The organism is Streptomyces sp. NPDC046881, from assembly GCF_040645015.1.
Lineage (GTDB): Bacteria > Actinomycetota > Actinomycetes > Streptomycetales > Streptomycetaceae > Streptomyces.
The window spans coordinates 1-54,083 of record NZ_JBEYXJ010000029.1 but is presented as its reverse complement, the minus strand read 5'-3'; the positions used below and the strand labels follow the sequence as shown (position 1 = coordinate 54,083).

Below are 54,083 nucleotides of genomic sequence, written 5' to 3'. Positions count from 1 at the left end.
CGTGTAGACGTCGGCGGTGGCGGCGGCGGCCGTGTCCCAGCCGAAGGACTGGGCGTGCCGGGCGGCGGCCTCGCCCATGCGCGGGGTGAGGTCCGGGTGGTCGGCGAAGCGGCGCAGCACGCGCGCGTAGTCGGCCGGGTCGTGGCCGTCGACGAGGAAGCCGGTCTCGCCGTCGCGCACGGCGACCGGCAGGCCGCCGACGGAGGCCGCGAGGACGGGGGTGCCGGTCGCCTGCGCCTCGACGGCGACCAGGCCGAAGGACTCGCTGTACGACGGCATGACCAGCACGGAAGCGGCCCGGAACCAGTCCGCCAGCTGGTCCTGGCCGACCGGCGGGCGGAACCGTACGACGTCCGCGATGCCCAGCCGGGCCGCGAGCTTCTGCAGGCCCTCCGGCTTGGCGAGCCCGCTGCCGCTGGGGCCGCCGACGATCGGGACGAGGATGCGGGAGCGCAGGTCGGGGCGCTCGTCCAGCAGGACGGCCACGGCACGCAGGAGGACGTCCGGTGCCTTCAGGGGCTGTATGCGGCCGGCGAAGAGCGGGATCAGGGCGTCCTGCGGGAGACCGAGGCGGGCGCGGGCGGCGGCCCGGCCGTCGGCGGTGCGGAAGCGGTCGAGGTTGACGCCGGGGTGGACCACGGCGACCTTGGCCGGGTCGGCCGCGTAGTGCCGTACCAGCTCGCCGGCCTCCTCGGCGGTGTTGGCGATGAGCCGGTCGGCGGCGGACACGATCTGGGTCTCGCCGATGACGCGGGCGGCGGGCTCGGGGGTGTCGCCGTCGGCCAGGTTGGCGTTCTTGACCTTGGCCATGGTGTGCATGGCGTGCACCAGGGGCACGCCCCAGCGCTGGGCGGCGAGCCAGCCGACGTGGCCGGAGAGCCAGTAGTGCGAGTGGACGAGGTCGTAGTGGCCGGGGCGGTGGCCGGCCCAGGCCTGCATGACGCCGTGCGTGAAGGCGCACAGCTGGGCGGGGAGGTCCTCCTTGGCCAGGCCCTCGTAGGGGCCCGCGTCGACGTGCCGGACGAGGACGCCGGGGGCCAGCTCCACCGAGGGCGGCAGGCCGCCGGCCGTGGCCCGGGTGAAGATCTCCACCTCGATGTTGATCGCGGCCAGCCGCTGGGCCAGCTCCACGATGTAGACGTTCATGCCGCCGGCGTCGCCGGTGCCGGGCTGGTGGAGCGGGGAGGTGTGCACGGAGAGCATGGCCACCCGGCGGGGCCTGCGGTACAGCCGGAGCCGCGTGCCGGCCGACGGGGAGCGTCGCCCGAGCCTGCTGACGTACTGGCTCACGTGGCGTTCCTCCTTGCTGCGGGCATGCCTGCCGAGGGCCCACCTCGCCCTCAAGGGGGTCCAACAGCGAGCGGGTGCCCGGTCATTTCCCGTACAACCGGCTTTACCGAATCATTACCCCTGATCGATCAACGGTTCGAATACGGCTCGCGTCCGCGGGGCGCCCCGGAGGCCGCTTACCCTCGTACGCATGGCAGCCCGCACAACGTCCCTCCCCCACTCCCGGCCTCGTGCGGGCAAGGGGACCCCCGTCGTGGGCACGGTGACGCGCGGGACGACCAACCCCAACCGGCTCCGCCGCATGGACCGCTGGATCGCGGCCGTGCACGGCGCCGCGCTGCGGCGCGCGAACGATCCGGTGGCCGTCGACCTGGGCTACGGCGCCGCGCCCTGGACGGCCGTGGAACTGCTGACCCGGCTGCGCGCGGCCGCGCCCCGCGCGCGTGTGGTCGGCATCGAGATCGAGCCCGCCCGGGTCGCCGCGGCCCGGCCGTACGAGCGCGAGGGCCTGGTCTTCCGGCACGGCGGCTTCGAGGTGCCGATCCCCGAGCGGCCGCTGCTGATCCGCGCGGCGAACGTCCTGCGCCAGTACGACGAGGACGAGGTCGCCGCGGTCTGGCGGCAGCTGTGCGCGCGGCTCGCGCCGGACGGGCTGCTGGTCGAGGGGACGTGCGACGAGATCGGACGACGGCACGTGTGGGTGGCGCTCGGCCCCGAGGGCCCGCGCACGGTCACCTTCGCCACCCGGCTCGGGTCCCTGGACCGCCCCTCCGACCTCGCCGAACGCCTGCCGAAGGCGCTGATCCACCGCAACGTCCCGGGCGAGCCGGTGCACTCCTTCCTCCGCGACTTCGACCGCGCCTGGGCCGCCGCCGCGCCGTACGCGTCCTACGGCGCCCGGCAGCGCTGGCTGCGCGCGGTACGGGACCTGACGGCCGACTGGCCGGTGACGGACTCCCCGGCCCGCCGGCGGCAGGGCGAAGTGACCGTGGACTGGGCCGCGTTGGCGCCCCGGGGCGGGCCGGGTCCCAGCTGACCCCGCCGGGCCGGGCACCACCGCCCGTGCGTACATCACCCGTTCGGGTCGCCGGAGACGGAACGATCCCGGTGCGTCGTTCGTCACACCGGCGAGGAGATCGTCGTATCCGGCGGTGAGCGGGGGAAATCCGGTTTCCGACGACCTCTGTCGCTTTGCGCGCGACCGTGGCACGATCCCTCAGGCGACCGTAAGTTACTGACGGTAAATCAGTTTGGGGGAAGAGGTATGCGTTCGGGCAAGCGCGGGCTGCTCACGGCCGCCCTGACCGTGCTCTGCGCGGTGACCGTCCTCTCGGCACCCGGCACGGCGTTCGCGTCCGTCGCTCCCGCCCCCACGCAGAAGGCGGCCCCCTCGCCCACGGCGTCCCCCGCACCGGCGGCGACTCCCGCGCCGGACAAGGATCTTGAGGAGGTCCGCGAGAAGCTCGACCGGCTCTACCACGACGCGGCCGTGGCCACCGACGCCTACAACGCGGCCGAGGAGAAGGCGAAGAAGCAGTCCGCCGAGATCGTGGCGCTGGCGAAGAAGATCGTCGAGGGCCGGCGGAAGCTGGAGAAGCTCAAGGACCAGGCGGGCGCCGCGGCCCGCGACCAGTACCGCACCGGCGGCCTGTCCTCCAGTGCCCAGTTCCTGCTGAGCGACGACCCGGGCCAGTTCCTCGACGGCGCCGGCCGGGTGCTCCAGGGCCAGCGGGCGGCGAAGACGCTGATGGACGAAAAGGCGCGGACCCAGCGGGACTTGCAGCGGTACGCCGACGACGCCTCCGACCGCTGGCAGCAGCTGGAGGCCAACCGCAAGGCCAAGGCCGCCGCCAAGAAGAAGATCGAGAAGCAGATCGACACGGCCGAGGAACTCCAGTCCCGGCTGGAGAAGAAGGAGAAGGAGCGGCTCGCCCGGCTGGAGCAGGAGGCCGCGGACAAGGCGCAGACGGCCTGGCTGGACACCGGCGTCCTCAAGGACGTCCACGGCAAGGCCTCCGCGCAGGGCGAGAAGGCCGTGAAGTACGCCACCCAGCAGCTCGGCAAGCCGTACGTGTGGGGCGCCGAGGGGCCGGACTCCTTCGACTGCTCGGGCCTGACCTCCCAGGCCTGGGCGGCGGCCGGGCACCCCGTGCCGCGTACCTCGCAGGAGCAGTGGAAGCAGCTCCGGCGCGTCGACGTGAAGGACATGCGCCCCGGCGACCTCGTCATCTACTTCTCCGACGCCAGCCACGTCGGGATGTACATCGGCGACGGCGCGATCGTCCACGCCCCGCGCCCCGGGCGCACGGTGACGATCGCGGGCGCCGGCTCGATGCCGATCCTGGGCGTCGTACGACCGGACGCGTGAGCGCCCCCGGGGCGTCCGGCCGGCCGTGCCATGTACCCGGTGCGCGACGCACCGTGGCCCCGGTGACGTGCGTCATGTGACCCACCGCACGGCCAACGCCCGCCCAAACGCACGCAGGACGTGAGCTTCGTCATCCCTTCCGGGCGGCCACCGTGTCCAACTGCGGTACAAAACGCGGCATATGACAGCGGCGGGACCCGGAGCGACCCGGCTCACACCATTCCATCGGGGCGGTCCCAGCCGCTATGGTCCCGGTCGGTGGGTCGAGACCCCTCGACGCCGCCGTGCCCTCGGGGGGAGGGAAGGAACCCAGGACGATGCCCGTACCCGTACCGCGGCAGAGAGCGATCCCGGCCGTGGAGAGTGGTCAGGCGCAGGCCGCCCGCGCAGTCGGCGGCCCCCTCAAGGAAGAGGCCCACCGCGACGCCACGCCCGTGAACGGCACCGGCGCCACTCTCACCCTGCTGCTGATCGAGGACGATCCGGCCGGCTCGCCGATCGTGCCCGACCTGCTGGACCCGGCCGGCAAGCCGATCCGCGTCCGCACCGCCCGCAACCTCACCGAGGCCGAGCGGCTGCTCACCGACGACGTCCACTGCATCCTGCTCGACCTGGCGCTCCCGGCGCCGGGCGGCAGCGACACCGACGACGAGCTGGCCGTGCTCAAGCACGTCCTCCAGCTCGCGCCCCGGCACGCCGTGCTCGCGCTGACCGCCTCCGGCGACGCCGAGCGCGGCGCCGAGGCCGTGCGCGTGGGCGCCCAGGACTACCTCTTCCGGGACGAGCTGGACGGCCGGCTGCTCAGCCGCGCCATCCGGTACGCGGTGGAGCGCAAGCGGTCCGACACGGCCGAGCGCCGGCTCGCCGAGGGCAGGCTGCGCGCGCAGGAGAACCGCCGCCTGGAGCGCGGTCTGCTGCCGACCCCGCTGCTGGAGGGCTCCTCGCTGCGCTTCGCCGCGCGCTACCGCCCGGGCCGCTCCCGGGCGCTGCTCGGCGGCGACTTCTACGACGCCGTCCGCACCCCCGACGGCACCGTGCACGCCATGATCGGCGACGTCTGCGGGCACGGCCCGGACGAGGCCGCGCTCGGCGTGGAGCTGCGCATCGCCTGGCGGGCGCTGACCCTGGCCGGGCTGTGCGGGGACGAGCTGCTGAACACCATGCAGCAGGTGCTGGAGCACGAGCGCGCCGACGAGGAGATCTTCGCGACGCTGTGCACGGTGGACATCGCCCCCGACGGCCGCCGCGCGGGCCTGTGCCTGGCCGGCCACCCGGCCCCGCTGGTCGCCCGCCCGGGCCGCCCGGCGCGGCTGCTGCCGTACGACAACAACGGCCCCGCGCTCGGGCTGCTGCCCGGCGCCCGCTGGCCGCGGATGCAGGTGGAGCTGGGCGCCGAGTGGAGCCTGATGCTCTACACCGACGGTCTGATCGAGGGCCGCGTCGGCGAGGGAGGGGAGCGGCTCGGTCAGGACGGCATGCTGGAGATGATCCGCCGACAGCTCTCCGAGGGGCTGCGGGGCGAGGAGCTGCTGCGGGCCGCGGTGAGCGAGGTACGGGACCTCAACGGGGGCGAGCTGACCGACGACGTCGCGGTCGTACTGCTCGACCGCACGCGGTAGGCGGAACCCGCCGTAAGGGCTGCCCGCCGTCGCCGGGCGCGGGCAGGTCCCGGCCGGCGCGCGGTTCCCCGCGCCGCGGAGGCAGCCGTCCCCGCGGCGCGATGCCGCTAGCGGCCCCCGTTGTACGGGCCGTACGGACCGTCGCTGCTGCTTCCCCGGCGGCGGCCCCAGCCGCGGCCGCCGCCCACCTGCTGGAGGGCGGGGCGGACGTCGACGATGTAGACGATGCTCGCGACCGCGCCGGCGATGGGGAGGATCGACAGGATCGAGAACAGGTAGCTGACGACGAGCGCGATGCCGAGGATGATCAGCCAGAAGACCTTGTTCTGCTTGTCGGCCGCACGGAAGGCGTCCTCGCGCCGGAACGCGGCGTCGAACAGCCCGAACGCGGCCAGGGCCATCAGAATGATCTTCAGGATGCCCATGAATCCCGCGAAGCCCAACATCAGCATGCTGTCCACCGCCCGTTGATTGCCGGTCCTGCTACGCCGCCACCGTACCCATAGAACGGGCCGGACACCCCAAAGGTGCCCGGCCCGGATCCGTATCGTCGGCCATGGTCACTGGGCCGGCGGGACGGTCTTCTTCGCGGTGGTGGTCTTGCGCGGGGCCGGTGCCTTCTTCGCCACGGGCTTCTTGTCCTCGGCGGGCTCGGCCTCGGCCTGGGCCGGCTCGGGCTTGCCCTCGACGACGATCGCCAGTTCCTCGATCTCCTCGGCGGCCTCGCCGCGCCAGGTCTTCACGGCCTGCTCGCCGTGCTCGGCGACCCGCTCGTAGGTCTCGCGGGCCTTGACGGCGTACTCGGCGGCGACGCCGACACTGCGCAGGGCGAGGTCCTGGGCGGTCTCGCCGAGCTTCTTCAGGTCGACGTCGAGGGTGCCGATGAACTCGTTGACCTTGGCCTGGAGGGTCTCCTGCGCCTCCTTGGCGCGGGCGGTGGCCTTCTCCTGCACGGCCTTGGGGTCGGTGTTGCGCACGGCCTCGATGCGGGCCGGCGCCTCGGCGCGCAGCTGCTCGACCAGGGCCGGCACCTTCTTGGCCTGCTGAAGCGCCAGGTTGGCGGTACCGGCGGCGAAGTAGAGCGGAGTCGGGTCGCTGAGGGTCTTGCGCAGGTCGTCGGTGATGGCCATGGTGAGGGTCCTCCCGGATCGGATTCGCGTTCGGCTGGGTTGGTGTGGTCCGCGGCGGGCGTCCGGAGCCCTGGTCCGGCTTATCCGGCCGTCCGCCGCGGACCGGCGTCCATGTCACTTCCTGCGGCATCGCCCGCGCCGGCCGCGGGGCCGCCGTCGCCGGGCCCCTGGTCCGCGGTCCCGTTCCCGTCCTCGGCGCCGCCCCGGAATCCGTTCTCCTTGCGGAAGGAGTCGTAGATCTGGAGCAGCACCTGCTTCTGCCGCTCGTTGAGGGACGGGTCGGCGAGGATGACCGCCCGGGTCTCCACCTCGTCCCGGTCCCGCTCGGCGTCGAGGATGCCGGCGCGGACGTACAGCGTCTCGGCGGAGATGCGCAGGGCCTTGGCGACCTGCTGGAGCACCTCCGCGCTGGGCTTGCGCAGCCCGCGCTCGATCTGGCTCAGGTACGGGTTGGACACCCCGGCGGCGTCGGCGAGCTGCCGCAGCGACAGCTGGGCGTTCCGCCGCTGTTCGCGCAGATACTCACCGAGATTGCCGACGTTCAGCGATGCCATGCCTCCACCATGCCCCACCCCTGCTAACAATTGCAAGCACCTCGCTTGCAAGAGTGTGTCGGCGGCCGGCGAAGCGGCCGGGGAGGCGTCCCGGACAGCATGCGGGAAGCGTCAGGAATGGAGAAGCGCCCACGCCGTCGACGCCGCTACGGTGACCGGCATGGACGACGACATGACACAGCACGCCGCCGACCGTCACGACCTGATCCGTGTGCACGGGGCACGCGAGAACAACCTCAAGGACGTCAGCGTCGAGATCCCCAAGCGCCGGCTGACGGTGTTCACCGGGGTCTCCGGCTCGGGCAAGAGCTCGCTGGTGTTCGACACGATCGCCGCCGAGTCGCAGCGGCTGATCAACGAGACGTACAGCGCGTTCGTCCAGGGCTTCATGCCCAGCCTGTCGCGGCCCGAGGTCGACGTCCTCGACGGTCTGACCACCGTGATCAGCGTCGACCAGCAGCGGATGGGCGCCGACCCGCGCTCCACGGTCGGCACCGCCACCGACGCCAACGCGATGCTGCGGATCCTGTTCAGCCGCCTCGCCAGGCCCTACGTCGGCCCGCCCGGGGCGTTCGCCTTCAACGTGCCCTCGGTCTCGGCGTCCGGCGCGATCAAGGTGGAGCGCGGCGCCAAGAAGGCGGAGAAGGTCACCTTCAACAAGGTCGGCGGCATGTGCCCGCGCTGCGAGGGCCGCGGCTCGGTCTCCGACCTCGACCTGACCCAGCTCTACGACGACAGCAAGTCGATCAACGAGGGCGCCTTCACCATCCCCGGCTACACCGGCGGCGGCTGGAACTCCCGGCTGTACGCGGAGTCCGGCTTCTTCGACCCGGACAAGCCGATCCGCTCGTTCACGGAGAAGGAGCTGCACGACCTCCTGCACCGCGAGCCGACCCGGATGAAGATCGCGGGCATCAACATGACCTACGAGGGTCTGATCCCGCGCATCCAGAAGTCGATGCTGTCCAAGGACAAGGAGGCGATGCAGCCGCACATCCGGGCGTTCGTGGAGCGTGCGGTCACCTTCGCCACCTGCCCCGACTGCGACGGCACCCGGCTCGCCGAGCACGCCCGCACCGCCAGGATCGGGGACATCTCCATCGCGGACGCCTGCCGGATGGAGATCAGGGACCTGGCCGACTGGGTGCGCGCCCTCGACGAGCCGTCGGTGGCGCCGCTGCTGACCTCGCTGCAGCAGAGCCTCGACTCGTTCGTGGAGATCGGCCTCGGCTACCTCTCGCTCGACCGGCCCGCGGGCACGCTGTCGGGCGGTGAGGCGCAGCGCGTCAAGATGATCCGCCACCTCGGTTCCTCGCTCACCGACGTCACGTACGTCTTCGACGAGCCGACCGCGGGCCTGCACCCGCACGACATCCAGCGGATGAACGGCCTGCTGCTGCGGCTGCGGGACAAGGGCAACACCGTGCTCGTCGTGGAGCACAAGCCGGAGGTCATCGCGATCGCCGACCACGTGGTGGACCTCGGCCCGGGCGCCGGTACGGCGGGCGGCACGGTCTGCTTCGAGGGCACCGTCGAGGGGCTGCGGGCCGGCGGCACGCTCACCGGGCGGCACCTGGACGACCGGGCGGTGCTGAAGGAGACGGTCCGCAAGCCCACCGGCGCGCTGAAGATCCGCGATGCGCGGGCGCACAACCTCCAGGGCGTCGACGTCGACATCCCGCTCGGCGTGCTGGTGGTCGTCACCGGGGTCGCCGGCTCCGGCAAGAGCTCGCTGGTGCACGGGTCGATCCCGGCCGGCGAGGGGGTGGTCTCGGTCGACCAGGCGCCGATCCGCGGCTCGCGGCGCAGCAACCCGGCGACGTACACCGGGCTGCTCGACCCGATCCGCAAGGCGTTCGCCAAGGCCAACGGCGTGAAGCCGGCGCTGTTCAGCGCCAACTCCGAGGGCGCCTGCCCCACCTGCAACGGCGCCGGGGTCATCTACACCGACCTGGCGATGATGGCCGGGGTCGCCACCACCTGCGAGGACTGCGAGGGCAGGCGGTTCGACTCCTCGGTGCTGGAATACCGGCTCGGCGGCCGGGACATCAGCGAGGTGCTGGCGATGCCGGTGACGGAGGCCGAGGAGTTCTTCGGCGACGGGGAGGCCCGTACGCCGGCCGCCCACCGGATCCTGCGGAACATGGCCGACGTGGGGCTCGGCTACCTCACCCTGGGCCAGCCGCTCACCACGCTGTCCGGCGGCGAGCGCCAGCGGCTGAAGCTGGCCACGCACATGGCCGACAAGGGCGGGGTCTACGTCCTGGACGAGCCGACCACCGGCCTCCACCTCGCCGACGTCGAGCAGTTGCTGGGTCTGCTCGACCGGCTGGTCGACGCCGGCAAGTCGGTGATCGTCATCGAGCACCACCAGGCCGTCATGGCGCACGCCGACTGGATCATCGACCTCGGCCCCGGCGCCGGCCACGACGGTGGCCGCGTGGTCTTCGAGGGCACGCCGGCCGAGCTGGTCGCGGGGCGGTCGACGATCACCGGTGAACACCTCGCGGAGTACGTCGGGGGCTGAGCCGCCGTTCCCCGCGCCCCTTCGGGGGCGCCTCCCCTCGGGTCCGTCAGAACGGCAGCGGTCGTTCGTGCACCACGTCCAGGCGGGAGACCGCGCGGGTCAGCACCACGTACAGGCGGTGCGCGCCGCGCGGCTCCGCCTCGGCCACGGCGGCCGGTTCCACGGCGACGACGTGGTCGTACTCCAGGCCCTTGACCACGCTCGCGGGGACGAGGGTCAGCCGGGCGCCGAGCGCGTCGGGGCCGGCCGGGCCGAGGCCGGCGGCGGTGAGCGCCGCCCGGACCCGGTCGGTGTCCGCGTCGGCCGTGACGACGCCGACGGAGCCCTCCCGGGCGAGGGCGTCGCGGACGGCGGTCACGGTGGTGCCGAGCAGATCGTCGGTGGGCCGGAGGGTCAGCTCGCCGTCGGTGCGCAGGGAGGTGGCGGCGGGTACCGCGACATCGAGGCGGGCGAGCAGCCGGTTGGCGAGCTCCAGGACGGCCGCCGGCACCCGGAACCCGCTGGTCAGCGGTACCACGGCCGCGTCCGGCCGGCCGAGGTGGCGCAGCTGCACGGACCAGTCGCGAGCGGCCCACGGGGTGGTGCCCTGGGCGAGGTCGCCGAGGACGGTCAGCGAGCCGAACACGGCCCGGCGGGCGATGGCCCGGCACTCCATCGGCGACAGGTCCTGCGCCTCGTCCACGACGAGGTGGCCGTAGCCCTCGGGGTGTTCGACGAGCCCGGCGAGTTCGTCCAGCAGGACGAGGTCGGCGGACGACCAGCGGGCCGACTTGTACGAGCGCGGCGGGCGCGGCCACAGCAGCGCCGCCTGCTCGTCGGGGTCCAGCAGGCCGTCGGCGGACCGGGCCAACGCGCCGGCGTCGGTGAGGAGTTCGGCGAGGACCTCCTCGGGCCGGACCTTCGGCCACACCGCGTCGAGCTGCTCGGTCAGCGGCCGGCAGCGCTCGATGCGGCGCACCCAGGAGGCGGGCAGCACCCCGGAGCGCCGCTCGGCGAGGTCCCGCAGCCGCCGTACCACCCGGGTGCGCACCCGCTCCCGTCCGACCGCGTACGGCGGTTCCTCGGCGCGCACCTCCGCGACGATCTCGGCGAGTTCGTCGGCGGGCACCCGCCAGCGGTAGGAGCCGTCGGGCACGGCGAGGTCGGTCACGCCGTCGGCGGCCACGCGCGCGTACAGCGCCCGGCGCAGCACCTCGGCCATGCGCGGGTCGTGCTTGACCACCGCGGTCCGCACCGGGTCGGTGCCGGTGGCCGGGTGGCGGGCGATCTCGTCCAGCAGCGTGGACTGGCGGACGCCGGTCTCGCCGAGGGAGGGCAGCACCTCGGCGATGTAGGAGAGGAAGGTGCGGTTCGGGCCGAGGATCAGCAGGCCGGAGCGCTGGAGCCGCTTGGGGTGGGTGTAGAGCAGGTAGGCGGCCCGGTGCAGTCCGACGGCGGTCTTGCCGGTGCCGGGAGCGCCCTGTACGCACACGGAGTCGGTGAGGGCGGCCCGTACGAGGTCGTCCTGCTCGGGCTGGATGGTGGCGGCGATGTCCCGCATGGGCCCGACGCGGGGCCGCTCGATCTCGCGGGCCACGATGTCGCTGGTCCGGGACTCGCCCCGGGCCAGGTGCTCGTCTTCCAGGCCGGTGAGGTCGGTGGACTCGCCCCGGCTGCCGGGCGCCCAGCCGAACCGGCGCCGGACCGCCACGCCCTGGGATTCGCGGGCGCTCGCCTGGTAGAAGGCGCGGGAGACGGGGGCCCGCCAGTCGACGACGAGCGGCGGGGCGGCCGGGTCCTCGGTGATCCGCACGCGGCCGACGTGATAGCTCTGCCCGCCGTGCCCGGGGTCGCCGTCGGCGAAGTCGAGCCGCCCGAAGAACAGCGGGCCGGGCGGGAGTTCGCGCAGGGCCTTGGCCTGGCTGCGCAGCCGGCGGCCGAGGACTTCGGCGTCGGCTCCGGAGGCGGAGACGTCTTCGCCGACGACGACCTGTTCGGCGGCGCCCTCGACCATGGCGGCGAGGGCCGTACGGCAGGTGTCGTGGTAGGCGCGCTCGGTGTGCAGGGTGTCCTTGAGGGCGGAATCGAGTGACGTCATGCCGCCAGGGTACGGCAAATGTGTAACCGAGTTAAGTTTTTAACCGAGTCTCATGAACCTCGCCGGAGCTCGGGCAGCCCCTCCGCCAGCCGCCGGAACGCCCGCTCGGCCGCCCGTACCGCGTCCGGCGCCACGGCCTCCACGGACTCGCCCGCCGCGATCCGCCGCCAGTTCTCCTGGGCGAGGATGCGCTGGACGGCGATGATCTGCCCGGCGGCCAGCCGCGCCTCGAGACCGCCGCCGAGCGCCTCGGCGAGGGCCTCCTCCGACCGCTCGACATGGGCGTAGGCCCGCGCGACCAGGGCGGGGGTGCCGTAGAGCAGCCGGTGGAAGGCGAGCACGTCGGGGTGGTCGTTCAGGCCGGTGACCGGGTCGCGCCGGTCCAGGCCGGCGAGGAAACCGCGGCGCAGGGCGTCCACCGGGTCGGCCGCCCCGGCCGCCACCCGCGCGGCCTCCGTCTCGTGGTCCGCGATCCGGTGCAGGACCAGGTCCTCCTTGGCCGGGAAGTACCGGAAGAGGGTCGGCTTGGAGATCCCGGCCGCGGCGGCGACCTCCGCCACGGACACCGCGTCGAAGCCCCGCTCCAGGAACAGCCGTACGGCGATGTCCGACACGTCCTGGTACATCCGCTGCTTCTTGCGCTCGCGCAGACCCATCTCACCCATGGGGCGAGCCTACGCAGCCCCGCCGTCCCCCGTGCCGGAGCGGCTGCCCGGCGCGGGCGGCCAGGCCGGGGCACGGCCCGGCCGCGGGCCGCCGTACCGCCGGCCGGACAGGCCCAGCGAGGCGGTGGCCGCGGCCAGCGTCATGGCGTACGACTCCACCGCGCGCCGCACGTTGGGCGCGTCCAGGGCGGCCCCGGTGACCAGGCGGTCGAGGTCGACGTAGGCCGAGCGGACCAGCTCGGTCCAGCGGTACACCCGCCAGTCCCGCTGCCAGCCCTGCGTGAAGCGCGGCGCCAGCCGGGCCTCCCAGCGGCGGAACATGCGGTCCCGGATCTCCGGGCGGGTCGGGGTGAGGTGCATGTGCCGGACCAGGTCGTACAGCGGGTCGCCGACCAGTGCCATCTCCCAGTCGATCAGGGTGAGCGGCGGGCCGTCGTCGCGGCGCACCAGGTTCCACGGGTTGAGGTCGCCGTGCAGCAGGGCGGGGTCGCGGGGGGTGAGCCGGTGCCGGGCGAGGATCTCGCGCAGCCGGGGCGCGTCCGGCAGCCCGAGGAAGCGGGCCAGCTGCTGGGACTGCTTGGGCAGGCCGGCGACCAGCGCCACCAGCTGGTCGCTCAGCCAGTCGTAGAAGCCGGGCGGGCCGCCGAGCGGGTCGAGCGGGGCGTGGTCGACCAGGGTCAGCGCGGCCAGCTGGTCGACCAGGCAGTCGGCCTCGTGCGGCCGGAGCCCGTCGACCGGGTGCTCGGGGCGGCGGCCGAGGTCGGCGGCGCCCTCGTAGGTGTGGACGGCGAAGCGGTCCCCGCGGTAGCGCAGGCCGGGGTCGGTCGCGTGGCTCTCCCCCAGCGCCAGCACCCGGGGCGCGGCCACCGGCACCCCCGACCGCTCGATCGCCCGCAGGACGGCGTGCTCGCTCAGGAAGCCGGTCTCGCGCCGCAGGACGACGGTCGCCTCGCGGCGGACGACGACGGGGAACGGGGTGCCGGGCACCCGGAGGACCGTGTTCAGGTGGGCGGCGCCCTTGAACACCCGGCCGGCCGGGGCGGCGCCCTCCAGGAACAGCGCGTCGGCGACGGCGGAGCGGGGGAAGTCGGGGTGCTCGGGGACGCGCCGGTCCGGTCGGAAGCCGATGATCCGCCGGCGCGGGCTGCCCGACGCTCCGCGCCGGAACAGGATCCGCTCGATCTCGTCCGGCCCGGGCACCCGGCCCAGCCGCAGCGGCCCGGCGGCGGCGCGCAGGGCGTCGCGGACGGTGGCCGTGGCCCGCTCCAGGCGCTCCCGGCCGAAGGACTCCTCCAGCGAGCGCGCGGCCCGGACCACGTCGGCGTACAGGGACCGGGCGTGTTCGAAGGCGAGGTAGTGCCGCAGGTCCCGGTGCAGGCCGGCGGTGGCGGCGGGCCGTAGCCGCTGGACGGCACCGGCCCAGGCGTCGACGACCTCGCGCCGCTGGTGCTCGGGGTAGCGCATGCGCACCAGGTGGACGGCGAGGTCGTGCAACGGGTCGCCGTACCCGGCCAGTTCCCAGTCCACGCAGTGCAGCGGCGCGCTGCCGGCGGCGGGCAGGACCAGGTTGCCGCGGTGCAGGTCGCCGTGGAGCAGCCCGTACGGCCGCCGGGTCATCGCCGGGACCCGGTCGGCGAACCGCGCCAGGGCGTCCTCGGGCACGCCGAGGGCGGTGAACAGGCCGCCGTAGCGGTGCCGGTTGGGGCGCCGGATCTGCTGGTCGGCCAGGTGCGCCAGGGTGCGCAGGAAGCCCTGGGAGTCGGTGTGGTTGCGGGGCCGGTGGGCGGCCAGGGGCGGCAGGGCGCCGCCGCGCACCTGGGCGATGGCGGCGAGCAGCTCCGCCAGGTCCTTCAGCAGGGGCCCGTCGACCGGCTTGCCGGGACCGCAGACGTCGGCCAGGACGGCGCCGTCCACATAGCTGTGGACGGCGTATCCCGGGCCCTCGGCCAGGCACTCCGGCACCTGCGGGAGCACCCTGCGCACCGCCCGCAGGATCTCCGGCTCGCTGGGCCAGGTCCGGATCACCACCGGCACCGCGTCCGGGCGCGGCACCCGTACGGTCACCAGGGTGCCCGGCTCCCGGCCCAGCAGCCCGGCCAGCGGTTCGGTGAGCGGCACGACGTGGTTGCGGTGGTGGAAACCCCCGATCGCCCGGCCCGCGGCGACGGCACGGGCCACGAACTCCCGGACGACGGCGTCCGTCCGGGCGGCACGGGGAACAGGCGGTGCGCCCACTGGCCGCTCCGGGGTCGATCACGCGAAAGGGACGGGTCGAAAGGCCAGTCGAGCAGCCGCGCGGGTGGTCCGCCACTCGTCTGTGCCGGGCGGGCGCCCGAGGACGGCTCGTCGCCGCTCCCTGCGCACGGGGATGCGCACGCGTCACAGAGAGACGAGTGCCTCCGAGCGATGACTCGGACGAGCGGAATGCTAGCCGACCAAAGGCCTCCTCCGGAGCAGCCGCAACAGCGGTTCCAGGGACCGTACGACGTGTCCGGCGCCGGCCGCGCGCAGGTGTTTCTCCTTGCCCTCGTCGCGTGCGTAGCCCAGGAACGGCACCCCGGCCTCACGGGCGGCCGTCAGGTCCGCGAGGGAGTCGCCGATCATCAGGGCGGCGGCGGGGGCGGCACCCATGGCGCTCAGGGCCCGGTTGAGGCAGTGCGGGTGTGGCTTGAGGTGGTGCAGCTGCTCGGTACGGCCGTACAGGTGAGGGGCGAAACAGTCTGCGGTGCCGCGGGATTCGAGGTAGCTGCGGGCGGCGCGGGGCGAGTTGTTGGTGGTGACGGCCAGGCGGGCGCCGACGGCGGCCCAGGTGCGGATGAGGGGGTCGGCGTAGGCGGTGGGCAGCGCGGAGGCGGCGGCCCGCAGCTCCTCCTGGGTGAGCCGTTCCTCCAGGCCGGTGACGAGGTCGCTGCCCGGCCGCCGGCGGCCCACGGCGCGCAGGACGACCTGTGGGTCGAGCGTCTCCCGTTCGGAGTCGGTGAGCAGCCCGCGCAGGCCCTGCCGCTCCAGCCAGTCCACCAGGTCGGCGGCCACCCGCTCGGCCCGGTGCCGGGCGAACAGCCGGCAGATCGGTCCGTCGAAATCCCACAGCACGAATCGGGCGGGTGTGATCAGTTCCCGAAGCTTCTCGTTCTCGCCCGCATCAGAAGTCGCAGCAGAAGTCGCATCAGAAGTCACTAGGAGAGTGTCAGGTCCGTCGTGATGGTTTCCCAGAGGGCGTCGAACCACATCTGCGACTGCTCCACGAACGCCGCGTCCCGCTGCCCGGCCCGCTTCTCGAAGGAGAAGAGCAGGGATTCGGAGCCGAGGGTGTCGTACATCTCCAGCGTTCCGCTCTCCGTGGGCTCGGCGCGGCGCGTGATCATGTAGTACGCGTACAGCGCCTCCGCGCCGTTGAGCAGGTACAGCTTGGCCGGCGGGGTGAACGGCAGGGCCCGGAAGGTGACGTGGACGTCGATGTCGTGGGTGCCGCGCAGCGCCTGGAGGTTGTACTGGAGCACCTGCCCCTGGGCGTTGCGCATCGCCAGCCAGCGCTGGTGGACGGTGTCGTCGTCGCTGCCGGCGTCGACCGAGACCGGGAAGGCGAGGTTGATGTCCCGGGACGGCAGCAGGATGCGGACGTCGATCCGCTCGGGCCGCAGCCGGCCGTCGTGGATCAGACGCAGCGGCTCGCCGAGGGCCGGGATCAGGCTCTGCGCGGTCAGGCAGACGGCGTCGATGCGCACGTGCGGCACGGAGAAGGCCTGGATCAGCCGGGGGGCGAGGGCCACCATGGTCGGCTGCGGCTCCTCGCGCGCGGGGACCGGCTCGGCGACCCGGGGCGGGCTGCCCTTGCTGACGTTGCTGAGCAGACCGTCCTCCTGCAACGCCCGCAGGGCCTGGCGCACGGTGCCCCGTTCCACGCCGAACTCCTCGGCCAGTTCGGCCTGGGTGGGCAGCCGGTCACCGACGCGGAGGACACCGGTGCGGATGCGCTGGCGCAGGGTGTCGGCGATCTGCTGGGGCGTGAGCCTTCTGCTGCCGTTCACCGACACGGGCTCTGCCACGTTCTCCTGGGTCACGACCAAACGCTACAACCCTGATCCATCTACGGGGAGTTGTTGAAAAGTTGTTTGTGGATGTTGGCCAAGTGGGGACAACTTAAGCAGAGTTGGCTGCCAACTTGGTCAAGTTGGCAGACCGAAAGGGGGAACGTCCATGCCTGTCCTCGCGCTCCTCTCCGCCCTCCTCGTCGTCGGCTTCGAGCAACTGGTCGAGTGGCGGTTCGGAGCAGCCGGCATCGTCGGGCTGCTCCTGCTGACCGTCGGCATCAAGGCGCGCAACCCGGCCGTCAGCTCCGCCGGGGCCCTCCTGCTGGCGGTGCTCCTGGCCGGCCCCGCGCTATAGCGTCAGCACCAGGTCCGAGCTGATCGTCTCCCACAGCGCGTCGAACCACAGGCGCGACTGCTCCACGAACGCCGCGTCCCGCCGCCCGGTCCGCCCGTCGAAGGCGAACAGCATCGACCGGGTGCCGTCGGCGTCGTACAGCTCCATGTGCTCGTGCCCGATCTCCCGCTCCCGGCGGCCCAGGGTGTAGTACGCGAACAGCGCCTCGGAGCCGTTGAGCAGGTACAGCTTCACCGGCGGGGTGAAGGGCAGCGCCCGGAAGGAGACGTGGACGTCGACGCCGTGCGTGGTGCGCAGCGCCAGCAGGTTCTGGCGCAGCACCAGGCCCTGCGCGTTGCGCTGGGCGAGCCAGCGCCGGTGCAGCAGACCGCCGTCGCCGGCGCCCACCGGGGTCGGGAAGGCGAGGTCGATGTCCCGGCTGGGCAGCAGCAGCCGGACGTCGATCTTGGCCGGTTCCAGCCGTCCCGCGTGGATCTGCCGCAGCGGCTCGCCGACCGCCAGGGTGAGCGAGACGGAGGTCAGGCAGAGGGCGTCGATGCGCACGTGCGGGGCGGCGAAGGCGGCGGCGATGCGCGGGGCGAGGCCCACCATGGTGGGCTGCGGCGGCGCCGCGGGTCCCGCCGGGGGACGCGCGGGCCCCGGTACGGCGGCCACGGTGGCGGGGCTGCCCTTGGAAACGTCGGTGAGCAGATGCTCCGACTGCAGGATGCGCAAGGCCTGCCGGACCGCGCCGCGTTCGACACCGAACTCCCGGGCCAGCTTGGCCTGGGTGGGCATGCGCTCGCCCGGCCGCAGCTCACCGGACCTGATCCGGCTGCGCAGTGCGTCGGCGATCTCGCGGTGGGACGAACGGTGCCGCTGGGGCTTCGTCCGCCCACTGGCGGAGGCGTGCTCCGGGTCCACGAACAAACCCTACAACTTCCCGCCAACTTACGGCAGTTCCGCGGCAGCTGGTTATAAGCCGCATCCCAACGGAGATAAGTACAGTGAAGTTGGCAGCCAACTTGGCCGACATGGTCGAGCTTCCCAGTGGTTGGCCGACCGGGTTCCCTTCCGGAGGGGAGCCGGGAGCCCGGACAGGGGGCGGCCACCGGAGCGCACAGCCACAACTGAACAGCGACATCTGAATACCGACATCGCACAGCCACAACTGAACAGCACGCTACGGATGAACAGCACGCGGAAGGGAACGACCGGGCGCCGCCTCCGAAGAGGCGGCGCCTTTTCACGTGTCCCGGGACGCCCCCGTCACATCAGCAGGTCGTCCACCTGCGCCTCGCCCTCCCGGTACCGGCGGGCGATCTCCCCGCTGCAGTCGTCGGCCGTCCGCTGCAACCGCTGGCGGCACCGCGATACCTGCTGCTCGTAGCGCACCAACCGCCCCATCGCGGCGTTCAGTTCCAGGTCGGTACGGGCCGTCAGGTCGGACAGCTCCACCTCGCCGAGCATCTCGGCGGCCAGCCGCCGGTACTCCTCGTTGTGCGGGGTGCCGAGCGTGACGTGGCGGGCCGAGGAACGCTGCCGGGCCGGGGCGTCCTTCAGGATCTCCGGGAGCCGGTCGACCACGGAGCCGTCCGCCGGCGCCGGCACCGACGCCCGGCCGCGCCGGCCCAGCTCCGCGCGCAGGATGTCGATCCGCCCCTGGAGCAGCCGCCGCACATAGCTGAGGTCCGCCTCGTCCCGCTGGGCGTCGCGGCGCAGCGCGCGCAGCTCGGGCAGGCTCAGCCGGGCCAGCTCGGGCTCGGGAGGCTCGGCGGGCGGCGCCGGGTCCGCGGAGCCGTCGGCGCGCTGCGCGGGCGGCCGGTACGTCCCCTGCGTCCCCAGCCGCCCGCTGGTACTCGGTGTGCTCATCTGCTTCTGACCGTCCCCTCGACCGGCGTGTGCAAGCATCGTGCCACCCCAACCAGCCGCAATGTGACCGAGTGCCCCCGAACGGCCCTAGATAGGCGGTAACAGATCCATATTGGACCCCGTGCGGGCGAGTGCGAGGCACCGGGCATGATGGTCCGCATGCGTGCGGTGGTGCAGAGAGTGGACGGCGCGAGCGTCGTGGTGGACGGCGAGACGGTGGGCGCGATCGAGGGCGAGGGCCTGTGCGTCCTGGTCGGGGTCACCCACGAGGACACCAAGGAGAAGGCGGCCCAGCTGGCCCGCAAGCTGTGGACGGTCCGCATGCTGCACGACGAGAAGTCGTGCAGCGACATCGCCGCCCCGCTCCTCGTGATCAGCCAGTTCACCCTCTACGGCGACGCCCGCAAGGGCCGCCGCCCCACCTGGAACGCTGCGGCCCCCGGTGACGTCGCCGAACCCCTGGTCGACGAGGTCGTGGCCCGGCTGCGCGACCTGGGCGCGACGGTGGCGACGGGCCGCTTCGGCGCGCGGATGAGGGTGTCCCTGACGAACGACGGTCCGTTCACGGTGCTCATCGAGGTCTAGGGCGCTCATCGAGGTCCAGGGCCTTTCGTTTGGACGTCCGCCCCGGTTCGCCTTCGACGGCGGCCAGCCGGCCTGACGCCCCGACGCGGGCAAGCCGAAGGGCCGCACCCCCACTGGCGTCCAACCCAGGGGATGCGGCCCTCAGCCGTCACAGAGCCCGCGCAGGGGCCTCGCTCAGACCGCGATGGCGACCTCGGCCAGGCCGCCCTGCTGGGCGACGACCGTGCGGTCGGCCGTCGCGCCGGGCACCAGCGCGCGCACCGTCCACGTGCCCTCGGCCGCGTAGAAGCGGAACTGGCCGGTCGCGGAGGTGGGGACCTCCGCGGTGAACTCGCCGGTCGAGTCGAGGAGACGGACGTAGCCCGTCACCGGCTCGCCGTCGCGGGTCACCTGGCCCTGGATCGTGGTCTCACCGGGCTTGATCGTCGAGGCGTCGGGGCCACCGGCCTTCGCTCCGCACATGTTGCAACTCCTTGAGGGGTAAAGGTCGGGAAGGTCTTACTTGCCGGCGCCGAGCTCGATCGGCACGCCGACGAGGGAGCCGTACTCGGTCCAGGAGCCGTCGTAGTTCTTGACGTTCTCCACGCCGAGCAGCTCGTGCAGCACGAACCAGGTCAGGGCCGAGCGCTCACCGATGCGGCAGTAGGCGATCGTGTCCTTGGCGAGGTCGACGTTCTCGTCGGTGTAGAGCGCCTTCAGCTCCTCGTCCGACTTGAAGGTGCCGTCGTCGTTGGCGTTCTTCGACCACGGGATGTTCTTCGCGGACGGCACGTGGCCCGGACGCTGCGACTGCTCCTGCGGCAGGTGGGCCGGGGCGAGCAGCTTGCCGGAGAACTCGTCGGGCGAGCGCACGTCGACCAGGTTCTGCGAGCCGATGGCCTTGACCACGTCGTCGCGGAAGGCGCGGATCGAGGTGTCCTGCGGCTTGGCCTTGTAGTCGGTCCTGGCGCGCTCGGGGACCTCGTCGCCGGCGACCAGCTCGCGGGCGTCCAGCTCCCACTTCTTGCGGCCGCCGTCGAGCAGCTTGACGTTCTCGTGGCCGTACAGCTTGAAGTACCAGTAGGCGTAGGACGCGAACCAGTTGTTGTTGCCGCCGTAGAGGACGACCGTGTGGTCGTTGGCGATGCCCTTCTCCGACAGGAGCTTCTCGAAGCCCTCCTGGTCGATGAAGTCACGGCGGACCGGGTCCTGGAGGTCCTTGGTCCAGTCGATGCGGATCGCGTTCTTGATGTGGTTCTTCTCGTAGGCGGACGTGTCCTCGTCCACCTCGACGATGGCGATGGTCGGGTCGTCCAGGTGCTCCTGGAGCCAGTCGGCGTCGACCAGGACGTCGCTGCGGCTCATGCTCTTTCTCCTCCGGGGCAGTCGCGGCGGGGCGTGCGAGTGAGAGGGGCGCGCGCTCGGGGCTCGAGCGGCGCACGGATGCCCTGACAGCAGGGCGGGGTGAGACGCGGGAGCCGGGGCTTCCGCTCAGAAGGGGCGACAGAGCATGGCGGCAACGCGGCACAGGTCCACTGCCCGCCGCTTCGTGAGATCCGCCTGTCGCTTCATGCGGTCGATCGTAGGGACGTCCGGGCGGGCATGTCACCGGTGTGTCACATGGCGAGATGCGATCGTCCGAATGGTGGAACGAGAAGAGCGCCCAGGGGGCCGGTGACGGCCTCCGGGCGCTCGCTCGGGTCTTCGCATCTACGCTACGGACGTGATCGTCTCGCCAGTCGGACGATCGTCGTCCACCGGCCGTGCTCCTACCCCGCCAGCCGGACGTCCGAACCCTTCACGCTGATGTCCACGCCGTCCTTAGCGGCCTGCACCTTGTCCAGCTTGATGCCGCCGGGCAACTGGTCGATGGCCTGCTGGAAGTCGGTGATCTCACGGATACGGTTCTCCGCGATCGCGGCGGCGCCCAGCTTGGGCAGCGAGTCCGCGTGCACCTCGACCTTGTTGTTCACCACGCTCACCGAGCTGAGCACGGAGACGGTCTGCTTGAGCCCGAGGGACGAGACGGTCCCCTCCACGGCGACCTTGATCTTCCCGTTGCCGCCGTCGGAGAGGCCGACGATCCGGGCGGTGACCCCGGGCGCCACCTCGGTCGGCTCGGCCTTGGCGGTCTTCAGCAGCTCGGCGTAGGAGACCGTCGCGGTGCCGGTCGCGGTGGACGCGGTGGCGGAGCTGTAGTCGCCGGAGAACTCGACGCCCTTCATGTCGGCCTTCAGATCGTCGATCCGGATCGTCTGGCCGGCCTTGCCGGTGGCCGCCTGGTAGTCCTTGATGCTCACCTCGACGTCGTCCAGGGAACCGCCCGCGACCTGGGTGAGGAACGGGAAGCCCTTGATGTTCACGTCCGGGGTGGAGGCCAGGTTCTCGTGGGCCTTCAGCTTGTCCGCGGCCTCGCCCTCGGCGAAGTGCACGGCGACCCGGTCCACGATCACGAAGAGTCCGCCCAGGATCACGACGATGATCAGGAGTATTCGCAGGGCGCGCATGTGGTTGGTTCCCCCGGGTCGGCGACGGTGTTCGGAATCCGGTACGGATACGCCACGGTAACCCTGCCCGGGCCGGCGGGTGCGGATTTGTGGATCAGTTGTGACAGGGCACGCCGGTCCTACCCTGGACTCATGTACGCCCGGCGCCGGCACATCTACTTCGCCATGATGGGGACCTGCATCGGACTCTTCGTCCTGGCGTGGGGGGTCGTGCGCCTGTGGTCCGTGCCGGCGGCCGTCGGCATGTGCGTCGTGGCCATGGTCATCCCGCCGGTCGCCGCGATGATCGCCAACCGCCGGGGCCCGGAGGACCGCTGGTGGGACGACCCCTCCGGCGACCCGAAGTCCGACGAGTGGTGGGACGAGCTGGACGGCAAGAAACGCCCCCGGCCGTAGGTCAGTAGACGAGGGCCTGGGTGTCGTCCGCCAGGGACTCCTGCACGAACACCTGCGCGCCCGCGATCCGCACGCCCTCGACGACGTCCTTCTCGGTGATCTCCCGGCGTGCGGCGCACTGCGTGCACAGCGTGATGCGCCCGCCGGCGAGGACGGACTCCAGGAGGTCGGGCAGCGGCGCGGCGTGCGGCAGCTCGAACTCCGCGGCCCGCCCCGGCAGCGCGAACCAGGACGACTCCCCGGTCAGCCACAGCGAGACCTCGACCCCGCTGGCCACGGCCACCGCGGCCACCGTGAACGCCTGCGAACACCGCTCAGGGGCGTCCGCCCCGGCCGTCACCTTGATCACGAGCTTCTTCGCCATGCGGGAAGCCTAGTCCTCGGCGGCGGCGCCCCTCGCGTGGACAGCCGCCGCCCCTCGCACGGAGTGCCCGGTCGTGGCCGCGTAAGCTGGGCTGCGGCTCTGTCGTTCGCTCACCCTCGCTCAAGGAGCACCCGTGGAGATCTTCTTCGAAACCCTGCTGGTCCTGGTCTGCGTCGGCGTGCTCGCCTTCGCGTACCTGACCGTGAAGAAGCTGTACCAGGGCCAGCGCTGACCCACCCCTCAGGAAAGCTGTCGCTCATGATCGAGATCCCGTCCGACCTCCACAAGGACCTGGTCCCGCTCGCCTTTCTGCTCGGCAACTGGGCCGGCGCGGGCGTGCACGACTTCCCTGGCTCGGAGAAGTGCAACTTCGGGCAGGAGGTCAGCTTCACCCACGACGGCCGGGACTTCCTGGAGTACCACTCCCGCACCTGGGTGCTCGACCAGGACGGCAACAAGGTCCGCCCGCTGGAGTCGGAGGCCGGCTTCTGGCGGATCCACGCCGACCGCAAGGTCGAGGTGACGCTGACCCGCGACGACGGCGTCATCGAGATCTGGTACGGCGAGATGGCCGACAAGAAGCCGCAGATCGACCTGGTGACGGACGCGGTCGCCCGCATCCCCGGCGCGCGGCCCTACAGCGGCGGCAAGCGGCTGTACGGCTACGTGAAGAGCGACCTGATGTGGGTCGGCGAGAAGCAGACCCCCGAGGTCGCGCTGCGCCCCTACATGTCGGCCCAGCTGAAGAAGGTCGTCACCCCCGAGGACGTCGAGCGCTGGGCGAAGGCCCTCCCCGACGACCTCCCGGACGACGGCATCGCCTTCTTCAAGTAGGCCCGCCGCCCGTTCTCCCCATGGGTCCGCCGCCCGGTGGCTCTAGACTTTCCGGTGTGGTGAGCACCGACTGGAAGAGCGACCTCAGGCAGCGCGGCTACCGGCTGACGCCGCAGCGGCAGCTTGTCCTCGAAGCCGTGGACACCCTTGAGCACGCGACCCCCGACGACATCCTCGTGGAAGTGAGGAAGACGGCGTCGGGGGTCAACATTTCCACCGTCTACCGGACGCTGGAGCTGCTGGAGGAGCTGGGCCTGGTCAGCCACGCCCACCTCGGGCACGGTGCCCCGACCTACCACCTCGCCGACCGCCACCACCATCTGCACCTGGTGTGCCGGGACTGCGAGAACGTGATCGAGGCGGACGTCGAGGTGGCCGCCGAGTTCACGGCCAAGCTGCGCCGGCAGTTCGGGTTCGACACCGACATGAAGCATTTCGCGATCTTCGGCCGGTGCCAGGACTGTTCCCTGAAGAGTTCAACTACCAAGACGTAGGCTTGCGGTATGAAGAGCCCCCTGCTGTCCCTGCCCGGCGCCGTCCCCGCCGAGGGTGTGGACGAAGGCGTCGCCGCCCACTACGGCGACCTGTTCCGCGAGCAGCGCGCCCTCGCCGACGGCACCGGATTCGTCGACCTGTCCCACCGCGGTGTCCTCACCGTCACCGGGGACGACCGGCTGAGCTGGCTGCACCTCCTGCTCACCCAGCACGTCAGCGAACTGCCCCCGGGCGAGGCCACCGAGGCCCTGATCCTCTCCGCGCACGGACACATCGAGCACGCCCTGTACCTGGTGGACGACGGCACGACCGTCTGGGCACACGTGGAACCCGGCACCCAGGACGCGCTGCTGGCGTACCTGGAGTCGATGAAGTTCTTCTACCGGGTCGAGGTCGCCGACCGCACCGGTGACTTCGCCGTGGTGCACCTGCCCGCCGGCTCCATCGCCGACGTCCCGGACGGGGTCGTCGTACGCGAGACGGCGTACGGCCGCGACCTGTTCCTGCCGCGTGAGCAGCTGGAGGAGTTCGCCGCCGGGCACGGGCCCGCCGCCGGGCTCCTCGCCTACGAGGCGCTGCGGGTCGAGCAGCACCGGCCCCGGCTCGGCTTCGAGACCGACCACCGCACCATCCCGCACGAGCTGGGCTGGATCGGCACGGCCGTCCACCTCCAGAAGGGCTGCTACCGGGGTCAGGAGACCGTGGCCCGGGTGCAGAACCTGGGCAAGCCGCCGCGCCGGCTGGTCTTCCTGCACCTGGACGGCAGCGAGGTCCACCTGCCGGTGCCGGGCACCGAGATCCGCCTCGCCGACGAGGGCCCCGAGGGCCGCAGGATCGGCTTCGTGACGACGTCGGTACGGCACCACGAGCTGGGCCCGGTGGCCCTGGCCCTGGTGAAGCGGAACGTCCCGGTCGACGCGCGGCTCCTCGCCGGGGAGACGGCGGCGGCCCAGGAGACCGTGGTCGAGCCGTAGTCGCGGCCCGCGCCGGACCCGGACGGCCTTCGCCCGGGACGCGGCGCCCGCGCGTGCCGACCGCGGGAGACGGCACTGCGCCGGACGGGCGACCCAGCAGCCCGTCCGGCGCAGCACCGGGACACCCGGGTTCTACGGTCTTTCTTCCGGATCAGGCCGGCCCCGGGCGACCGCACCACCTGGCCCCCGCGACACCGGCAAGATCCGGAAGAGAGGCCCTAGCCCAGCGCCCGCCCCAGGACCCACACCACCGGTGCCGCCGCCGACAGCGGCAGGGCCACGCCCGCCGTGAAGTGGACGAAGCGGGACGGGTAGTCGTAGCTCGCCACGCGGTGGCCGATCAGGGCGCACGCCCCGGCGGCGGCGCCCAGCAGCGCGCCCTTCGTGCCGAAGTCCGTCATGTCGCCCGCCGCGATGCCCGCGCCCGCCGCCGCCAGCAGGGCGACGACGACCGAGGCCGGGGTGGGCAGGGGCAGGGCGCGGGCGAGGACGGCGACCGCCACCGCTGCCGCGCCGACGGAGACCGCGTGCGGGTCGGCGGCCAGGTAGCCCGTGGCCAGGACCGAGAGCGCCGCCGAGGTGACCGTGGCCATCAGGCCGTACATCCGCTCGTCCGGCGAGGCGTGGGAGCGCAGCTGGAGGACGAGGGAGAGCAGGACCCAGAGGCCGAGCGGGCCGAGGATGGCGACCAGGGCGTGGTCCCGGCCGGCCGCGAGGACCGCCACGTCGGCCGTCAGCGCGCCCGCGAAGGCCAGGGCGATGCCCTGCCGGGCGGGCCACATGCCGTTCAGCCGGAACCAGCCCGCGGCCGTCACCGCCTGGAGCAGCACGAGCGGTACGACGAGGGCGTACGAGGCGACGGGGGCCGTCGCGGCCAGCAGCAGGCCCAGGACGGCGGTGAGCAGCGCCGGCTGCATGCCGGGCTCGATGATCGGGGAACGGCCCTCCAGGCGGGCGCGCTGGGCGTCGGTGACGCGCGCGTTGCCGGCGAGGGTGGCGGGGCCGTAGGAGGGGTCGCCCTCCGCCGGTTCGGCCGCCGGGACCGGTGCCGGTTCAGCCGCCGGAGCCGGGGCGTACGTTCCCGCGTACGGGTCCGCGTACTGCTGAGGCTGCTGGTACGGCTGCTCGTACTGCTGCTGGTGCGGCTGCGGGTACTGCTCCTGGTACTGCGGAGCCCCCTGCTGCTGGTGCTGCCCCGGCAGGTACGCCGTCTCCGCCTGCACCGGCGCGTGCGTCTGCGTCTCCCAGGTCTGGCCCTGCCACTGCTGGGTCAGTTCCGGGTCGTGGCCGGGCCGGCCGTGGTGCGCGTCCTGTGCGGGCCACTGCTGCTGGTGGGGGTCGTAGCCCTCGTAGGGGCCGCCCTGGTACGGCTGGTCGGTCATCGCTCACCCTCCTGCGAACGGCGGGAGCACCTCGACCGTGCCGCCCTCGGCCAGCCGTACCGTCTCATGCGCGCGGGTCCCGACGGGGTCGCCGTCGACGAGGAAGGAGCATCGCTGGAGCACGCGCGTCAGCTCACCGGGGTGGAGCGCGCGCACGGCGGCCAGCGCGTCGGCCAGTGTGTCCGCCTCGTGCGGCTCCTCGGCGACGCCGGCCGCGGCCTTGGCGGCGGCCCAGTAGCGCACCGTGACCTTGGGCATCTGAATCCTCAATCGACGGCAAACGGAAAAACGTTCAGAAGACAGTGTGAGGCAGGCTAGCCCGCCGCCGACACCGCCCAGTCCCCGATCCGGGCCATCAGGGCGTCGTCGGCCGCGTTCTCGGCGTGGCCCATGCCCCGTTCGACCCAGAGTTCGGCGTGGTCGCCGGCCGCCTCGGCGAGCATCCGGGGATGGTCGAGCGGAAAGTAGCCGTCGCGGTCGCCGTGCACGATGAGCAGGGGCGTCGGGGCGATCCGCGGGACGGCCTGCACCGGGGAGAGCGGGACGGGGTCCCAGTCGCGGTGGTGGATACGGGTGCGCAGGCCGTAGCGGCCGACCAGGCGGCCCTCGGGCCGGGTGACCAGCCAGTGCAGGCGGCGCATGGGGGCCGTGCCCCGGTAGTACCAGCGGGCGGGTGCGCTGACGGAGACGACGGCGTCCGTGCCGCCGTACAGGGCCGCGTGCCGCAGGACCACCGAGCCGCCCATGGAGAAGCCGACGGTCACCAGGCGCCGGTGCCCGAGGCGGCGGGCCCAGTCCACGGCGGCGGCCAGGTCCAGCACCTCCTTGTCGCCGACCGTGGAGCGGCCGCCGGAGCGTCCGTGACCGCGGAAGGAGAAGGTGACGACCGCTCCGCGGCCGCGCAGCACGGCCGCCACCCGGCGCACGTGCGGGCGGTCCACGTCCCCGGTGAAGCCGTGGGCGATCACGAACACCAGGTCACGGGAGGGCGGCCGGGAGGCGTCGGAACGCGCTTCGTATACAACGGGCCCGGGATCGTATACGGAATCGATCGCGATTCCGTCGGCCGTGCGCAGAAACGTCCGGATAGGACCCTGTCCGCGTGTCTCGTCATGCGGACGAACGGTGGAACGTGCCCCATGACCTGCCGAACGGTTGCTCATGTGGGCTATTCTGCTGGGCAGAGGACTCGGGCAGCGTAGCCCCCGGGTCCTTTTGTGCTTTCGGAAGCGTTGTATACGAAGCGGGAAACCACAGGTGACCGCCGGTGTACGGGGCCTTCGGGATCGCAGGGCAGTACCCGTCCGCACAGTCCTCGCAGGGACCGAGGAGGAACCGACGTATGAGTTCTCTGCTGCTCCTGACCAACGCCCTCCAGCCGTCGACGGAGGTGCTCCCGGCCCTCGGCCTGCTCCTGCACAATGTGCGGGTGGCCCCCGCGGAGGGGCCCGCCCTGGTCGACACCCCCGGCGCCGACGTCATCCTCGTCGACGGCCGCCGCGACCTTCCGCAGGTCCGCAGCCTGTGCCAGCTGCTGCGCTCCACCGGCCCCGGCTGTCCGCTGCTCCTCGTCGTCACCGAGGGCGGCCTCGCCGCCGTCACCGCCGACTGGGGCATCGACGACGTGCTGCTGGACACCGCCGGCCCCGCCGAGGTCGAGGCGCGGCTGCGGCTCGCCATGGGCCGCCAGCAGATCGTCAACGACGACTCGCCCATGGAGATCCGCAACGGCGACCTCTCGGTGGACGAGGCGACGTACAGCGCGAAGCTCAAGGGACGGGTCCTGGACCTGACCTTCAAGGAGTTCGAGCTGCTCAAATACCTCGCCCAGCACCCGGGCCGGGTCTTCACCCGCGCCCAGCTGCTGCAGGAGGTGTGGGGCTACGACTACTTCGGCGGCACCCGTACGGTCGACGTGCACGTACGACGGCTGCGCGCCAAGCTCGGCCCGGAGCACGAGTCGCTGATCGGAACCGTCCGGAACGTCGGTTATCGATTCGTGACGCCCGAGAAGCCCGAGCGCTCCGCCGAGGAGGGCAAGGCCAAGGCGGGCCGGGCAAAGCCGGAGGATGCGGACGCAACCGCCGTCCTGGACGGCACCGAGGTGCACGCCGAGGCGTGACCGGACACGGCCGACGCACGGGCGGCGCCCGGACGGGGCATCGTCCGCGCGCAGCCGCCATGTGATACGCCCTGCCCAGAGCGGGTCAATCCGCGTAGACTCCGCGCGTGGCCAAGGTGACTCGGGATGACGTGGCACGGCTGGCTGGTACCTCCACCGCCGTCGTCAGTTATGTCATCAACAACGGACCCCGGCCGGTCGCCCCGGCCACGCGCGAGCGTGTCCTCGCGGCGATCAAGGAACTGGGGTACCGGCCCGACCGGGTCGCCCAGGCGATGGCCTCCCGGCGCACCGACCTCATAGGCCTCATCATCCCCGACGCCCGCCAGCCCTTCTTCGGCGAGATGGCGCACGCGGTCGAGCAGGCCGCCTCCGAGCGCGGGAAGATGGTCCTGGTCGGCAACACCGACTACATCGGCGAGCGCGAGGTGCACTACCTGCGTGCCTTCCTCGGCATGCGCGTCTCGGGCCTGATCCTCGTCTCCCACGCCCTGAACGACCTCGCCGCCGCCGAGATCGACGCGTGGGACGCCCGGGTGGTGCTGCTCCACGAGCGCCCGGAGGCCATCGACGACGTCGCCGTGGTGACCGACGACCTCGGCGGCGCCCAGCTCGCCGTGCGCCACCTGCTGGAGCACGGGTACGACTACGTCGCCTGTATGGGCGGTACGGCGCAGACGCCGGCCGTCGGCGACCCGGTCTCCGACCACGTCGAGGGCTGGAAGCGGGCCATGGCCGAGGCGGGCCTGTCCACCGAGGGCCGGCTGTTCGAGGCGCCCTACAACCGGTACGACGCCTACCGCGTGGCCCTGGAGGTCCTGTCCGGTCCCCGCCGGCCGCCCGCGATCTTCTGCTCCACCGACGACCAGGCCATCGGCCTGCTGCGGGCCGCGCGCGAACTGCGCATCGACGTGCCCGGGCAGCTCGGGGTGGCCGGGTTCGACGACATCAAGGAGGCCGCGCTCGCCGACCCGCCGCTGACCACGGTCGCCTCCGACCGCTCGGCGATGGCCCGGGCGGCGGTCGACCTGGTGCTGGACGACGGGCTGCGGGTCGCCGGGTCCCGGCGCGAGCGGCTGAAGACGTTCCCGTCCCGGCTCGTGGTGCGCACCAGCTGCGGCTGTCACTGACCTCGGGTGCGCCCCGGCGGGGCGCGCCTTTATATCGGGCAAACGAGGTTCTGCCGGGCTTCTCAGGGAGCGCTCAGGAAGCTCTCATGGTCGCGGGGGAACCTCTACTCATGACCGAGAGCCAGGGCACCTACGAGCAGCCGTACTCCTCCTCCGCCCCCGTGAACCCCGAGTGGCCGCCCCCGCCGCCGTACCAGCCGGTCACGGAACCCGCTCCGCACAAGAAGAAGCGGACCCGGGGCCCGGTGGGCCTGCTCGCGGCGGTCGCGATCGTCGCGGCGGCGGTCGGCGGCGGCACCGCCTACGCCTTCCAGGAACTGGCCGGCCAGGACACGGTCACCACCGCCGGCGGCAGCACCACCGTGGTGCCCGCGGGCAAGCGGGGCGACGTCGCCGCCATCGCCGCCGCGGTCAGCCCCAGCGTGGTCGAGGTCAACGCGACCCTGGCGGGCGGCTCCTCCACCGGCTCCGGCGTGATCATCACGTCGGGCGGCGAGATCGTCACCAACAACCACGTCGTCTCCGGCGCCTCCTCGATCAAGGTGCGCACCAGCGACGGCAAGAGCTACACCGCCGAGGTGGTCGGCACCGACAGCTCCAAGGACCTGGCGCTGATCAGGCTCCGGGGCGCCTCCGGTCTGAAGCCGGCCGCGCTCGGCGACTCCAGCGGCGTCCAGGTCGGCGACACGGTCGTCGCGATCGGCTCCCCCGAGGGCCTGACCGGCACGGTCACCAGCGGCATCGTCTCCGCCCTCGACCGGGACGTCACCGTCTCCACCGACGAGAACCAGGGCCAGGGCCAGGGCGGCGACGGGCAGTGGCCGTTCCGGTTCGGCGGCCGTCAGTTCAACGGCGACCCCGGCTCGTCCACCACCACCTACAAGGCCATCCAGACCGACGCGTCCCTCAACCCCGGCAACTCCGGCGGCGCCCTGATCGACGCGAGCGGTCACGTCATCGGCATCAACTCCGCGATGTACTCCAGCGCGCAGGCCTCCTCGTCCTCGGACGCGGGCAGCATCGGCCTCGGCTTCGCGATCCCCATCGACACTGTCAAGTCCGACCTCGCCAAGCTGCGTGCGGGCTCCGGCAGTTAGCAACACGAGTGCAAGGAGCAGGTCATGATCAAGCACGTTCCCCACCGGTTCGCCGAACGCGGTCCCGCAGGCCTCGCCATGGCCCTGTCCATCGTGTCCGAACTGCACGTGCCCGTTCCGGCCCCCCGCGCCCCCGAGGTGGCGGCCGTGACGCCGGTGCCCCAGCTGATGGGCCTGCGCACCTCCGCCGCCCGCCCGCACCGCCGCAAGGTCCCGCTGCACCGTCTGAACACGGTCGCCGCCTGACCGGCCGACGTGTCCCCGGCCCCCGGACATGGGAGGCTGAGGGACACCGGCCATCCCGTCCACCGCACCCCGAGGAACCGCGAGCGATGAGTCCCGCCGAAGGCGACCGCGACCCCCAGCGCATCCTGATCGTCGACGACGAGCCGGCCGTGCGCGAGGCCCTCCAGCGCAGCCTCGCCTTCGAGGGGTACGACACCGAGGTCGCCGTCGACGGCGCGGACGCCCTGGACAAGGCCACGGCCTACCAGCCGGACCTGGTCGTGCTGGACATCCAGATGCCCCGCATGGACGGCCTGACGGCGGCCCGCCGCATCCGGGGTGCGGGCGACACCACCCCGATCCTGATGCTCACCGCCCGCGACACGGTCGGCGACCGGGTCACCGGCCTGGACGCGGGCGCCGACGACTACCTCGTCAAGCCCTTCGAACTGGACGAGCTCTTCGCCCGTATCCGGGCCCTGCTGCGCCGCAGTTCGTACGCGGCGGCGGTGTCCGCCCAGGCCCAGGAGGACGAGGCGCTCACCTTCGCCGACCTGCGCATGGACCTCGCGACCCGGGAGGTGACGCGCGGCGGCCGGTCGGTCGAGCTGACCCGCACCGAGTTCACCCTGCTGGAGATGTTCATGGCACACCCGCGCCAGGTGCTCACCCGTGAGCAGATCCTGAAGGCGGTGTGGGGCTTCGACTTCGAGCCCTCCTCCAACTCGCTCGACGTCTACGTGATGTACCTGCGCCGCAAGACCGAGGCCGGCGGCGAGCCCCGCCTGGTGCACACCGTCCGCGGGGTGGGCTACGTCCTGCGGCCGGGCGGCGCCGAGTGAACCGGCTGGTCGGCCGGTACCGGGCGCTGCCGCTGCGGGCACGGCTGGCCATGCTGGTCGCGGCGGCGGTGGCGTTCGCGGTGGCGGCGGTCTCGGTGACGTGCTGGTTCATCGTGGAGCGCAAGCTGTACAACCAGCTCGACCTGGATCTGCAGAAGTCGCTGCGCAACAGCACGCAGATGGACCAGTTGCAGTTCAATCTCGACCACTGCACGGACACACCGCAGACCAACGGCTTCTTCCGGGACCGGTACTCGCAGCTGGTCATGGAGGACGGCAAGGTCTGCCTCTTCGGGGGCGCCTCCGGCAAGATCAAGGTCCTCCAGGCCGACAAGACGGAGATCAAGGACCTCGACCCCAGCAACAACCTCCTGTACTTCCGCAACGGAACGGACGACGAGGGCAACGATCTGCGGGTGCTCACCAAGCCCATCGGTCCCACCGTGACCGTGACGGGCGGGCGCGGGCCCAACGTCGGCGTGCTCGTCGCCGCACCGCTGAAGACCACGCAGAAGACCCTCAACGACCTCGCGCTGATCCTGCTCCTGGTGTCCGCCGTCGGTGTCGTCGGCGCCGGGGCCGCGGGGCTCGCGGTGGCCCGGGCCGGGCTGCGGCCCGTCGACAAGCTCACCGAGGCCGTGGAGCACGTGGCCCGCACCGAGGACCTGACCATCCGCATCCCCGTCGAGGAGGTCAGCGAGGACGAGGTGGCCCGGCTGTCCCGGTCGTTCAACTCGATGACCGCCTCGCTGGCCAGCTCCCGTGACCTCCAGCAGCAGCTGATCGCGGACGCCGGCCATGAACTCCGTACGCCCCTGACCTCGTTGCGGACGAACATCGAGCTCCTCACCCGCAGCGAGGAGACCGGCCGGCCGCTCCCGCCGGAGGACCGCAAGGCGCTGCTCGCCTCGGTGAAGGCGCAGATGACCGAGCTGGCCGCGCTGATCGGCGACCTCCAGGAACTGTCCCGCTCGGAGGGGCAGCGCGGTGAGCGGGTCCAGGTGGTCTCCCTGCAGGACACCGTCGAGGCGGCCCTGCGCCGGGCCCGGCTGCGCGGCCCGGAGCTGTCGATCACGGCGGACCTGGAGCCCTGGTTCGTCCGCGCGGAGCCCTCCGCGCTGGAACGGGCGGTCGTCAACGTCCTGGACAACGCGGTGAAGTTCAGCCCCGAGGGCGGCACGGTCGAGGTGCGGCTGAGCGGCGGCGTGCTGACGGTCCGCGACCACGGTCCCGGCATCGCCGAGGACGAACTCCCGCACGTCTTCGACCGCTTCTGGCGCTCCCCCAGCGCCCGCGCCCTGCCGGGCTCCGGCCTCGGCCTGTCCATCGTGGCCCGTACGGTCCGGCAGGCGGGCGGCACGGTGGCGCTGACCCGCGCGGAGGGCGGCGGCACGGTGGCAACGGTACGACTACCAGGCGCACCGACCCCGCCCCCCGAAACACCGGAACCACCAGAACCACCGGAACCGACGAAGACACCGGCCGACTGAGCCCGGGCAAACGCCCGAGCCGGCGGCGGAATCGGTGCGATCGGTCGACCGCCGGGCGGCGCGCGGACCCCGCCCGGACGAACGGCCGATCCCGCGCGTCCGGCCGGCGCGCGGGACCCGCCGGGACGGTCGACCAGTACCGCGGCCGGCCGCAAGGGCATCCTGATCGCCCACTCGTCCGTGACCGGCAGCGTCTCCGACCGCAGCTTCTACCTGGACCGACATGAGCGGGTTCTCCTGGAGGGACGACCGCTTCGCCGAGTACAAGAACACCGGCGCGGAGGGCCGGTTCCCCGGGACGGGAGGGTGCGGGTACGAGCGTGTCGTACCCGCACCCCCGCCCGGGTTACTGCACGACCGTGATCCGGTCGGTCTTCGGCGGTGCGATCGGCGAGGCGGCCGACGAGTGCGCCGTCAGGTACTTCTCCAGCGCGCTCAGGTCGTCCCCGCCGACCAGGTCGTTCGTGCCCTGGCCCAGCGTCGGGAAGCCGTCGCCGCCGCCCGCGAGGAAGCTGTTGGTGGCGACGCGGTAGGTGGCCGCGGGGTCGATCGGGGCGCCGTTCAGGCGGATGGAGTCGGTGACCACGCGGTCCGCGCCGGACTTGGTGAGGTCCAGGGTGTAGGTGAGCCCGGCGGACGGCTGGAGGATCTTCGGGGCCGCCGCGTTGACGCCGCTGACCTGCTCCTTGAGCACCTGGATCAGCTGGGCGCCGGTGAAGTCCTGGAGGTTCACGGTGTTGGAGAACGGCTGCACCGTGAAGCCCTCGGCGTAGGTGACCACGCCGTCGCCCTCGGCTCCCTTGGCCGCGTAGGTGAGGCCCGCGCGGACTCCGCCGGGGTTCATCAGGGCCAGGCTGGTCTTCGGGTCCAGTTCACGGCCGTGGGCGAGCTGCGCGTCGGCGATCAGGTCGCCCATCGGGGACTCGGTGCCGGTGTTGCCGATGTCGGCGGAGATCCAGCCGATGGGGCGGTTGCCGATCGGGGCGGCCAGGGTGTTCCAGCGGGAGATCAGGTCGGTCATGTCCGGTGCCTTGGGGACGTCCCGGGTGACCACGTGGTTCGCGGACTTCACCGCCGTACGCGCGATGTCGCCGGTGCGGCGGTCGTACGTCAGCGTGGTGTCGGTGTAGAGGCGGCCGAAGGAGGAGGCCGAGGTGACCATGCGGGGGCGGCCCGAGGGGTCGGGAATCGTACAGACGTACGCCTGGTGGGTGTGGCCGGTGACCAGGGCGTCCACCGCCGGGGTCACGTTCTTGGCGATGTCCACGATCGGGCCGGAGATGCCGCTGCCGGCGCCCGGGGAGTCGCGGTCGTAGTTGTAGGAGCCGGAGGCCGGGTAGCCGCCCTCGTGGATCAGGGCCACGATCGACTGCACGCCCTGGCGCTGGAGCACCTTGGCGTACTTGTTGATGGTCTCGGTCTCGTCCTTGAAGCTCAGGCCCTTGACCCCGTCGGCGGAGACGATCCCCGGGGTGCCCTCCAGCGTGACCCCGATGAAGCCGATCCTGACGTCCTTCTTCTGCCAGATCCAGTACGGCTTCAGAATCGGCTTGCCGGTCTTGTCGTCCAGGACGTTCGCGGCCAGGTACGGGAAGTCGGCGCCCTGGAACTCCTGGTCCGTGGAGCAGCCGTCCTTCGGGTGGCAGCCGCCGTTCTGCAGGCGGGCCAGCTCCTTGGCACCCTCGTCGAACTCGTGGTTGCCGACCGAGGTGACGTCCAGGTCCAGCTTGTTCAGCGCCTCGACGGTGGGCTCGTCGTGGAACAGGCCCGACAGCAGCGGGGAGGCGCCGACCAGGTCGCCGCCGGCCGCGGTGACCGAGTACGGGTGGCCCCGGCGGGCCTGGCGCAGGTGGGTCGCGAGGTACTCGACACCGCCCGCGTCGATCGTCTTCGTCGAGCCGTCCGGCTGGAGTTCGGTGACCCGGCCGGAGGAGCCGGACGGGGGCTCCAGGTTGCCGTGCAGGTCGTTGAAGGAGAGCAGCTGGACGTCCTGGTACCGGCCCGGCCGGTGGTGGCTCTCGTGCGCGTCCGCCGGGAGGGCGGCGGTCAGCGCGGCCGCCGTGGCGAGACCGGCCGCGCTCGCGAGGAGCGCGTACGTACGACGTCTGGTGCGCCGGGGCGCGGCTGGCATGGGACCCCCCTGTGGGTCGGCTGTGGTGGCTCGGCGCAGCCTAGGGTCAACGCGCGTAGCACGACAGGGGGTTCATGGTTACATCCTGGTTTCCCTTTGTCCCTTCCTCTGGTCCTCCTTTGCCGGTTCCTCGCGGCCGGTGTGCCGGGACTTCGCCCCGGCCGCCCCGTACTCTCGTACGCATGAGCAGCGACGACACCGTACGGGGCTTTCCCGCCCGCTCCATCGAGACCACTTCGGCGCTCACCCCGGACCGGGCCGAGGCCGTCCTGAGCCTGATCGGCGAGGCCGCCCGGGTCGACGGGCAGCAGCCGGTGTCCGAGCAGGGCCGGCTGCAGCTGCGCGGCGAGGCCCGCGAGGGCGTCTCGCACCTGCTGCTGTCCGTCGACGGCGAACTCGTCGGTTACGCCCAGCTGGAGGACACCGACCCGGTGGAGGCACCGGCCGCCGAGCTGGTCGTGCACCCCGGGCACCGCGGGCACGGGCACGGGCGGGCGCTCGGCGCGGCCCTGCTCGCCGCCTCCGGCAAGCGGCTGCGGGTGTGGGCGCACGGCGGGCACCCGGCCGCCCGGCACCTCGCCCAGGTGCTCGGTCTGACCCTGTTCCGCGAACTGCGCCAGATGCGGCGCCCGTTGGCCGGCCTGGAGCTGCCCGAGCCGGTGCTGCCGGAGGGCGTGACGGTGCGGACCTTCGTGCCCGGCAAGGACGACGCGGCCTGGCTCGCGGTGAACGCCGCCGCCTTCGCCCACCACCCCGAGCAGGGCTCGCTGGTCCAGCGCGACCTGGACGACCGCAAGGCCCAGCCGTGGTTCGACGCGGCCGGCTTCTTCCTCGCCGAGCGGCGCGGGGAGCTGATCGGCTTCCACTGGACCAAGGTGCACGCCGAGGAGGGGCTCGGCGAGGTGTACGTCCTCGGGGTGCGGCCCGGCGAGCAGGGCGGCGGCCTCGGCAAGGCCCTGACCACCATCGGCCTGCGCCACCTGGCCGCCCAGCAGCTGCCGACCGCGATGCTCTACGTCGACGCCGACAACAAGGCGGCGGTGTCGGTCTACGAGCGCCTGGGCTTCACGGTCCACGAGACGGACCTGATGTACCGCACCGAAACCTGACATCTCCCCCGTGCGCGGGGACGCGAGGGGCGGCCGCCTTGACGGCCGCCCCTCTTTTGCACCACCCTTTCACTACTCAATTAGTGAAAGGGTGGTCCCGATGGTCGAGTACCGCATCGACCGGCACAGCGGCGTGGCCACCTATGTGCAGATCGTCCAGCAGACGAAGCAGGCCCTGCGCATGGGGCTGCTGCGGCCGGGTGACCGGCTGCCCACCGCACGCGAGGTCGTGGAGGCCACCGCCATCAACCCCAACACCGTCCTGAAGGCGTACCGCGAACTGGAGCGCGAGGGCCTGGTGGAGGCCCGCCGCGGCCTCGGCACCTTCGTCCGGCGGTCCCTGGGCACCGCCCCCGCCGACTCCCCGCTGCGCACGGAGCTGGAGGCCTGGGCGGGCCGCGCCCGCGCCGCCGGCCTGGAGCGCGAGGACGTGGCCGCACTCTTCACTGCCGTACTCGACAAGCACTTCCAGGGAGACCCGACATGAGCAGCGACACGGCGTTGAGGGCCGAGGCTCTGGGGAAACGGTTCGGCTTCCGTGGCGGCTGGGCCCTGCGCGACTGCTCGTTCCGGCTGCCCACCGGGCGCGTGTGCGCGGTCGTCGGACCCAACGGCGCCGGCAAGTCCACCCTGCTGGCCCTGGCCGCCGGGCTCACCACCCCCACCGAGGGCAGCGTGACCGTCCTCGGCACCACCCCGGCCGCCGCCCGCCCCCGGGTCGGCTACGTCGCCCAGGACAAGCCCCTGTACCCGCAGCTCACCATCGCCGAGACGCTGCGCATGGGCGCCGACCTGAACCCCGGGCACTGGGACGCGGCCGGCGCCGAGCGGATCGTCGCGGCCGGCGACCTCGATCCCAAGGCCCGCGTCCGCTCCCTCTCCGGCGGCCAGCGCACCCGGGTCGCGCTCGCCCTCGCCCTCGGCAAGCGGCCCGAACTGCTGCTCCTGGACGAGCCGATGGCCGACCTGGACCCGCTGGCCCGGCACGAGCTGATGGGCACGCTGATGGCGCAGGCCGCCCAGCACGGCACCACCATCGTGATGTCCTCGCACGTCGTCGCCGAGCTGGAGGACTCCTGCGACCACCTGCTGCTCGTCGGCGGCGGCCGGATCCGGCTGGCCGGTGAGATCGACGACCTGCTCGCCGCCCACCTGCGGGTCACCGGCGCCGGCGAACCGGCCCGGCTGGACGCGCACACCGTGGTCGAGTCCCGGGTCACCGGCCGCCAGCTCACCGCGCTGATCCGCCCGGCCGGACCGCTGTCCGACGAGTGGCGCACCGCCGCGCCCTCCCTGGAGGAACTGGTCCTCGCCCACCTGCGCAACCCCGGGGCGCCCGCGCTCACCCCGGCCGGGAACGCGGAGGACGCCGGGACCGCCGAGGACGAGGAGCACGCCGCGTGACCGCCGCCCTGAGCGCCTCCGCCGCGGTGACCCCCGCCCCGCGCCAGGTCCGGTGGCTGCTGCGCCTGCACCGCCCCGCCCTGTGCGCCTGGGCCGTCCTCATCGCCGGCCTGGCCGGCGCGCTGCTGTGGCTGTGGGGCCCGCTCACCGACGCCGCCGCCGCTGCCTGGCAGGACTACGACGCCACCTGCGCGCGCGGCCGCCCGTGCCGGTACGACCAGGACGCGATCCTGCGCTACAAGGACGTGTACCAGTACACGACCATCGCCCTCCTGCTGATCCCGTTCCTGACCGCCGCCTGGGCGGGCGCCGCCCTGACCGGCCGCGAGATGGAGACGGGCACGGCACGGCTCGGCTGGACCCAGGGCGTCACCCCGCTGCGCTGGCTCGCCGCCCGGCTCACCGTCCCGGCCCTCCTGGTCACCGCCGGCACCGGCCTGCTGGGGATGCTGCACCAGTGGGCCTGGGCGGCGGGGCACGGCCGGATCGACACCGCCAAGCCCTGGGAGGACGTGCCCACCTTCTACGCGGGCGGACCGCTGATCGCCGGGCTCGCGCTGGCCGCCCTGCTCATCGGCGCCCTCGTCGGGCTGCTCACCGGCCGCTCGCTGGTCGCGCTGTGCGTCTCCGCGCTCTCCACGGCCGTGCTGTGGATCGCCGTCCACATGAGCCTGCCGCACCTGTGGCCGGTCGCCACCAGCGTCAGCGGGCGCCGGGGCTTCCCCTCGTACTCGGGCATCAAGGTCACGGAGGGCATCGTCACGGCGGGCGGCGCCCACCGGCCCGTCTCCACCTGCACCGTCGACCTCAGCCCGCAGTGCCAGGCGCTCAACGACCAGCGGGGCACGGTCGGCTTCTACATCGACTACCACCCCTACTCCCACCGCTGGCCCCTCCAGCTGGCCTCGACCGGCGTGCTCCTCGCCCTCGCGGTCCTGCTGGCCCTGGCCGCGCTCCGGCTGCTGCACCGCCGGACCACGACCGGCGGCACCGGCCGCGCGGGGGGTGCCGCATGAGCGCCCCCGCACCGGCCCTGCACCGCACGGTGCTGCGCCTGCACCGCACCGCCCTGGCCTGCTGGGCACTGTTCGTCACGGCCGTGCTCGGCTGGCTGGGCTGGCTGGGCGGGGTCAGCGCCCCGCACATCCGGCACCTGGAGGCGACCTGCGACCCCGTGACCAACCTGTGCAACATCCCCTACCTCGGCTGGGTCTACGGCGAACGCCTCGGCTACGTCGCCTCGCTGATCGGCTACGGCTTCCTCGCCGTCGCCGCCTACGCCGGCGGCGCGCTGATCGGCCGCGAGCTGGAGACCGGCACGGCCCGGCTGGCCTGGACGCAAGGGGTGACGCCCACCCGCTGGCTGGCCGCCAAGCTCGCCGTGCCCGCGCTGGCGCTCACGGCCGGCGACGGCGTCCTGGTGGCCGCCTTCCGCTGGGGCTGGGCGCCCCACCGCGACCTGCGTCCCGGTGACGACTGGTCCTTCGGCGGCATCTTCCTGGCCCGCGGCCCCGCCACACCGGCGTACGCCCTGTGCGCCCTGGCGGTCGGCGCGCTCACCGCGCTCTGGCTGCGCCGCGCGCTGCCCGCGCTGGCGGTGTCCCTGGGTGCGACGGGGCTGCTCCACCTCGTCCTGGCCCACGTCCGCCCGTACCTGTGGCCGACGCTCACCCGGACCGAGCCGCACGCGTTCGAGCTGGACAACAGCGCCTGGGAGGTGGAGCGGGGCAGGACCGCCGGCGGCGGCCACTACGCCACCTACCACCCGCCGTCCCATTTCTGGCCGCTGCACCTGATGGAGACCGGCATCATGCTGGCCGCCGCCGCGCTCGCCACCGCCGCCGCCTTCGCGCTGGTGCGCCGCCGCACGGCCTGACCCCTGCCGCCGTTCGCCCCTCCACGGGGGGAGGGACGAACGGCGGCGGCACGGCGGACGCCCGTGGGCCGCCCCGGCATATCCCGCACGTCATGTCGCCGTAACCATCGATTCAGACGGGCTTGCGACGCTCGGCCAATGCAGCCCGCCGTGCCAGAGCCTTCGCCGCCCCCCGAGGGGCCCGTGCGGATCGGGGCCGCCACGCTCCCGCCCGCACGTTCCGACGCGCCTGTGTCGCCCGTCGCGCGGAAGAATGGGTTTATGAGTCAGCAAGACACCCAGGCAGCCGAGGTCCAGCACGCCCAGCCCTCCGTGGGCTCCATCGCCGCGCACCGCCAGCACGCCGTGTCGGCCGCGGTCTCCGATCTCGAACCCGACCTCGATGCCGACCTCGACGTCTACGAGGAGGCGCACGGCGAGGGCGCCCCCTTGCCCCAGGGCCGCTTCCTCGACCGGGAGCGCAGCTGGCTCGCCTTCAACGAGCGCGTCCTGGAGCTGGCCGAGGACCCGAACACCCCGCTGCTGGAACGCGCGAACTTCCTCGCGATCTTCGCCAGCAACCTGGACGAGTTCTTCATGGTCCGGGTGGCCGGCCTGAAGCGCCGCATCGCCACCGGCGTCGCCACCCGCTCCGCCTCCGGCCTCCAGCCGCGCGAGGTGCTGGAGATGATCTGGGCCCGCTCCCGCGAGCTGATGGCCCGGCACGCCGCCTGCTACCACGAGGACGTCGCCCCCGCACTCGCCGACGAGGGCATCCACCTGGTCCGCTGGTCGGAGCTGACCGAGAAGGAGCAGGCCCGCCTCTTCACACTGTTCCGGCACCAGATCTTCCCGGTCCTCACCCCGCTGGCCGTCGACCCCGCGCACCCCTTCCCGTACATCTCCGGCCTGTCCCTGAACCTGGCCGTCGTCGTGCGCAACCCGGTCAGCGGCCACAAGCACTTCGCGCGCGTGAAGGTGCCGCCGCTGCTGACCCGCTTCCTGGAGGCCTCCCCGGGCCGCTACGTCCCCATCGAGGACGTCATCGCGGCCCCCAACCACCTGGAAGAGCTGTTCCCGGGCATGGAGATCCTGGAGCACCACGCCTTCCGGATCACCCGCAACGAGGACCTGGAGGTCGAGGAGGACGACGCCGAGAACCTCCTGCAGGCCCTGGAGAAGGAGCTCATGCGGCGCCGCTTCGGGCCGCCCGTGCGCCTGGAGGTCGAGGAGTCCATCGACCGCGAGGTGCTGGACCTGCTGGTCCGCGAGCTGAAGATCTCCGAGGCCGAGGTCTACCCGCTGCCCGGCCCGCTCGACCTCACCGGCCTCTTCCGCATCCACGGCCTCGACCGGCCGGAGCTGAAGTACCCGAAGTTCGTCGCCGGCACCCACCGCGACCTCGCCGAGGTCGAGTCGGCCTCCCCGCCCGACATCTTCGCGGCCCTGCGCGCCCGGGACGTGCTCCTGCACCACCCGTACGACAGCTTCTCCACCTCCGTGCAGGCCTTCCTGGAGCAGGCGGCGGCCGACCCCGACGTCCTCGCCATCAAGCAGACCCTGTACCGCACCTCCGGCGACTCCCCCATAGTCGACGCGCTCATCGACGCCGCCGAGTCCGGCAAGCAGGTCCTCGTGCTGGTCGAGATCAAGGCCCGCTTCGACGAGCACGCCAACATCAAGTGGGCCCGCAAGCTGGAGGAGGCCGGCTGCCATGTCGTCTACGGCCTGGTCGGCCTGAAGACGCACTGCAAGCTGTCCCTGGTGGTCCGCCAGGAGGGCGACACCCTGCGCCGCTACAGCCACGTCGGCACCGGCAACTACCACCCGAAGACGGCCCGCCTGTACGAGGACCTCGGCCTGCTCACCGCCGACCCGCAGGTCGGCGCGGACCTCTCCGACCTGTTCAACCGGCTCTCCGGCTACTCGCGCCGCGAGACCTACCGGCGCCTGCTGGTGGCCCCCAAGTCCCTGCGCGACGGCCTGGTCGCGCGGATCGACAAGGAGGTTCAGCACCACCGTGCGGGCCGTCCGGCCTTCGTCCGCATCAAGGTCAACTCGATGGTCGACGAGGCGGTCATCGACGCGCTCTACCGGGCCTCCCAGGCGGGCGTGCCGGTCGACATCTGGGTGCGGGGCATCTGCGCCGTCCGCCCGGGCGTCACGGGCCTGTCGGAGAACATCCGGGTCCGCTCCATCCTCGGCCGCTTCCTGGAGCACTCCCGGGTCTTCGCCTTCGGCAACGGCGGCGAACCCGAGGTGTGGATCGGCAGCGCCGACATGATGCACCGCAACCTCGACCGCCGGATAGAGGCCCTGGTCCGGGTCGTCGACCCCGGCCACCGCGCAGCCCTCAACCGGCTGCTGGACACCGGCATGTCCGACAGCACCGCCTCCTGGCACCTCGGCCCGGACGGCGAGTGGACACGGCACGCGACCGACACGGACGGCCAGCCCCTGCGCAACGTCCAGGAGATGCTCATAGACGCCCGGAGGCGCCGGCGTGGCACAGCAACACCTTGACCCGACGGACCCCACGGCCGAGGCGGTGACCGGCGACTCCCTCGCGGACTACCTGCGCGCCCGGGCCACGGAGTTCCTCCGCGCCCTGCGCCTGCACCGGGAGGGCGGCGCGGAGGGGTCCGTCGACGCGGCCCGCGCGCTGCGCCGCTCGGCCCGCCGCATCAGCGGCAGCCTGCACACCTTCCGCCCGCTGCTCGACCCCGACTGGTCCGAGGAGATCCGCCCGGAACTGGCGTGGCTGTCGGGCACCCTGGGCCTGGAGCACGCCTACGAGGCGCGCCTGGAACGGCTGTTGCTGGCGCTGCACCGGCTGTCGGGTGCGGCCGCCTTCCCGGAGCAGGCCGCCGTGGCCGCGGGCCGCCGCGCCGCCGGGACGGCGCCCGTGCCGAGGAAGGCGGCGGGCCCCGCCGGCGGCCCGGCCGGCGCGACGGCGACCACGACGGAGCGCGGCAACCTGACCGTGGGCGCGGCGAAGGCGGGCGCCCTGCTGGAACGCCAGCTCACCCTGGCCCGGACGAGGGCCCACTCCACGGCGCTCCAGGCCCTCGGCTCCTCCCGCTTCCACGCCGTGGCCGACAAGGTCGCCGTACTCGCCAGCGAGGTCCCGCTCACCCCCGCCGCCCCCACCGCCGACCTGCACCCCCTGGCCGCCGCGGCCGAGGAGCGCCTCACGGACGCCGTCGCCGCGCTCCCGCTGGTCACCGCCGGCCACCCCTACAACGCCGAGGCCCTGGTCCACGGCCTGTCCCCGGACCCGTCCCCGCACCCCCAGGACGGCCCCTGGCACCAGGTCCGGCTGCTGCTGCGCCTGCACCGGTACGCCCGCGAGGTGCTGCTCGGCGCCCACTCCCCCACGGACGTACGGCTGCTGACGGCGGGCCAGGCGCTGAACCGGCACCGGGACGCCTCGGAGGCGGCCGCGGCGGCGGCCCAGGCGGCCCGCACCCCCCGGATCACCCCGGCGACGGCCTACGCGCTCGGGGTGCTCCACGCCGACCAGCGGCACGAGGTGGAGGCGGCCCGGTTCGCGTTCCAGCAGGCGTGGCAGAAGCAGACCGTCAACGCGCCCTGAACCCACGAGGAGGCGGTGTGGACGACACCGTGGTCCAAGCGGCCGGCTGTGTGCTGTGGCGCCGCTCGCCGGTCTCCGGCGACCTGGAGATCTGCCTGGTCCACCGGCCCAAGTACGACGACTGGTCCCACCCCAAGGGCAAGCTCGGCCGGGGTGAGGACCCGCTCGCCGGTGCCCTGCGCGAGGTCGCGGAGGAGACCGGGTACACGGCCGAGCCCGGCGCCGAGCTGCCCGACGTGCACTACTCGACGGGCGGCCGCCCGAAGCGGGTGCGGTACTGGGCGGCGGAGGCGGTTTCCGGCCACTTCACGCCGAACTCCGAGGTGGACCGCATCCTGTGGCTCTCCCCGGCCGCGGCCCGGTCCCGGCTCACCCAGCCCCGCGACGGCGACCTGGTGGACGCCCTTCTGCGGGCCCTGGAGCACCGGTAGCGGGCCCGCCGGGTCACCGGGACGGCTACGGGCCCTCCCGGTGCCCCTCCGCGTCCGCGCGGGCCTGGCTGCGGGCCCGGCGGGCGGGGCCGCGCCAGCCGCAACTGCACCGGGCCACACAGAAACGGCCCTGTTCGTTCGTGGTCGTGAGGTGTTCCTGCCCCGGCCGGGCACGTTCCGGCCCGTCCTGCGGTACCGCGGTGACTGCCACGCCGACCACGGTACCCAGCCTGCGCGGAATGGATTCGCCCGGATCCGCGGGCCCCGGCGGCGCGTGACGGCACCCCCTACCCGTCGTTAACCGGACGACAGGGGGGCCGTGACGGAGCACACCGGCTGGGGGTAGGCAGGCGATGGATCGGCGGCAGCACAGGTGCACGGGCGGGACGGCCGTCGCGGTGGGCATCCTCCTCGGCCTCGGCGCGGCCGCCACGGGCTGTTCCGGCAGCGGGGCCGCGGCCGAGGACGTCAAGGGCGCGGGCGACCCCGTCGGCGCCCTGCACCGGGCCGCCGACGCGCTGCGCGAGGCGGGCAGTTCCAAGGCCACCACCTCGATGGAGATGGCCACCGGCGGCACCCGGGTCACCATCCGCGGCAAGGGCGTCTACGACTACCGGCGCCGCCTCGGCCGGCTCACCGTGATGCTCCCCGAGGACCCCACGGGCGCCGCCGAGCACCGGCCCATCACGGAACTGCTCACCCCGGGGGCCCTGTTCATGAAGAACCGGGGCGCGGGCGTGCCCGCCGACAAATGGGTGCGGGTGGACACGGCGACGCTGTCCGACGGCAATCTGGTCACCGGCGGCGCGACCGACCCGTACGCGGCGGCCGAGGTGCTGCGCGGGACGCGGGAGGCCACCTTCGTCGGCCGGACCGAGGTCGCCGGCACGGCGGTACGGCACTACCGGGGCACCGCCGACCTCCGCCGCGCGTCCCGGTACGCGGCCGCCGGTGACAGGGCGGCCCTGGCGGCGGCGGCAAAAGGGTTCGCCGCGGCCCAGGTGCCGTTCGACGCCTACCTGGACGAGCAGGGCCGCATCCGCAAGCTGCGGCAGCGCTTCAGCTTCGTCAACGGCCGCGAGAAGACCTCCGTGGCGGTCGCCTCCACGCTGCTGCTGTACGACTTCGGCGTCCCCGCCGACGTGCGGCTGCCGCCCGCGGCGGACATCTACGCGGGGCGGATCGCCGAGGAGGACGCCGGCGGCGGGGCCTGAAACCGGCCAGTCACTAGTCCGGGACGCCACCCCGTAAGTAGCCCGTCCGTGCCATGCGCGGTGTGTAGACCGCTGCCTACCCTAGGGAGCGGGACGGCAGAGAAGAGGTGAGGCGGGTGGCTCCGGTCGGCGGCACGGCGGTTCAGGACCACGTGGCCCTCGCCGAGATCGAGCTGTGCGGGGAGCTGATCATCGCGGCCTCGGCCGCCGAGGACCGGCTCAGTCTGGAGAGCATCGACGCGGTGCTGCGCGTGGCCGAGGAGCGAAATCCGGACTGACCGGGATCCGGGCCGACCGGGATCCGGACCGCTCGGGATCCGTGCGGCTCAGCTCCGCAGCAGCCGGCCGATCGCCTTCGTGGCCTCCTCCACCTTCGCGTCGATCTCGTCACCGCCCTTGAGGGCCGCGTCCGCGACGCAGTGCCGCAGGTGCTCCTCCAGCAGTTGCAGCGCGAAGGACTGCAGCGCCTTGGTGGACGCGGAGACCTGCGTGAGTATGTCGATGCAGTACGTGTCCTCCTCCACCATCCGCTGCAGGCCGCGGATCTGCCCCTCGATCCGGCGCAGCCGCTTGAGGTGCTCGTCCTTCTGCTTGTGGTAACCGTGCGTGGCGCCGGCCTCGGTCGTCGTCATCGCGGGCCTCCGTCTCGGGACGAGCTCCGGACACAAAACAGGATAGATACCCCTCCTGGGTATATCGTAACGAACTTTCCGGGGTAGAGGGCCCTTCGTCCGCCCCCGTGCCGACCACTCTGCCCGATGGGCGACACTGGGATGCGGCCCGATAGCCGTGGCCGGATGATGCGCCTAGCATCAGCCTGACCGAAACCGAAGCACCCCGAGGACCCCACGTGCGCTTTCGTCTGACCCCCAGGGAGACGAGCTTCTACGACATGTTCGCCGCGTCCGCGGACAACATCGTCACCGGCTCGAAACTCCTGATGGAACTGCTCGGGGCGGACTCCTCCGCCCGGGCCGAGATCGCAGAGCGTATGCGGGCCGCGGAACACGCAGGTGACGACGCCACGCACGCGATCTTCCACCAGCTGAACTCCTCGTTCATCACGCCGTTCGACCGCGAGGACATCTACACCCTCGCCGGCTCCCTGGACGACATCATGGACTTCATGGAGGAGGCCGTCGACCTCGTCGTCCTCTACAACGTCGAGGAGCTCCCCAAGGGCGTCGAGCAGCAGATCGAGGTCCTGGCCCGGGCGGCCGAGCTGACGGCGGAGGCCATGCCGAACCTCCGCACCATGGACAACCTGACCGAGTACTGGATCGAGGTCAACCGGCTGGAGAACCAGGCCGACCAGATCCACCGCAAGCTGCTCGCGCACCTCTTCAACGGCAAGTACGACGCGATCGAGGTGCTGAAGCTCAAGCAGATCGTGGACGTCCTGGAAGAGGCGGCGGACGCTTTCGAGCACGTGGCGAACACGGTGGAGACCATCGCCGTCAAGGAGTCCTGAGGCGTCGATGGACACCTTCGCCCTGATCGTGACCATCGCGGTCGCGCTCTTCTTCACGTACACGAACGGTTTCCACGACTCGGCGAACGCGATCGCGACGTCGGTGTCGACGCGGGCGCTGACCCCGCGGGCGGCGCTCGCCATGGCCGCCGTGATGAACCTGGCCGGTGCCTTCCTGGGCTCCGGGGTCGCCAAGACCGTCAGCGAGGGCCTCATCGAGACCCCCCAGGGCTCGACCGGCATGGGGATCCTCTTCGCGGCCCTGGTCGGCGCGATCGTCTGGAACTTGGTCACCTGGTACTTCGGCCTGCCGTCCTCCTCCTCGCACGCGCTGTTCGGCGGCATGGTGGGCGCGGCGCTGGCCGGCGGTACGACCGTGATCTGGCACGGGGTCGTCCAGAAGGTCGTCATCCCGATGTTCGTGTCGCCGGTGGTGGGCCTGATCGTCGGCTACCTGGTCATGACGGCGATCCTGTGGCTCTTCCGCCGGGCCAACCCGCACAAGGCCAAGCGCGGCTTCCGGATCGCGCAGACCGTCTCGGCGGCCGGCATGGCGCTGGGCCACGGCCTCCAGGACGCCCAGAAGACGATGGGTGTCGTCGTCATGGCCCTGGTGATCTCCGGCCACGAGACCTACGGCGACCCGATCCCGGTCTGGGTCAAGATCGTCTGTGCGGTGATGCTGTCCCTCGGCACCTACGCCGGCGGCTGGCGCATCATGCGCACCCTGGGCCGCAAGATCATCGAGCTGGACCCGCCGCAGGGCTTCGCCGCGGAGACCACGGGCGCGTCGATCATGTTCACCACGGCGTTCCTCTTCAAGGCCCCCATCTCCACGACCCACGTGATCACCTCGGCCATCATGGGCGTCGGCGCCACCAAGCGCGTCAACGCCGTCCGCTGGGGTGTGGCCAAGAACATCGTCCTGGGCTGGTTCATCACCATGCCGGCCGCGGCCATGGTGGCCGCCCTGGCCTTCGGCCTGGTCAAACTGGTGGCCCTGTAGCCACCGCCGTGCGGCCGCCCTCCGGGCGAACGCAGTGGGCCCGCCCCCGGGAGCCGGGGGCGGGCCCTTTTGCGTCCTCGCGGTGGCACCGCCATGCAGCACCGCGAGGGGATCGTGGGATCAGCCGAAGCGGCCGGAGATGTAGTCCTCCGTGGCCTGGACGGACGGGTTGGAGAAGATCCGCTCGGTGTCGTCGATCTCGATCAGCCGGCCGGGCTGTCCGACCGCCGCCAGGTTGAAGAACGCCGTACGGTCCGAGACGCGCGCCGCCTGCTGCATGTTGTGCGTCACGATGACGATCGTGAACCGCTCCTTCAGCTCACCGATCAGGTCCTCGATGGCGAGGGTGGAGATCGGGTCGAGGGCGGAGCAGGGCTCGTCCATCAGCAGCACGTTCGGCTCGACGGCGATCGCCCGGGCGATGCACAGCCGCTGCTGCTGACCGCCGGACAGACCGGAGCCCGGCTTGTTCAGGCGGTCCTTCACCTCGTTCCAGAGGTTCGCGCCCTTGAGCGACTTCTCGACGATGTCCTCGAGCTCGCTCTTGCGGTAGCTGCCGTTCAGCCGCAGTCCCGCCGCCACGTTCTCGAAGATCGACATCGTGGGGAACGGGTTCGGCCGCTGGAAGACCATGCCGACCTCGCGGCGGACGGACACCGGGTCGATCCCGGTGCCGTACAGGTCCTCGTCGTCCAGCATCACCTTGCCCTCGACGCGGCCACCGGGCGTGACCTCGTGCATGCGGTTCAGGGTGCGCAGGAAGGTCGACTTGCCGCAGCCGGAGGGGCCGATGAACGCCGTCACCGACCGCGGTTCGACGGTCATCGAGATGTCCTCGATCGCCTTGTGGGAGCCGTAGTAGGCGGTGAGTCCGCTTACGTCGATGCGCTTGGCCATGTCTGCTTCACTTCCAGGGTTTCAAGCTCGGTCGCTGGTTGGCCGCGCTCAGCGACCGGTCTGCGGGGCCTTCCAGCGGGCGATCCCGCGGGCCACCAGGTTGAGGATCATCACGAAGGCGATCAGCGTCAGCGACGCCGCCCACGCGCGGTCGTACGCCGCACCGGAGCCCGCACTGTTGGCGAACTGCTGGTAGATGTACAGCGGCAGCGACGCCTGCGCGCCCTCGAAGGGGTTGTTGTTGATGAACGGGTTGCCGAACACCAGCAGCAGCACCGGCGCGGTCTCGCCGGCGATCCGGGCGACCGCCAGCATGATGCCGGTGGTGATACCGCCGATGGAGGTGGGCAGGACCACCTTGAGGATGGTGCGCCACTTCGGCACACCCAGTGCCAGGGACGCCTCGCGCAGCTCGTTCGGGACGAGCTTGAGCATCTCCTCGGTGGAGCGGACGACGACCGGCATCATCAGGATGGCCAGGGCCAGCGAACCGGCGAAGCCGAACGGCTGCATCTCGAAGATGAGCATCAGGCTGAGGATGAACAGACCCGCGACGATCGACGGGATACCCGTCATGACGTCGACGAAGAACGTGACGGCCTTGGCGAGCCGGCCGCGGCCGTACTCGACCAGGTAGATCGCGGTGAGCACACCGATCGGGGCGCCGATGAGGGTGGCGAGGCCGACCTGCTCCAGGCTGCCGATGATGGCGTGGTAGATGCCGCCGCCGGGCTCGGTGTCGGCGACGACACCCATCGAGTGGGTCAGGAAGTAGCCGTCGAGGACCTTCACACCGCGCGCGACGGTCACCCAGATCAGGGAGACCAGCGGCACCACGGCGAGCAGGAAGGCGACCCAGACGAGGCTGGTCGCGACGCGGTCCTTGGCCTGGCGGCGGCCCTCGACGCGCGCGGCGACGCCGTAGGTGCCGAGGACGAAGAGGACGGCGGCGATCAGACCCCACTGGATCTTGCTGTCCAGGCCGGCGGCCAGGCTGATGCCGATGCCCAGGGCGAGCGAACCGGCGGCGATGGCCCACGGCGTCCACCGGGGCAGGCTGGCGGCGCGCAGCGTGCTGGGCCGCTTGTCGGTGACGGCTGCGGTGCTCATGCGTTGGCCCCCGAGTACTCCGCGCGGCGGGCGATGATCAGCCGGGCCGCGCCGTTGACCAGCAGGGTGATGACGAACAGGACGAGACCGGAGGCGATCAGCGCGTCCCGGCCGAACTCGTTCGCCTCGCTGAACTTGCTGGCGATGTTCTGGGCGAAGGTGCCGCCGCCCGGGTTGAGCAGGCTGGCCTGGATGTCGAAGGACGGCGAGAGCACGGTGGCGACGGCCATCGTCTCGCCGAGCGCGCGGCCGAGGCCGAGCATGGAGGCGGAGATCACGCCGGAACGGCCGAAGGGCAGCACGGACATGCGGACGACCTCCCAGCGGGTGGCGCCGAGGGCCAGGGCGGCCTCCTCGTGCATCCGCGGGACCTGGCGGAAGACCTCGCGGCTCACGTTGGTGATGATCGGCAGGATCATGATCGCGAGCAGGATGCCGACGGTGAGCATCGAGCGCGGCGCGCCCTGGTCCCAGGAGAAGACGCCGGTCCAGCCGAAGAAGTCGTCGAGCCAGCCGTACAGGCCGTTCATGTGCGGGACGAGCACGAGGGCGCCCCACAGGCCGTACACGATGGACGGTACGGCGGCGAGCAGGTCGATCACGTAGGCGACCGGGGCGGACATGCGGCGCGGGGCGTAGTGCGTGATGAACAGCGCGATGGCCACCGCGACCGGGACCGCGATGGCCATGGCGATGACCGAGGAGACGATCGTGCCGAAGACCAGGACCGCGATGCCGAACTTCGGTTCGAGGACGTTGGTGTTCCACTCGAACGAGGTCAGGAAGTTCGCGTGGTCCTTGCTGATCGCGAGGGCGGCGCGGTAGGTGAGGAAGACCGCGATGGCGGCCATGATCGCCAGCAGCAGGATGCCGGAGCCTCGGGACAGGCCGAGGAAGATGCGGTCACCGGGGCGGGTGGCGCCACGGGCCGCGCGCTTCTGCTCGGCGACCGTGGGCTGGGCGGGGGGAGGTACGTCTGTTGTCGTCGATATGTCCATCGGGTTCTCCGGTCTGCGGAGCCGGGCCCCGCGAAGGGGCGCCGGCTCGTGGCGGCGGTGCACCGGACGGTGCGGCCCGGCCCTGTCGGGTACCGGACCGCACTTGCGGATCAGGTCAGCTCAGGCCCTCGATGGTGGTGCGGACCTTGGCGATGATCTCGTCGGGCACCGGCGCGTAGCCGATGCTCGGGAGGATCTTCTGGCCGTCCTCGCTCGCGATGTAGCGCAGGAAGGCCTTGGTGGCGGGCAGGGTGTCGGCCTTGTTGCCCTTGTCGCAGACGATCTCGTAGGTGACCAGGGTGATCGGGTAGGCACCCTCGGCCTTGGTCTTGTAGTCGAGCTTCAGCGAGAGGTCCTTGCCGGTGCCGACGACCTGCGCGGCGGCGATGTCGGCGGTGGCGCTCTCGGAGCTGGGGGCGACCGGCTTGCTGGCACCGGTGTTGATGGACACGGCCTTGAGGCCGTCCTTGACGTAGGACAGCTCGAAGTAGCCGATGGCGCCGGAGGTCTGCTTCACCTGCTGGGCCACACCCGCGGACTGCGGGGCGGACTGGCCGCCCTTGGCCTGCCAGGCCTTGCCGCCGGAGTACTTCCAGTTGTCCGGGGTGGTGGCGATCAGGTACTTGGTGAAGTTGTCCGTGGTGCCGGACTCGTCCGAGCGGTGGAACGCCTGGATCTTCAGGTCCGGCAGCTTCACGCCCTTGTTGAGGGCGGCGATCGCCGGGTCGTTCCACTTGGTGATCTTGCTGTCGAAGATCTTGGCGATGGTCGGGGCGTCCAGGACCAGGTTGTCGACGCCCGGGACGTTGTAGCCGAGAGCGATCGGGCCGCCGACCATCGGCAGGTCGATGCCCTGACCGCCCTTGCAGACGCTCTTGGAGGCGGTGACCTCTTCGGGCTTCAGCGCCGAGTCGGAGCCGGCGAAGGCGACCTGGCCCTGCGTGAACGCGGTGACACCGGCACCGGAGCCGCCGCCCTTGTAGTTGATCTGCACACCGCAGGCCTGGGAGAAGGCCTTCACCCAGGCGTCGATCGCGTTCTTCTGCGCGGAGGAGCCGTCTGCGAGCAGCTGACCCTTGGCGTCGTCGCACTTGACCGAGCCGGCCTTGGCCGAGGTCGACGGGTTGCCCGAGCCGTTGCCGTTGTCGTCGGAGCCGCACGCCGTCAGGGCCAGGGCGCCGGAGACGGCGACAGCACCGAGGGAGAGGGCGCGCAGCCGGTTCTTGCGCTGAAGCTTCACTTTCGGGAGTTCCTTCCAGGAGCCGCCGCTGTCGGCGGCGCGCGAGGTCGTAGAGGTGCCCTGAGCGCCTTCATGGCCGCACTCAGCACCCGGTACGGCCGAAATTAGGCAGAACAGGTGAAGCCGCCGATGGCCGGAAGTGAACGGAGGGTGAACCCCTGCCGTCAGCCCGGTGAGGTCACGGAATGCTTACGGGGAGGGCACGTGGAGGTTCCGACGACCGGGTTGCACGCACGCGCATTCGACGCTCTTCACCCGGTCGGGGGAACCCCGCGCCGCGATGAGTCGTCTCGTTCCACGACAGCCGAGGAAAGGCGACGGACATGGAACGGCGTACGTTCATCTCGGGTGGCGCGGCCGCCCTCGCGACGACCGCGCTGACCGCGTGCGGTGCGGGCGGCTCCTCCGCCCCCGCGGCGGCGCCCCCCGGTACGCCGCGCGCCTCCTCGCTGACGACCCTGCGGACCACCGGCGCGAGCGCCGCCGCGAACTGGGCGGCCCTCGCCCGTGACCTCGACGGCACCCTCGTACGGCCCGGCGACGCGTCCTGGAAGACCGCCCACCAGCTGTACAACACGCGCTTCGACGGACTGAAACCGGCCGCGGTGGCCTACGTGGCGCACGCCGCCGACATCCGTACGACCCTCGCGTACGCCCACGCCCACCGCCTCAAGGTGTCGATCCGCAACGGCGGCCACTCCTACGCCGGCTACTCCTCCGGCGACAACCGGCTGATCGTCGACGTGTCCAAGCTGAACCGGGTCCGGGCCGCCGGCGGCCAGGCCGTCGTCGGTGCCGGCGCCAAGCTGATCGACGTCTACCGCGCGCTGGCCGCGAAGGGCGTGACCATACCGGCGGGCTCCTGCCCCACCGTCGGCGTCTCCGGCCTGGTGCTCGGCGGCGGCCACGGCGTCGCCTCCCGCGCCTACGGCCTGACCTGCGACAGCCTCACCCAGGCCACCCTGATCACCGCGGACGGCACCCAGGTCACCGCCGACGCCACGCACCACTCCGACCTGTTCTGGGCGCTGCGCGGCGCCGGGAACGGCAACTTCGGCGTCGTCACCGAGCTGCACTTCAAGACCCACGCGGCGCCTCAAGCCGTCACCGCCTACATGACCTGGCCGTGGTCCAAGGCCGCCAAGGTACTGAAGGCCTGGCAGGAGTGGGGCCCGAGCCAGCCCGACGAGATCTGGTCCTCCCTGCACCTGGCGTGCTCCCCGGGCCGCACCCCGACCATCTCCGTGGCCTGCTTCTCCCTGGGCACCTACGGCGAACTGCAGAACGCCGTGGACCGCCTGGCCCACCAGGCCGGCGCCGACGCCGCCTCCGTCTCCCTGCGCCGCCGGGGCTACGAGCAGGCCATGGAGATCTACGCCGGCTGCTCCTCCTTCGCCACCGACGCCCAGTGCCACCTGCCCGGCTCCACCCCGGGCCGCTCCCCGCAGGGCAGGCTCGGCCGGGAGACGTACGCGGCCCGCTCCGACTTCTTCGACCGCTCGCTGTCCGCAGCCGGCATCCAGACCGTGCTGAAGCAGATCGCCTCGGTGCGCGGCGGCGGGGGCAGCATCGCGTTCACGGCGCTCGGCGGCGCGGTCAACCGGGTCTCGCCGACCGCCACGGCCTTCGTCCACCGCCGCTCGCGGATGCTGGCCCAGTACATCGCCTCCTGGGGCGCGGGGTCCTCCGGCAGCACGGCCCAGTCCTGGCTGACCTCCGCCCACGACGCGATGAAGCCGTACGCCTCGGGCGCCGCCTACCAGAACTACACCGACCCGACGCTGAAGGACTGGAAGAAGGCGTACTACGGGGACGCGGCGGCCCGGCTGGGCAAGGTGAAGCAGCAGTACGACCCGCAGCGGTTCTTCTCCTACGCGCAGGGGCTGTAGCGGCGGGGAGCCGCCGCCGTCAGCAGTGGCAGAGCACGTCGACCACGACGGCCTCCGGGTCGAGGTGTTCCAGCTGCTCGTCGGCCCACTCCCGGTAGCCCTCGCTGCCGGCGTCCCGCCAGCGGCCGTCCAACGTGACCAGGGCGTACCCCGCGAGGGCGGTGCGCAGCGCCCGCTCGCGGGCCGCCGCGTGGTCCCGGGCGAACCAGGCGACCGGGTCGGTGGTCAGGAACGACGTACCGAAGTGCGGATCGCCGGCCACCGCCCGCCGCGCCACCTCCTGCACCAGGGGCTGGAGCAGGTGCTCCTTCTCGGCCCGGGCCAGCGGATAGCCGTCCGGGTCGGCCTCGTGCCGGGCGACGAACTCGGCGAGCGGACGGGCCGGCGGGTGCGCCGCGACCAGTTCCTCCCAGGCGGCACGCAGCTCGTCGTACCCCCGCACCGCCCGCTGCCGCATGGCGTCGAAGTCGAGCAGGCCGCGGGGACCGCCGTGGCACTCCAGCGGGCCGAGCGGGGCGAGACCGGCCCGGGGGACGGTGGCGGACGTCAGGAGGCGGGGGTCGCCGTCGTGCGCGGGCCGGACGAGGTACGGACTCGCGCGGTGCACCCCGAGCATCCACCCGTCCCATTCGCCGACCGGGTTCCAGTCGTCCGTGGCGTTCATGTCGTACGGCGCCAGCGCCACGGCTATGGCGTCCGGCACCCGGTGGGGCGGGGTGGGCGGCAGGCACACCGTGGCGAAGAACTTGCTCATGCGCGGGAGGGTACGGCCCGGCCGCCCGGCCGCGCCCCGGATTTCCCGGGCCGCCCTAGGTCGTGTCCGCAAAGTCCCTCCGTCCGCCCG

At 72.3% G+C, this 54,083-nt stretch carries 56 protein-coding genes and 1 pseudogene (1 of these 57 running past the window's edge); 30 read left to right on the top strand and 27 right to left on the bottom strand.

Features of this window, described 5'->3' with window-relative positions; all coding sequences use genetic code 11:
* Positions 1–1,290: the 5' portion of a D-inositol-3-phosphate glycosyltransferase gene (gene mshA / locus ABZ923_RS16760; RefSeq protein ID WP_361471618.1), read on the bottom strand. It extends 48 nt beyond the left edge of the window; the window shows 1,290 of its 1,338 coding nt (coding positions 1–1,290); the start codon lies at positions 1,288–1,290; its stop codon lies beyond the left edge, outside the window.
* A gap of 301 nt (positions 1,291–1,591) precedes the next feature.
* Here mshA and ABZ923_RS16755 point away from each other — a divergent pair, with 301 nt between their 5' ends.
* The 3 genes from ABZ923_RS16755 to ABZ923_RS16745 all read left to right on the top strand — a co-directional run bounded on the left by ABZ923_RS16755 (position 1,592) and on the right by ABZ923_RS16745 (position 5,277).
* Positions 1,592–2,326 carry a class I SAM-dependent methyltransferase gene (locus tag ABZ923_RS16755; protein ID WP_361471690.1) on the top strand — a complete coding sequence of 245 codons (735 nt, stop codon included), beginning with the start codon at positions 1,592–1,594 and terminating at the stop codon, positions 2,324–2,326.
* 228 nt (positions 2,327–2,554) lie between these two features.
* Entirely contained in the window at positions 2,555–3,658 is a 1,104-nt protein-coding gene (locus ABZ923_RS16750; RefSeq protein ID WP_361471615.1) for an NlpC/P60 family protein, read from the top strand.
* A gap of 317 nt (positions 3,659–3,975) precedes the next feature.
* Positions 3,976–5,277: a SpoIIE family protein phosphatase gene (locus ABZ923_RS16745; protein ID WP_361471612.1), complete on the top strand. Its 1,302-nt coding sequence runs from the start codon at positions 3,976–3,978 to the stop codon at positions 5,275–5,277.
* A gap of 107 nt (positions 5,278–5,384) precedes the next feature.
* On the opposite strand, the gene ABZ923_RS16740 is transcribed toward ABZ923_RS16745, so the two are convergent.
* The 3 genes from ABZ923_RS16740 to ABZ923_RS16730 form a co-directional block, all read right to left on the bottom strand.
* Complete coding sequence (locus ABZ923_RS16740) at positions 5,385–5,729, bottom strand: DUF2516 family protein (protein WP_208036667.1); 345 nt, start codon at positions 5,727–5,729, stop codon at positions 5,385–5,387.
* A 108-nt stretch (positions 5,730–5,837) separates the two neighbouring features.
* Positions 5,838–6,407 (bottom strand): hypothetical protein, encoded by a 570-nt coding sequence (locus ABZ923_RS16735; protein WP_361471609.1) that lies wholly within the window; start codon positions 6,405–6,407, stop codon positions 5,838–5,840.
* A gap of 80 nt (positions 6,408–6,487) precedes the next feature.
* Complete coding sequence (locus ABZ923_RS16730; RefSeq protein ID WP_361471606.1) at positions 6,488–6,961, bottom strand: helix-turn-helix transcriptional regulator; 474 nt, start codon at positions 6,959–6,961, stop codon at positions 6,488–6,490.
* A 160-nt stretch (positions 6,962–7,121) separates the two neighbouring features.
* Here ABZ923_RS16730 and ABZ923_RS16725 point away from each other — a divergent pair, with 160 nt between their 5' ends.
* Positions 7,122–9,488, top strand: coding sequence for an excinuclease ABC subunit UvrA (locus ABZ923_RS16725; RefSeq protein ID WP_361471603.1), 2,367 nt, complete (start codon positions 7,122–7,124; stop codon positions 9,486–9,488).
* 46 nt (positions 9,489–9,534) lie between these two features.
* On the opposite strand, the gene ABZ923_RS16720 is transcribed toward ABZ923_RS16725, so the two are convergent.
* From ABZ923_RS16720 to ABZ923_RS16700, 5 genes are all read right to left on the bottom strand, one after another.
* Positions 9,535–11,565, bottom strand: coding sequence for an AAA family ATPase (locus ABZ923_RS16720; protein ID WP_361471600.1), 2,031 nt, complete (start codon positions 11,563–11,565; stop codon positions 9,535–9,537).
* 50 nt (positions 11,566–11,615) lie between these two features.
* Positions 11,616–12,230, bottom strand: a complete 615-nt coding sequence (locus tag ABZ923_RS16715) for a TetR family transcriptional regulator (protein WP_361471597.1) — start codon at positions 12,228–12,230, stop codon at positions 11,616–11,618.
* Positions 12,231–12,239: 9 nt separating this feature from the next.
* A complete protein-coding gene (locus tag ABZ923_RS16710; protein WP_361471594.1) occupies positions 12,240–14,465 on the bottom strand; it encodes an aminoglycoside phosphotransferase family protein in 2,226 nt (741 codons plus the stop codon).
* Positions 14,466–14,657: 192 nt separating this feature from the next.
* Positions 14,658–15,407 (bottom strand): HAD-IA family hydrolase, encoded by a 750-nt coding sequence (locus ABZ923_RS16705; RefSeq protein WP_361471591.1) that lies wholly within the window; start codon positions 15,405–15,407, stop codon positions 14,658–14,660.
* Positions 15,407–16,297 (bottom strand): winged helix-turn-helix domain-containing protein, encoded by an 891-nt coding sequence (locus tag ABZ923_RS16700; RefSeq protein WP_361471588.1) that lies wholly within the window; start codon positions 16,295–16,297, stop codon positions 15,407–15,409. The genes ABZ923_RS16705 and ABZ923_RS16700 overlap by 1 nt, the downstream gene beginning before the upstream one ends.
* Positions 16,298–16,427: 130 nt before the next feature.
* Here ABZ923_RS16700 and ABZ923_RS16695 point away from each other — a divergent pair, with 130 nt between their 5' ends.
* Entirely contained in the window at positions 16,428–16,616 is a 189-nt protein-coding gene (locus ABZ923_RS16695) for a hypothetical protein (RefSeq protein ID WP_361471585.1), read from the top strand.
* On the opposite strand, the gene ABZ923_RS16690 is transcribed toward ABZ923_RS16695, so the two are convergent.
* Together ABZ923_RS16690 and ABZ923_RS16685 are read right to left on the bottom strand one after the other, a co-directional pair.
* A complete protein-coding gene (locus ABZ923_RS16690) occupies positions 16,611–17,525 on the bottom strand; it encodes a winged helix-turn-helix domain-containing protein (protein WP_361471584.1) in 915 nt (304 codons plus the stop codon). The two genes, ABZ923_RS16695 and ABZ923_RS16690, sit on opposite strands and share 6 nt — an antisense overlap.
* A 339-nt stretch (positions 17,526–17,864) precedes the next feature.
* Positions 17,865–18,467 carry an aerial mycelium formation protein gene (locus ABZ923_RS16685; protein WP_361471582.1) on the bottom strand — a complete coding sequence of 201 codons (603 nt, stop codon included), beginning with the start codon at positions 18,465–18,467 and terminating at the stop codon, positions 17,865–17,867.
* A gap of 159 nt (positions 18,468–18,626) precedes the next feature.
* On the opposite strand from ABZ923_RS16685, the gene dtd reads away from it, so the two are divergent.
* Positions 18,627–19,052 (top strand): D-aminoacyl-tRNA deacylase, encoded by a 426-nt coding sequence (gene dtd / locus ABZ923_RS16680; protein WP_361471580.1) that lies wholly within the window; start codon positions 18,627–18,629, stop codon positions 19,050–19,052.
* A 174-nt stretch (positions 19,053–19,226) separates the two neighbouring features.
* On the opposite strand, the gene ABZ923_RS16675 is transcribed toward dtd, so the two are convergent.
* From ABZ923_RS16675 to ABZ923_RS16660, 4 genes are all read right to left on the bottom strand, one after another.
* The gene (locus ABZ923_RS16675) at positions 19,227–19,514 is read right to left on the bottom strand and encodes a DUF1416 domain-containing protein (RefSeq protein WP_010351646.1); all 288 of its coding nucleotides are present in this window, start codon (positions 19,512–19,514) and stop codon (positions 19,227–19,229) included.
* A gap of 36 nt (positions 19,515–19,550) precedes the next feature.
* Entirely contained in the window at positions 19,551–20,396 is an 846-nt protein-coding gene (locus ABZ923_RS16670) for a sulfurtransferase (RefSeq protein WP_361471578.1), read from the bottom strand.
* A gap of 126 nt (positions 20,397–20,522) precedes the next feature.
* A complete protein-coding gene (locus tag ABZ923_RS16665) occupies positions 20,523–20,603 on the bottom strand; it encodes an Ms5788A family Cys-rich leader peptide (protein WP_350751515.1) in 81 nt (26 codons plus the stop codon).
* Positions 20,604–20,800: 197 nt separating this feature from the next.
* Entirely contained in the window at positions 20,801–21,538 is a 738-nt protein-coding gene (locus ABZ923_RS16660; protein ID WP_361471576.1) for a DUF2993 domain-containing protein, read from the bottom strand.
* A gap of 132 nt (positions 21,539–21,670) precedes the next feature.
* On the opposite strand from ABZ923_RS16660, the gene ABZ923_RS16655 reads away from it, so the two are divergent.
* Positions 21,671–21,934: a DUF3099 domain-containing protein gene (locus ABZ923_RS16655; protein ID WP_361471575.1), complete on the top strand. Its 264-nt coding sequence runs from the start codon at positions 21,671–21,673 to the stop codon at positions 21,932–21,934.
* Between the two features lies 1 nt (position 21,935).
* On the opposite strand, the gene ABZ923_RS16650 is transcribed toward ABZ923_RS16655, so the two are convergent.
* Positions 21,936–22,298 carry a DsrE family protein gene (locus ABZ923_RS16650; protein WP_361471574.1) on the bottom strand — a complete coding sequence of 121 codons (363 nt, stop codon included), beginning with the start codon at positions 22,296–22,298 and terminating at the stop codon, positions 21,936–21,938.
* 258 nt (positions 22,299–22,556) lie between these two features.
* Here ABZ923_RS16650 and ABZ923_RS16645 point away from each other — a divergent pair, with 258 nt between their 5' ends.
* The 3 genes from ABZ923_RS16645 to ABZ923_RS16635 are packed head-to-tail and all read left to right on the top strand — an operon-like array spanning position 22,557 to position 24,601.
* Entirely contained in the window at positions 22,557–23,132 is a 576-nt protein-coding gene (locus tag ABZ923_RS16645) for an FABP family protein (RefSeq protein ID WP_361471572.1), read from the top strand.
* A 56-nt stretch (positions 23,133–23,188) separates the two neighbouring features.
* Positions 23,189–23,626 carry a transcriptional repressor gene (locus tag ABZ923_RS16640; RefSeq protein ID WP_361471570.1) on the top strand — a complete coding sequence of 146 codons (438 nt, stop codon included), beginning with the start codon at positions 23,189–23,191 and terminating at the stop codon, positions 23,624–23,626.
* Between the two features lie 9 nt (positions 23,627–23,635).
* On the top strand, positions 23,636–24,601 hold the full coding sequence (locus tag ABZ923_RS16635) for a folate-binding protein (RefSeq protein WP_361471568.1): 966 nt from the start codon (positions 23,636–23,638) through the stop codon (positions 24,599–24,601).
* Positions 24,602–24,819: 218 nt separating this feature from the next.
* Here the strand turns inward: ABZ923_RS16635 and ABZ923_RS16630 are convergent, their stop codons facing one another.
* From ABZ923_RS16630 to ABZ923_RS16620, 3 genes are read right to left on the bottom strand one after another with little or no spacing between them, the layout of a single operon-like run.
* Positions 24,820–25,983 (bottom strand): hypothetical protein, encoded by a 1,164-nt coding sequence (locus ABZ923_RS16630; RefSeq protein ID WP_361471566.1) that lies wholly within the window; start codon positions 25,981–25,983, stop codon positions 24,820–24,822.
* Between the two features lie 3 nt (positions 25,984–25,986).
* Positions 25,987–26,241 (bottom strand): MoaD/ThiS family protein, encoded by a 255-nt coding sequence (locus ABZ923_RS16625; protein ID WP_358640272.1) that lies wholly within the window; start codon positions 26,239–26,241, stop codon positions 25,987–25,989.
* Positions 26,242–26,297: 56 nt separating this feature from the next.
* Positions 26,298–27,146, bottom strand: coding sequence for an alpha/beta fold hydrolase (locus ABZ923_RS16620; RefSeq protein WP_361471563.1), 849 nt, complete (start codon positions 27,144–27,146; stop codon positions 26,298–26,300).
* A gap of 179 nt (positions 27,147–27,325) precedes the next feature.
* Here ABZ923_RS16620 and ABZ923_RS16615 point away from each other — a divergent pair, with 179 nt between their 5' ends.
* The 7 genes and pseudogenes from ABZ923_RS16615 to ABZ923_RS16585 form a co-directional block, all read left to right on the top strand.
* Positions 27,326–28,105 carry a response regulator transcription factor gene (locus ABZ923_RS16615; RefSeq protein ID WP_361471561.1) on the top strand — a complete coding sequence of 260 codons (780 nt, stop codon included), beginning with the start codon at positions 27,326–27,328 and terminating at the stop codon, positions 28,103–28,105.
* A gap of 107 nt (positions 28,106–28,212) precedes the next feature.
* Entirely contained in the window at positions 28,213–29,235 is a 1,023-nt protein-coding gene (locus ABZ923_RS16610; protein ID WP_361471559.1) for a LacI family DNA-binding transcriptional regulator, read from the top strand.
* Between the two features lie 110 nt (positions 29,236–29,345).
* Positions 29,346–30,332: a trypsin-like peptidase domain-containing protein gene (locus ABZ923_RS16605; protein WP_361471557.1), complete on the top strand. Its 987-nt coding sequence runs from the start codon at positions 29,346–29,348 to the stop codon at positions 30,330–30,332.
* 24 nt (positions 30,333–30,356) lie between these two features.
* On the top strand, positions 30,357–30,578 hold the full coding sequence (locus tag ABZ923_RS16600; RefSeq protein ID WP_361471555.1) for a hypothetical protein: 222 nt from the start codon (positions 30,357–30,359) through the stop codon (positions 30,576–30,578).
* Between the two features lie 86 nt (positions 30,579–30,664).
* Positions 30,665–31,399 carry a response regulator transcription factor gene (locus ABZ923_RS16595; protein WP_361471553.1) on the top strand — a complete coding sequence of 245 codons (735 nt, stop codon included), beginning with the start codon at positions 30,665–30,667 and terminating at the stop codon, positions 31,397–31,399.
* Positions 31,396–32,889, top strand: coding sequence for a HAMP domain-containing sensor histidine kinase (locus ABZ923_RS16590; protein WP_361471551.1), 1,494 nt, complete (start codon positions 31,396–31,398; stop codon positions 32,887–32,889). Before ABZ923_RS16595 ends, ABZ923_RS16590 begins: the two co-directional genes overlap by 4 nt.
* Before the next feature lie 135 nt (positions 32,890–33,024).
* Positions 33,025–33,169: pseudogene (locus ABZ923_RS16585) on the top strand (pectin esterase); the annotation flags it as partial.
* A gap of 66 nt (positions 33,170–33,235) precedes the next feature.
* Here the strand turns inward: ABZ923_RS16585 and ABZ923_RS16580 are convergent.
* Positions 33,236–35,020 (bottom strand): bifunctional metallophosphatase/5'-nucleotidase, encoded by a 1,785-nt coding sequence (locus ABZ923_RS16580; protein ID WP_361471549.1) that lies wholly within the window; start codon positions 35,018–35,020, stop codon positions 33,236–33,238.
* 182 nt (positions 35,021–35,202) lie between these two features.
* Here ABZ923_RS16580 and mshD point away from each other — a divergent pair, with 182 nt between their 5' ends.
* The 8 genes from mshD (at position 35,203) to ABZ923_RS16540 (ending at position 43,414) form a co-directional block, all read left to right on the top strand.
* Complete coding sequence (gene mshD, locus ABZ923_RS16575; protein ID WP_361471547.1) at positions 35,203–36,129, top strand: mycothiol synthase; 927 nt, start codon at positions 35,203–35,205, stop codon at positions 36,127–36,129.
* Between the two features lie 100 nt (positions 36,130–36,229).
* Positions 36,230–36,616 (top strand): GntR family transcriptional regulator, encoded by a 387-nt coding sequence (locus ABZ923_RS16570; RefSeq protein WP_361471545.1) that lies wholly within the window; start codon positions 36,230–36,232, stop codon positions 36,614–36,616.
* Positions 36,613–37,533, top strand: coding sequence for an ABC transporter ATP-binding protein (locus tag ABZ923_RS16565; protein WP_361471543.1), 921 nt, complete (start codon positions 36,613–36,615; stop codon positions 37,531–37,533). Before ABZ923_RS16570 ends, ABZ923_RS16565 begins: the two co-directional genes overlap by 4 nt.
* On the top strand, positions 37,530–38,549 hold the full coding sequence (locus ABZ923_RS16560) for an ABC transporter permease (RefSeq protein ID WP_361471541.1): 1,020 nt from the start codon (positions 37,530–37,532) through the stop codon (positions 38,547–38,549). Before ABZ923_RS16565 ends, ABZ923_RS16560 begins: the two co-directional genes overlap by 4 nt.
* Positions 38,546–39,409 carry a hypothetical protein gene (locus tag ABZ923_RS16555; protein ID WP_361471539.1) on the top strand — a complete coding sequence of 288 codons (864 nt, stop codon included), beginning with the start codon at positions 38,546–38,548 and terminating at the stop codon, positions 39,407–39,409. Before ABZ923_RS16560 ends, ABZ923_RS16555 begins: the two co-directional genes overlap by 4 nt.
* A gap of 138 nt (positions 39,410–39,547) precedes the next feature.
* The gene (locus ABZ923_RS16550) at positions 39,548–41,911 is read left to right on the top strand and encodes an RNA degradosome polyphosphate kinase (protein WP_361471537.1); all 2,364 of its coding nucleotides are present in this window, start codon (positions 39,548–39,550) and stop codon (positions 41,909–41,911) included.
* Positions 41,892–42,983, top strand: a complete 1,092-nt coding sequence (locus tag ABZ923_RS16545) for a CHAD domain-containing protein (protein ID WP_361471536.1) — start codon at positions 41,892–41,894, stop codon at positions 42,981–42,983. Before ABZ923_RS16550 ends, ABZ923_RS16545 begins: the two co-directional genes overlap by 20 nt.
* A 17-nt stretch (positions 42,984–43,000) precedes the next feature.
* A complete protein-coding gene (locus ABZ923_RS16540; RefSeq protein WP_361471535.1) occupies positions 43,001–43,414 on the top strand; it encodes an NUDIX hydrolase in 414 nt (137 codons plus the stop codon).
* Between the two features lie 25 nt (positions 43,415–43,439).
* Here the strand turns inward: ABZ923_RS16540 and ABZ923_RS16535 are convergent, their stop codons facing one another.
* Complete coding sequence (locus ABZ923_RS16535; protein WP_361471534.1) at positions 43,440–43,625, bottom strand: hypothetical protein; 186 nt, start codon at positions 43,623–43,625, stop codon at positions 43,440–43,442.
* Positions 43,626–43,767: 142 nt separating this feature from the next.
* Between ABZ923_RS16535 and ABZ923_RS16530 the strand changes: the two genes are divergently transcribed.
* Together ABZ923_RS16530 and ABZ923_RS16525 are read left to right on the top strand one after the other, a co-directional pair.
* A complete protein-coding gene (locus tag ABZ923_RS16530; protein ID WP_361471532.1) occupies positions 43,768–44,628 on the top strand; it encodes a hypothetical protein in 861 nt (286 codons plus the stop codon).
* Between the two features lie 116 nt (positions 44,629–44,744).
* A complete protein-coding gene (locus ABZ923_RS16525; RefSeq protein ID WP_199808307.1) occupies positions 44,745–44,906 on the top strand; it encodes a hypothetical protein in 162 nt (53 codons plus the stop codon).
* Between the two features lie 48 nt (positions 44,907–44,954).
* On the opposite strand, the gene ABZ923_RS16520 is transcribed toward ABZ923_RS16525, so the two are convergent.
* Positions 44,955–45,260, bottom strand: a complete 306-nt coding sequence (locus ABZ923_RS16520) for a metal-sensitive transcriptional regulator (RefSeq protein WP_361471530.1) — start codon at positions 45,258–45,260, stop codon at positions 44,955–44,957.
* 218 nt (positions 45,261–45,478) lie between these two features.
* Here ABZ923_RS16520 and ABZ923_RS16515 point away from each other — a divergent pair, with 218 nt between their 5' ends.
* Positions 45,479–46,099 (top strand): DUF47 family protein, encoded by a 621-nt coding sequence (locus ABZ923_RS16515; protein WP_073901268.1) that lies wholly within the window; start codon positions 45,479–45,481, stop codon positions 46,097–46,099.
* Positions 46,100–46,106: 7 nt separating this feature from the next.
* A complete protein-coding gene (locus ABZ923_RS16510) occupies positions 46,107–47,105 on the top strand; it encodes an inorganic phosphate transporter (RefSeq protein WP_361471528.1) in 999 nt (332 codons plus the stop codon).
* Between the two features lie 120 nt (positions 47,106–47,225).
* On the opposite strand, the gene pstB is transcribed toward ABZ923_RS16510, so the two are convergent.
* The 4 genes from pstB to pstS form a co-directional block, all read right to left on the bottom strand.
* Complete coding sequence (gene pstB, locus ABZ923_RS16505) at positions 47,226–48,002, bottom strand: phosphate ABC transporter ATP-binding protein PstB (protein WP_361471526.1); 777 nt, start codon at positions 48,000–48,002, stop codon at positions 47,226–47,228.
* 48 nt (positions 48,003–48,050) lie between these two features.
* Positions 48,051–49,112: a phosphate ABC transporter permease PstA gene (gene pstA, locus ABZ923_RS16500; protein WP_361471524.1), complete on the bottom strand. Its 1,062-nt coding sequence runs from the start codon at positions 49,110–49,112 to the stop codon at positions 48,051–48,053.
* On the bottom strand, positions 49,109–50,110 hold the full coding sequence (pstC, locus tag ABZ923_RS16495) for a phosphate ABC transporter permease subunit PstC (protein WP_361471522.1): 1,002 nt from the start codon (positions 50,108–50,110) through the stop codon (positions 49,109–49,111). Before pstC ends, pstA begins: the two co-directional genes overlap by 4 nt.
* 115 nt (positions 50,111–50,225) lie before the next feature.
* On the bottom strand, positions 50,226–51,350 hold the full coding sequence (pstS, locus tag ABZ923_RS16490) for a phosphate ABC transporter substrate-binding protein PstS (RefSeq protein WP_361471520.1): 1,125 nt from the start codon (positions 51,348–51,350) through the stop codon (positions 50,226–50,228).
* 323 nt (positions 51,351–51,673) lie between these two features.
* Here pstS and ABZ923_RS16485 point away from each other — a divergent pair, with 323 nt between their 5' ends.
* A complete protein-coding gene (locus ABZ923_RS16485) occupies positions 51,674–53,239 on the top strand; it encodes an FAD-binding oxidoreductase (protein ID WP_361471518.1) in 1,566 nt (521 codons plus the stop codon).
* A 19-nt stretch (positions 53,240–53,258) separates the two neighbouring features.
* On the opposite strand, the gene ABZ923_RS16480 is transcribed toward ABZ923_RS16485, so the two are convergent.
* Positions 53,259–53,993 (bottom strand): hypothetical protein, encoded by a 735-nt coding sequence (locus ABZ923_RS16480; protein WP_361471516.1) that lies wholly within the window; start codon positions 53,991–53,993, stop codon positions 53,259–53,261.
* Between the last annotated feature and the right edge of the window lie 90 nt (positions 53,994–54,083).

Bases quoted from the DNA above. Each gene is read 5' to 3' on its own strand.
- ABZ923_RS16755 (WP_361471690.1), top strand. From the start codon at position 1,592: ATGGACCGCTGGATCGCGGCCGTGCACGGCGCCGCGCTGCGGCGCGCG.
- ABZ923_RS16750 (WP_361471615.1), top strand. From the start codon at position 2,555: ATGCGTTCGGGCAAGCGCGGGCTGCTCACGGCCGCCCTGACCGTGCTC.
- ABZ923_RS16745 (WP_361471612.1), top strand. From the start codon at position 3,976: ATGCCCGTACCCGTACCGCGGCAGAGAGCGATCCCGGCCGTGGAGAGT.
- ABZ923_RS16740 (WP_208036667.1), bottom strand. From the start codon at position 5,729: ATGCTGATGTTGGGCTTCGCGGGATTCATGGGCATCCTGAAGATCATT.
- ABZ923_RS16735 (WP_361471609.1), bottom strand. From the start codon at position 6,407: ATGGCCATCACCGACGACCTGCGCAAGACCCTCAGCGACCCGACTCCG.
- ABZ923_RS16730 (WP_361471606.1), bottom strand. From the start codon at position 6,961: ATGGCATCGCTGAACGTCGGCAATCTCGGTGAGTATCTGCGCGAACAG.
- ABZ923_RS16725 (WP_361471603.1), top strand. From the start codon at position 7,122: ATGGACGACGACATGACACAGCACGCCGCCGACCGTCACGACCTGATC.
- ABZ923_RS16720 (WP_361471600.1), bottom strand. From the start codon at position 11,565: ATGACGTCACTCGATTCCGCCCTCAAGGACACCCTGCACACCGAGCGC.
- ABZ923_RS16715 (WP_361471597.1), bottom strand. From the start codon at position 12,230: ATGGGTGAGATGGGTCTGCGCGAGCGCAAGAAGCAGCGGATGTACCAG.
- ABZ923_RS16695 (WP_361471585.1), top strand. From the start codon at position 16,428: ATGCCTGTCCTCGCGCTCCTCTCCGCCCTCCTCGTCGTCGGCTTCGAG.
- ABZ923_RS16685 (WP_361471582.1), bottom strand. From the start codon at position 18,467: ATGAGCACACCGAGTACCAGCGGGCGGCTGGGGACGCAGGGGACGTAC.
- dtd (WP_361471580.1), top strand. From the start codon at position 18,627: ATGCGTGCGGTGGTGCAGAGAGTGGACGGCGCGAGCGTCGTGGTGGAC.
- ABZ923_RS16675 (WP_010351646.1), bottom strand. From the start codon at position 19,514: ATGTGCGGAGCGAAGGCCGGTGGCCCCGACGCCTCGACGATCAAGCCC.
- ABZ923_RS16670 (WP_361471578.1), bottom strand. From the start codon at position 20,396: ATGAGCCGCAGCGACGTCCTGGTCGACGCCGACTGGCTCCAGGAGCAC.
- ABZ923_RS16665 (WP_350751515.1), bottom strand. From the start codon at position 20,603: ATGAAGCGACAGGCGGATCTCACGAAGCGGCGGGCAGTGGACCTGTGC.
- ABZ923_RS16660 (WP_361471576.1), bottom strand. From the start codon at position 21,538: ATGCGCGCCCTGCGAATACTCCTGATCATCGTCGTGATCCTGGGCGGA.
- ABZ923_RS16655 (WP_361471575.1), top strand. From the start codon at position 21,671: ATGTACGCCCGGCGCCGGCACATCTACTTCGCCATGATGGGGACCTGC.
- ABZ923_RS16650 (WP_361471574.1), bottom strand. From the start codon at position 22,298: ATGGCGAAGAAGCTCGTGATCAAGGTGACGGCCGGGGCGGACGCCCCT.
- ABZ923_RS16645 (WP_361471572.1), top strand. From the start codon at position 22,557: ATGATCGAGATCCCGTCCGACCTCCACAAGGACCTGGTCCCGCTCGCC.
- ABZ923_RS16635 (WP_361471568.1), top strand. From the start codon at position 23,636: ATGAAGAGCCCCCTGCTGTCCCTGCCCGGCGCCGTCCCCGCCGAGGGT.
- ABZ923_RS16630 (WP_361471566.1), bottom strand. From the start codon at position 25,983: ATGACCGACCAGCCGTACCAGGGCGGCCCCTACGAGGGCTACGACCCC.
- ABZ923_RS16625 (WP_358640272.1), bottom strand. From the start codon at position 26,241: ATGCCCAAGGTCACGGTGCGCTACTGGGCCGCCGCCAAGGCCGCGGCC.
- ABZ923_RS16620 (WP_361471563.1), bottom strand. From the start codon at position 27,146: ATGAGCAACCGTTCGGCAGGTCATGGGGCACGTTCCACCGTTCGTCCG.
- ABZ923_RS16615 (WP_361471561.1), top strand. From the start codon at position 27,326: ATGAGTTCTCTGCTGCTCCTGACCAACGCCCTCCAGCCGTCGACGGAG.
- ABZ923_RS16605 (WP_361471557.1), top strand. From the start codon at position 29,346: ATGACCGAGAGCCAGGGCACCTACGAGCAGCCGTACTCCTCCTCCGCC.
- ABZ923_RS16600 (WP_361471555.1), top strand. From the start codon at position 30,357: ATGATCAAGCACGTTCCCCACCGGTTCGCCGAACGCGGTCCCGCAGGC.
- ABZ923_RS16595 (WP_361471553.1), top strand. From the start codon at position 30,665: ATGAGTCCCGCCGAAGGCGACCGCGACCCCCAGCGCATCCTGATCGTC.
- ABZ923_RS16580 (WP_361471549.1), bottom strand. From the start codon at position 35,020: ATGCCAGCCGCGCCCCGGCGCACCAGACGTCGTACGTACGCGCTCCTC.
- mshD (WP_361471547.1), top strand. From the start codon at position 35,203: ATGAGCAGCGACGACACCGTACGGGGCTTTCCCGCCCGCTCCATCGAG.
- ABZ923_RS16570 (WP_361471545.1), top strand. From the start codon at position 36,230: ATGGTCGAGTACCGCATCGACCGGCACAGCGGCGTGGCCACCTATGTG.
- ABZ923_RS16565 (WP_361471543.1), top strand. From the start codon at position 36,613: ATGAGCAGCGACACGGCGTTGAGGGCCGAGGCTCTGGGGAAACGGTTC.
- ABZ923_RS16555 (WP_361471539.1), top strand. From the start codon at position 38,546: ATGAGCGCCCCCGCACCGGCCCTGCACCGCACGGTGCTGCGCCTGCAC.
- ABZ923_RS16550 (WP_361471537.1), top strand. From the start codon at position 39,548: ATGCAGCCCGCCGTGCCAGAGCCTTCGCCGCCCCCCGAGGGGCCCGTG.
- ABZ923_RS16530 (WP_361471532.1), top strand. From the start codon at position 43,768: ATGGATCGGCGGCAGCACAGGTGCACGGGCGGGACGGCCGTCGCGGTG.
- ABZ923_RS16520 (WP_361471530.1), bottom strand. From the start codon at position 45,260: ATGACGACGACCGAGGCCGGCGCCACGCACGGTTACCACAAGCAGAAG.
- ABZ923_RS16510 (WP_361471528.1), top strand. From the start codon at position 46,107: ATGGACACCTTCGCCCTGATCGTGACCATCGCGGTCGCGCTCTTCTTC.
- pstB (WP_361471526.1), bottom strand. From the start codon at position 48,002: ATGGCCAAGCGCATCGACGTAAGCGGACTCACCGCCTACTACGGCTCC.
- pstA (WP_361471524.1), bottom strand. From the start codon at position 49,112: ATGAGCACCGCAGCCGTCACCGACAAGCGGCCCAGCACGCTGCGCGCC.
- pstC (WP_361471522.1), bottom strand. From the start codon at position 50,110: ATGGACATATCGACGACAACAGACGTACCTCCCCCCGCCCAGCCCACG.
- ABZ923_RS16485 (WP_361471518.1), top strand. From the start codon at position 51,674: ATGGAACGGCGTACGTTCATCTCGGGTGGCGCGGCCGCCCTCGCGACG.
- ABZ923_RS16480 (WP_361471516.1), bottom strand. From the start codon at position 53,993: ATGAGCAAGTTCTTCGCCACGGTGTGCCTGCCGCCCACCCCGCCCCAC.